The organism is Legionella qingyii (genome assembly GCF_003184185.1).
In genome coordinates, this window is the sequence record NZ_QHJG01000020.1 from 1 (window position 1) to 57,671 (window position 57,671).

Consider the following 57,671-nt stretch of genomic DNA (forward strand, 5'->3'; position numbering starts at 1 on the left):
GAAATGCACTTGAGGCAGTAGTTAAGCCAGAACGCAAACGTGAATTAAAACAACTAATAAGCGAAGTGAGACCAGGGGAAATTATGGCTCCAGATGCACGACTTGGTTGGCTCCATAGAGTTAAGAAACTGATACCGGATCTTCCTGTACCCGAATTAGATTCGAGTTTGAAATATCCGAAAAAATAAATGTTTCTAAAATACTAGGCTCTATTGACATTTCATTTAATCCCACCTACTCCCCGCGCTTTATGCGCGAGGAGTAGGCTAATCAAGCAATGCTCAACAGCCCCTAGAGATAATACATCCAAATTTGGTAAATTCTGAGTGATTTAGCTTATTTCCCCAGCTCAACAGAGATCAAAGAACTATTCAGACCCAAATATTAAATCTTTCGATAATCTATTTGACAATATCTAATACTAATTGTTAACATGATACAATTACCAATTTATTCCGCACTCTGTTTTATATATGAACAATGGCTTCCAACATCACTTAACTTTAAACAGCTCTGTAGGGTTGATGGGTGCTATTGTTTCTGTCGTTTCTGTGGTGGTCGTGGTCTTTCTCTCCTCACCCTAGAGTTGCGTTTTTGATTATTCGGCCTCTCTAGGGAAAGGCCAAATAATCAGGCGATACGACTTTAACTATTTTGAGGAGATCAACCTTGGAAACCGCACTAGATGCAAAAGCATCGCAAAAACAAAAAACAATCACCAGTCGCGCTATTTTTATCATTAGCTTATGTGCAGCATTTTTATTTTATAAGTACATTCTCCAAAACTTTCCAAGTGTAATGCCTCAACAGTTGATGGATACATTTCACCTCCAAGGTTTAGGTCTTGGGGTTTTATCAGGAGTGTACTTCTGGACCTATCTTATCGTACCTCTATTTGTAGGGATTATCCTCGACCATTACGGCACGAGATGGGTGACTACGGGAGCCATTTTTTGTTGTGCTTTTGGTATTTATATTTTTTCTCAGGCCCAGGAATTAAATACCGCTATTTTGGGGCGTTCTTTAACGGGTGTAGGTGTTTCCTTTGCGTCCATTGCTTATTTCAAATTGGCAGCAGTATGGTTTCCCAAAAAATATTATGCTTTACTGACCTCACTACTTGTTACTGCCGCCATGATCGGTGCAATTTTTGGACAAATGCCACTGGCATGGCTGGTTAGCCAAATAGGATGGAGAGCCAGTTTAGTTGATGTAGCCTGGATGGGAATAATCTTGGCTTTCTTGTTCTTATTTATTGTTAAAGATAAACCATCCGTTTCCATTGAAACATCACAATCAGATACTCAGCATGCAACTAAAAATCCACATTTATGGCAAGATATTTTATTAATTGTAAAAAACAAACAAAACTGGTTGTTAACTGGATATAGTGGTTTAGCATTTTCTCCCATCGTTATTTTTTGTGGTTTATGGGGAAATCCTTTTTTGCAAAAAGCATATCATTTAGATAAATTGGTTGCCCCCTCGCTCATTTCATTAGTATTTGTAGGATTAGCGATTGCATGTCCCTTATTTGCTTTATTTATTAATCGAATAAAAAATCGCTGCGCATTTATTTTTTACAGTACTTTGGTTTCTGCTTTATCGATTAGTTTGATAATCTTCGCTCATCCTATGCCAATTTGGCTACTGAGTGTATTGCTTTTTCTTTTCGGTTTTAGTTTAGGAGCATTTCCAATAGTATTTGTAATTGGAAAAGAATCAAATCCGTTATATCTGGCGGGTACAGTAAGTTCTTTAATCAATGCCAGTGATGCTTTTTTGGATGCAATTACTGAGCCAGCAATAGGTAAGCTGCTTGATACTTTTAGTAACGCAGGTACTTCTCATGATTTTTCACTATTTAGTTATCATATTGCATTAGCTATTTTACCTTTATATCAAATAATTGGTGCATTTTTGATGCGATGGGTGAAAGATGAACATCATACGGTTCATTAAGTATGCAATGAATCATTAAGTTTAATAAACTTAATGATTCATTTTTTAATTATATTGGTGAATGGCTATTGTTTAGACACTGTGTTCGAATTCATATTAAACTTGACCTAGACTAAAGCTAGTCTAAATTTCTCATGGTCATAATCAGATAATTCACTGGGTATGTGGCTTCAAATAATAAGTTCTTTTAGTTCATTTTGTATTAACGCATATTAATCTGCTTTACTTCAACCTCCTCTGTAGATTGATTAATAAACTTTTTGATCGCTAAATTAATGAATTAAAATCAGATGATTATTCAATACTCTCAACATGAACATAGACCCAAGCGAATACACCTGAAGCCAACTTCACCTTGACTCGTTTATAGTCTGCTACCTCATATGAATCTGCCTTTTCTAACTCTTCGGTACTCACATCAAATACCATGCCTTCAACATTATCTGCGGCCCTTCCAGTATACGTAATGATGGGATGCTCTTGCTCACCACTCATAGCAATTACACAGGGGTCTTTAATCTTTACTTTGGACATACCAAATCCTGGCAGACTATCTACGGCCCCCTGCAATTTTCGTCCAAAATTACTCATTTGCACTGCTTCATAGCGCAAAGTGCCATAAGAAAATAGTTTCTCAGTATTCATCGCTTTACCTATATAAATAATGCTCGATTATCTGGTTTTTATTAATAATGACAAGATAAATATACTTGACCCGTTTCATAGAAAGTTCCAGTTTTGATTGAATCCCTTTTTTACTTTTAATGAGATGTGATTTATTAAAGATAATTCGATTATCATTGTCCAGCTGCATTTATATTTGGTATTCGTTCATTTATAATCATCAAAGGTATCAATAAACTAACAGGCAAATTTTCAAACAAATAATATTGTCCAAATTGAGGCCCATTTTAAAACTTCAGAAAGAACAGAATTTAAGAAGAGACCAGCCCATCTAGTATTTAGTGATTTCTATTTTGATTCACACTGGAGCTAGCTACTACTTTGTTACGACCCATTTTTTTTGCCTGATACAGTGCTTCATCTGCTTTTGATATTAAATCATCGACTCTTTTACCATCATAAGGATAAAAAGCGATACCGATTGATATGGTAACAGAAATAGGTTCTTCCTTATTGATTTCAATTGTAAGTTTCTCGATCGACTCACGTAGTGCTTCCGCCTTTGTTTTGGCATGTTCCAAATTACTGGTTCGTAAATAAATCATAAATTCCTCACCGCCCCAACGACATACCAAGTCATCCTCTCGACATATTTGCCTTATTTTTGTAGCAAATTCAAAAAGAACCTGGTCGCCAATCAAGTGACCATAGGTATCATTTACTTTTTTAAAATAATCAATATCAATTAATAATAGAGCAAATGTGAACGGACAATCTTTCGATTTTAAAATTTCTTTTTGCAAGTATTCTTCAAAAAAACGTCGATTATAAATACCTGTTAAGCTATCTTGAGTAGATTGGGTTTTCAAGACATCATGAAGTTTAATATTGTAAAGACTCAGTGCAGACTGCTCGGAAATAATTTGTGCCAAAGCAATTAATCGTTGATTGTCTGTATTTACGCCAAACTCCACATAAAACAAACCTAACATTTCATTTTGGGCTAATAAAGGAAAGCAGGCATAGCTTTTAGGCTTTTTCCCAGCTTTTTTAATATGATTACACAATAACCCTTCAATTGTATCTGAAATATAATAGGATTGGTGTCGTAATAAAGACAAACAATCCTTAGAAGTAAAAAGAAATAAATTGGAAACGGGCTCACCCCAGCTTAAAACTCTACTAATCACGTTCAAATTATCTGATGAAATAAGATAAACAATTCCAGATGTACCAGATAGGATACGTTTACTGTAATTTTTTATTATCTCAATCGCATCGTCCATGGAAAGACTGGATTGCAATAAACTCATTAATTCTTTCAATAACTCCAGTTCTTTATTTTGCATTTCAAGACTTTTGACGAGATTTTCAAGCTCTATTTTAGATTCCTCGAGTTTTCGTTCATTTTGGATACGCTGATGGACATTAATTGCAAAATGACTTGCACCAATAAGATTACCATCTGAATCATGAATCGGATTATAATGTATTTCAAAGTCCAATCCGTCATATCGTTTGTCTTTAAATGACTCAATCACAGTAAATGCGGAACCTTTAATTGCTTTTTTCCAAAGCGACATCGATTTTGTTTGATTCTCGGCGCTCATTTTCTGTAAAAGTACACTGAAATTCATACCAATTTCTAAATCAATTTTGAAAATACGATAAATTTCACATTTATACATTGTATTAAAAGCAATAAAATTGTAGTTCAAATCAATTGCAGCAACTAAATCATTACTGCCCTCAATAATTCCTTGCAAGCGTTCACGAGCATTTGCTAATTCTACTTGTGCTCGCTTTAACTTTTCAGAGTTCGCTCTTATAACCTGGAGGGTATAAATCAAAAATCCAGAGAGTACAGCCATGATTACTCCGATTATTAAGATCATGGCAGGGAAAAAAGAGGTAATAACCTGTTCATAAAGTTCAATAGAAGGCCAAAGGCTTATTTTCCAAGTTTGACCATATGTAGGAAGAATAATAGTATGTTGCCAACTCGAATAAAATTTATTATCTCGAGCATTAGTATATAAAAGCCCTGAGGAGTCATAGATACTTAAATTATATCCTTGAATATCCATTTTCTTTAAAATTTCTTCTAAAAAAGTTTCTATATCAAGAATACCAACCATAAATCCTTGAAAATGATTGTCTTTATGCAATGGACTTAACAATAAGAATATCTTTTCTTGCCCGTCAAGTTCAAACTGAGAACTCATTTGCAGTTCATTTTTTTCCAAACTTTTTAATAATTCTTTACGTCGACTGATATCATTGTATAGATTATATCGTTTTATCTGTTCATTACCCTCCTCAGGGGTAATCCAGCGTACATTATATTTATTGTCTACCCATTCAATTGCGCGAAAACCTGGTTGATCATGAATATAGTGCATTACATCCGTATGCCATTCGCTTTCAGATGTTGTTTGATTACTTAGCCAGCGTTGAGCGATCCTGGAAAAATAGGACGTGAGCTCTTGCAAATGGGACTCAATCACATCTTCTACATTTTCAACTTTTAACTCTAATAACATATTTAATGAATTTTCTTGGTTTTTTTTAGTGAACTGCCATCCTAAAATAGTGATGTTTAAAATGACAAAAACGGTTATTAATGGAAGAGATATGCGAGAGTGTTTTATATTTTTTGAATTAATGTAAGAAATTATTCCCAGGCTTAAAAGGATTAGACCAACAGCAGTGGAAATTGAAATTTTCATCCATCGTCCAACACCAAAACGTGTTGTGAAATCAATAAAATGATCAGCCGCGGCGATAAATCCCAAACTTAAAATGAAGAATACACCGAATAAACTCAGCCAAAGCCAATTAGTGGAAAAATTAAATGAAACAATTAAAAAACAAAGGGCAGTAATTATAAAACTCAAAGCAACACCAGGTGCCGCAGAGCCTGGATATTGAGTAGGGTCCAATACAAAAATTTTAATGAAAAATACATCTATACCCAGATTAACATTTATAATGTGCTCATATAAAACAAGTCCAGAAGATAATAAAAGAAAACAACTAAGAATTCGGCTGGTTTGCAATAATTTTTTATTTAAACAAATTAAAGATAGCCCTGATAAAATAAAACCCAAGGCTGTACCTGGTCTCATGAAGATATATCCAGGGAGATTTACTGATAAATGAGGATTGAAATACCAAGCAAATAAATCCAAAAGCCCCATGAGGGAACAAACTCCCCCAATTAAGTACGTTACAGTCCTATAGTATACTTTTCCATCCATATTCTTTTCCTTAGCTATAAAAAATAGTATAAGCCAAAGAAAAACTTATAGATAGAATTAGATGCCTCTATCGATACAGAAACGTAATTTAAAGCAAGAACTTAAAGAGTAAGCTATTAGGAAGGACTCTCCTCTAAACTGTATTCATCTATAGCTAACAAAATTTTTTCTTCAAGAGACTTCGCTTTATTTAAAGGTTTATTCACTCCATTGATAATAATAGAAAAAATGAATGTTTTCTCATGTGGATTAATAATAAAACCTGACAATGAAGATATATCATGCATTGAACCAGTCTTGGCATAAACTTTTTTCTCAAGCATGGTTTTCTTCATTCTGTCCTTTAACGTTCCTGAAACACCGGATTGAGGTAGTGCTTTGAAGAAAATATCTTTCATCGCTTGATCATGATAGAGATCGCTAAGCAAGACTACCATTTGCTCTGGGGTCACTAAATTATAACGAGTTCCCTCACCATCAACGATATCCACCTGCGACATATCCAGATGAGTGTGTTCCGATAATATTTTTTTAATTGCATAAGCACCTTCTTTATGGGTTCCTTTTCCAGTTAGCGAATAACCAAGCTTTTTGGTAAGGCTGTTTGCATAGAGGTTGTCCGATTGTTGTAACATATGAGTAATCAGCTTACTCAGCGCTTTTGATTGATAACTCGCAATAAAATCCGTATCACCAGGAGATGTTCCGTTAATAATTTTACCTTTCAGCGCAATACTGTTTTTATTAAACGCTTTTTGGATCACTTGCTTTACTAATAACAAAGGATCAGGGATAGCAAGCTCTATTAATTTTGGATTTTTCTCCTGAATCATACATCCATATAAGCGAATGGTATTATTGGGTTTGATTTCAAGATTCAAACTGCAATGATCTTTCCCCTCTTCTTTACTTACTGTTACTACTTCATTAACAACCGTCAGTGCTTTAAGTAGTGTTTTCGGTTTAATTTCGGTGGGTTTACCTAGTTCTTTCGCACTGATGAGTTCATAAGGCACTTTATTTTCATTCAATATTGCTGCTGTATCTGGAGCAGCGTAATACCACCCTAAATCGTCATAAGAAGTTCCACTTGGATAATTTGGAGTTTGATATTGTGAACTGTCAATTATTATATTTCCTTTTATGGAGCTTATATTATTCTTTTTCAAGTTCATCATTAATGAAGTTAAATTATCTGCAGTAAACGAAGGTGACCCTGTAAATTGAACATAGTAATCTTGATTTTTGCGAGAAAGCGTTGTTATAAAACGATAATCGGGTTTTAATTGGTATAGGGCTGCTGCAGCGGTAAATAACTTCATGCCACTAGCTGGAGAAAGTAATTTATCCGCATTCCTGCTGTAAACTACCTGGCCAGTTTCCGCCTCTTTAATGAGAATACCAACGGTTGCATGTGGCAATTTTTGTGCAATAATCCCATCTATTTTCTCTGAAAGCGTTTGAGAATTTCCTATTTGATTGAAGAAAAAAGCGGCAAAGAAACATAAATAATTAGAATAGCGCACGGCATTTACCCTAATAAGATCCATGAAGTATAGCTTTACCGATTCAGAGCCGAAGTGCAACCCCTAATCCAAGTATTTTGGTCTACGCTTTTAAAAGTATATTTAGTTTGATATGGAAATATATGGATGCTGCGTTTTATCCAACCAATGAAGTAGTTTTAATAAATGAGGCTCATCCATAGGTTCCTACATGCATCAATTAGCATCGATTCATAACTTTTAGCATCTGTATCTCCTTTAACCCAAGTGTTATACCCACTATGAGATACATCATCTATAAATTTATCAGCAGGAGTTTTCCTATCCCCTGTCCAAGAAACTCCGCTGCCATAAAATAAACCTGGGAAAATAAAATAAAGTGCAATCATATCATTGAAGAGTCTTTATGTAAGAATTTCATTCTTTATTACAGCATTTGACTCTTCTACTATAGAAACAACATGCTTATGTCGTGTTGGACATAGCAATCTTTGAGATAAGTACAGAATCACGATACTTATGGGTAATAGACTCAAGAGATCAAAAGGAAACTTTAGAATACCTATGCCACCAAAAGCACCTAAATAGGAAACAACAAATATGGCAACCATGTAAGATAAGAACCAGTATAAAAGTGAACCATTATCCCAGGAGTTTCTGCGATGATAGATACAATAAATAAAAATACCAACGAGTAAAGCAATATCCAACTTCCATATGATCGAAAATCCGCACCAATAAAGCATTAAATTACAAAAATAAAATGCAATATGCGAACAAAACAGTGCTCCTGCGAGCCTAAAGGGTCTCGGTGATAATGGCTGTAATTTACGCATTGCCAAAAGGCATATTGGACCAATACTGTAAGAAAGAATACTTGCAGAAGAAAGAAAAGCGACTAACTTCTGCCATCCTGGAAATGGGAGAAATGAAAACATTCCAACTAATAAATTTGCATAAAGAGTCACATAGGGGATTTTATGACGATTTACCTTTAAAAAGATTTTGGGTAAATGATCATTTAATGCCATTCCATATACAATTCGTGAAGTTGCAGCTGTATAAACCAAGGTTGTTCCAAAGGGAGAAAAAGCAGCATCTATCATCAGCAAAGTGGCTACAACCCCTAAACCTAAAAGCAAAGTTAAGCCCACTAAAGGTCCGCTATCTCCTGGATAACTCAGAGCTTGCCAACCCTGTGTTAAATATTTTTGTGGCACTGCAGCGATAAAACTTAGTTCCAGCATGAAATACAAAATAAATCCAATCAGTACAGCACCTAAAATAGCAAGGGGTATATTTCGTTGTGGATTTTTTACCTCTCCTGCTAATACCAAGCCATTTTGAAATCCAGTAAAGGCAAAAGCAATACCTCCAGCTGAAAGTGCCGTAAAAATATTTACCCAACTTTCTTTATCTGACAAATTAATTTTGACGTTATCCAGCGTTGGTGCAACATGAAGCAAGGAAACGATTGCAATACTTGGTAATATAAATTTAATGATACTTGCATATTTATTACACTCAACAAGCAATTTAATTCCATAAGAGTTCAATATCACGACAAAGAGCATGATCACCATTGCTACAACATAGCCGTACCCAGAAAGTGTGAATGCTGTTGAATTTTTCACAATTAATATTGGAAAAAAATGACTTGAATACTGCAGAATTGCCTGTATTTCTATGGGAGTCATCACAACATAAGACAGCCATGATGTCCACGCAAATAAAAACCCAACTTCCTTCCCATGGGTAAAAGTAGGATAATTAGACATCCCTCCGGAGATCGGAAACATTGTACCAAGTTCACATAGCGGCAGAGCAATAAAGATCATAAAAACAGCAGCAATAATCCATGAAATTAATGAATTACTTCCCGCCATTTGGGCACTAATAAACGGGCTGAACAACCACCCGGATCCAATCATTCCGCCAGCAGAGGCAATGAGAATATTAGCCGTTGAAATATCCCGTTTTAACATAAAAACCTATGTGAAAGGTGATACTCCAATTTAGCCAGAAAGTAGTTCATTATACAAGTTTTAATAATTCGATATATTACAAATACTTCTTAAAAATATTTTACTATCAGCTAATTACGTTTAGATATTCTCTCTGATTAGGTAGCGATTGCACTATACGTTCCTAGTGATAAATAAACTAGGCTCTGTTGATAATTACTTTATTCGCCTATCTCCCCAGTTAATGCGCGGAATCCAATAGAGGCCGTATTAATAGGTACATTTTAGTATGTCTCTGTATAGAGCCCCGCATAAAGCGGGCGAAATAGGCGGAATTAAATGAAATGTCAACAGTTCTAGTAATGTTTTCGCTCTATTGCTTCAATTTCCTTAATGATTTGCTTATCGTCTTCATCAGTTTTGGTATTAAACCAAGAGTCCAAGATTTCTTTTGCTAAATCCTGGGTTAGAAGCCGATTGGATAGTGCCAAGACATTAGCTCTGTTCCATATTCTTGCACCTTTTGCTGTTTGGGCATCGGTGCATAACGCCGCTCTGATACCCGGAATTTTATTCGCTACAATAGAAATGCCTGTACCTGTCCAACAAAAGAAAATACCCTCATCACATTCACCATGACGAATCGCTTCAGCAGCAATTTGAGCAGTTTGAATCCACGATTCATTTTGACGTGATTTGATTGCACCAAATGGGATAACCTGATGCCCTAAACGCTCAAGTTCTCGCACAACGAACTCATTGACTGGATAGAGCTCATCACTGCATACTGCTATTTTCATCGACTAACTACTCCTTTGATATCAAATATTGGAGATTAAATTTATTTACAGATTTTCAATTCCATTAAAATCAATATCATACGTTGAAGCAGGATAAAATCCCTTCCGCACTCTGATAGCTCTACAAAGTACATTAAGCATCATCAGCATACTCTTCAGCTTAAACAATGGATAAGCTTTATGTTTCAATATGTCATGTGCTCTTCGATAATCTTTAATGAATTGACGTGGATTTTTCAGTATATATTTCAAACAATGGAGCATCATTCCCTGCCCCAACATGAAAGGCTGCATATGTTGCATATTAGGTATATCATACTGTCTTTGGCCACTCAAAATGGTATGCCAATCAATCTTATCAGTAAGCAGATGAAGTCCACTGGTTACCCGCGGATTACACTCTAAAACATATGCCTTGTCGTTCATCAAAATAAAATCAAAGGCAATTTGGCCACTGAATTGAAACCGTTTGCAAAATACCTTAATAAACTCAGTTATCGGTTTAATTTCTGCGGGTTCAAAGTATATTCCTGTAGAGCGGCCAGCTTGATATTTAGAGTGATAGCACGATTGAATTAATACCTCACCCTTATGAGCAATAGTATAAGTGCTGTATTCTTTTCCTTGAATAAAGTGTTGAGCAATATAAGGCTCATTAATTGTAAGATTTGCTATGACTTTTGGTGACGGTTTAATAAGTGTACGCGAGCCAAAACGAGAGAATACCGGCTTTAGTACCAATCCTATATCCTTGGGGAGATGCTCCTTGTCTTTATCTGTATTAATTAACCAGCTTTGGGGTGCTGTTAAACCATATTCACTAACGAGGTGGTTAAATGCGTATTTATCGTGCAATTGATTCAGTCGTTCAAAAGATTCACAAAATATCTTGGTATGCTTTGATAATTCTTCATAGCCTTGGCTTATATGAAAAATCTCCTCACATGTAGGAATAATCAGATCTATTTTATGTTGAATTACTATTTCTTTAATTGCCTTTAAAAAAGCTGTCAGGTCTTGGTTCGGCTTAGGAATAACAAAATGCTTCTTTACTCCTTTAACAAATCGCGCGAGCGGATAAAGCATGCTCTCGGCACCATAAACCTCATATCCCTGATTAATGAGGCTGCGCATAATATCCATAGTAGCCGGCGCCCTACCTCCAGTAACTAAAATCTTCATTTACATCACTTCCTTTAAACCAATTAATCTACCTTGCAAATCCAGCATTTAATATAAAAGATAAAGATATTTTGCCTCAGTTCTCCTTAGTACGATAATATTCTTTTAAATAATTTTTGACAGATGTTTATAAAAATTATACGGCGTTGCACGAACTAATAACCGCTCTAATTCATTAGAAAAAACAATATGATGCTGCGGAGAAATCATTTTGGTAATCAGTTCATTAATCATGTAAGCCATTTGCATGGAATCTCCACCCATGTCGCCAAAAGTAGCATGATTATCAATAACTTCAAGAGGTAACGATAATACGTTAGCAAATAATTGGCGAATTTGCGCTAATAAATCATCATGACCGTCTATGTTTTTATCAATCAATTCAGAAGCAGGGTCTGGTAGTTTTTTGTAATCAACTTTTCCATTAATTGTTAAAGGCAACTCAGTCAAATAAATAAAATATTTCGGTATCATATAAGAAGGAAGAACTGCAGATAACTCACCACGCAAATTGATTTCTTGCCCTTTTGACTCTGATACTACATATGCAGCTAACTCATTATGTTCTTCATCCAAAAAATACTTCTGTTTTATGAGCGTTACTACGGCTTGTGAGATACCCTCAATTGCTAATAAAACATTTTCAATTTCAGCCAATTCAATGCGATGACCACGAATTTTTGTTTGTTGATCTTTTCTCCTCAGGTAAACAAGCAAACCATCTTCTCGATGTTTCGCTAAATCACCACTTTGATACATACGTTCTCCTGGAAAAAAAGGATCATCCATAAAATATTTACTTGTTAACTGAGGTTCGTTTAAATAACCAACTCCAACATTACAACCAGCAATATAAATTTCTCCCTCTTCTGCGAGTCTGACTGGTTTAAGTTCGCTGTTCAAACAATAGATGCGTGTATTTGCTGCGGGAATACCAATGGGGACACTGCCGTGAAGATCCTTTGTTACATCAAATTGATGAACCATACAGCCAACAGTAGTTTCAGTCGGCCCGTATTCATTAAATATTCGAACGGCAGGTATCTTTTCAACAATTGATTGAGCTAATTTACAAGGCAAATCTTCGCCGCCAACTACCAACGTTAATTGATGCCCCAAGCTCATAGGTAAAAGGCTTATCATTCGCAAATGGGATGGAGTTAGCTTTAAAAAGTTAATCGTTTGCTTTGTAAGTATGTCTTTTAATGTTACCGTGTTAATGGGCTCAGGGATTAACATCAAACTACCGCCTGACAGTAATGGTAAAAAAAGTGACGTCACTGTTAAATCGAAGGCAATGCTTGTAAATAATGCCGTATGATAAGGTTGATTATTATTCCGATATGTCTTAAATGCCCAAGACAAATAATTCAATAATTGACCATGATTAATCATGACGCCCTTAGGCGTGCCCGTGGAACCTGATGTGTAAATAATATAAGCCAACTGAGTTAGCGAGTTTCCATTGCTTCTCGGCGTTTTGGAGCTAATAATTTGTAATGGAATATGAGTACTTAATCCTGGATAATGCTGTTTTAATAAAGCAAACTCTTCATGAATCACTAATGCAGGTTGGGCATCTTCCAATAACGCTAAAACCCAAGCGATGGGTGATTTTATATCAATTGGAATATAAGCTGCACCTAAATACCAGCAAGCGAGCATAGAACAAATCATATCTTCATTTCTTGGTAAATAAATAGCAACTTTATCCCCACATCCTACACCTATATCGGAAAAGAAACTGGCAATTTCCAAAACACGATGACTCAATTGTTTGTAAGTTATAGTTTGTGCTTTTGAAATCAAAGCATGCTTATGAGAATGTTCTATTGAGCTCTCCAATATTTTTGTAAAAATTGTTTTTTCTTGAGGAAATTCAACCAAGGTATTGTTATATACAGGCCACAGTGTATCGCAATAAGGTAAATTGTTATCTGGAACAAGCTCAGGCTCGCCAACCAATTTTTTAAATTGATTGGCCAAATGGGTACATGTTTCAAGTGTGGCATGCGCGTTTGAGACAGAGAAGCAAATGGTTGTTGCACTGTTATGTTCCGTCACAATAAGAACAATAGGCGCAATAGGAACATTAATTGGCAAAAAAAATCCATCGATGGCTTTACAGTCCTGTTCCAAATTAAGATCTGATAAATCAATCGATAGTTTCGATACAATTCCAGACATCATGTACTGATTTTTTTTATTTTGATAGTAAATTAAAGCGTTAAGCAGGACTTTTAACAAGGACAAAGGCAAATGATGTAAATAAGCATCATACGTTCCAATATGCAGTTCATTTTGACAACTAAGTTGCTTGACTATATCACAATAAATGGTCGACCAGTCCCCTCCCTTTTTTGCCTCAATAAAAATAGGATTTGAAAAATTTGCTGTAGTATTTGCTTCAACATGATGACGCAAATCTACTGGAATCATAAAGCGAGCCTTTTCAGCACCTAGCTCAGCACTGTTCTCTAATAATATTTGACAAATCTTCGCGATTATCGCATTAACTTTTCCAGAAAGCGTTACTTTATGCCATAAATAATGAGTGTGAGCAGAGCCGTTGTTACCTGTTGGTGCAATGCAATTCAATGGAAAATTCGGACGATATTCAATTTTCCTTTTTTGCATAAGAAATTCATAGTCCGTCATTGTCAGATCTGTACCAATCAATGGCTTTTTTCTCCACGCTCGAAAAATCTCCTTCACCCAATGGTATAAACCCATACCATCCATTACTCCATGAAAGGCACGGAACACCAAAAAATGTCGTTTTCCTTTGATATAGATAATTTGTGTCGCAGAATGTGACGGTTCAAACTTATGTCCATGGAACAATGATAGACCTTGGATATTGTTCCCATCCCATTCCATCTTTATAACTTGAGAAGCCTCGGAATCTATTGATTTCTCTGGGTCGTTATACCAAATTGAATTGATATATCTTAATTTTGCTCGCATATGAACATATGGATTGGCTGAGCTCGCCTGAACAATTGCCTTATTCAGAGATGACACATCCACTTGCGAGTTCATCTCAAGTACCAACTGCAGTGAAAAAGAGTGGTTCATTGCATCGCCAACAAGATACAGTTTTTCACTGGGTGTAATTGGACGTTGAACTTTTTTTGTGTATTGATGTAATGACATAAATCAACAATAGAGATGCGAGCTATTTTTGAATAAACCCAAATCTGAGAGGTTAACAATTTTACATTAAAAGCGATATTAATACCAACTAATCGTTCTATTACATTACGTAGAACTTTAATATAAATATGCGATATATTGCCCAGGAGTTGCTGTTTTATTGAACACCTGGGCTGTAGGTTTATAGGTACTAAATATTTATGATGATTTTCTGCGCTGCATAATTTGCGAAAAAAATTCAGGTTTGTTTAATCCCATAGATGCAAAAATCTGAGGTACTTTATCCCAAGAACCCTCTTCCTCAATACTTGCAACAATTAACTCAAACCCAGTTTTTTTATCAGCGTCCAATCCCCAGCCATTAATAAAACTGAGTCCTCTTAGACGTTTTGCTGCAATATGGCCTAGAGCTATTGCTGCCAATAAATAAGCATGTGCCTCTTCAAAGAGCTGATTGCATTTTTTTAGATTCGATTCGCTTTTGAAAACCCCTTCTTTTTCCAAATTTTGCCTGAACTTGGCTTCCTCAAGAACCATTTGTCCTAATTGATAATTAGCTTCTGCATCATCAAGCATTGCGGCTGCTCTATAACATTCCATGTACATTAAATATGCATAAGGAAATTTTTTATTTCGTTTCAATTTATTGTAAATAGCCGCCAATTCAAAATAGTATGCAATTTCCTTTTTAAGCATTTCATCTCCGGGTTGATTATTTACCCGGTTCGCCTGCATTGCTTTTATTTTCTTGGTAATTCTTTTAATCTTCCAACGTTTTAAATAGGCCATAAACTCTCCTGCCATTTACTATGATGTTATCTGGATCAAATATTGTAATAAAAAAATCGCTATTACAATCAAGATCATCAAACCAAGAATCTTTAGTCCAAAACCAGCGGATTCTTTTATTTCCTTCCCAATTTGTTTACTAGGAGGACTTTCTTGCTCTTCTTTAATGTTTAATTCTGACTTATAAAGATTATTATCAATATGATTAGATACAAAATAAGAAATCAATCCAGTAATTAGGCTAGGTACAAAAAATATTAACCAAACAATAAACTTGCTAGACCCAACACTATAGTTATAATCATCTTGCAAAGAACTCAAAAGTGTCATAATAACTTCAGGAACATTATAGTTTAGTCCCCAAGCAAGAAAGGGTAATATATATAAACTAAAGAAAAATAATCCCAAGCAAAAAACTAAGCAAATCATGCCTAAGATATAGAGCTTGCTGTTGCTACTAAATCGATCTTGTTCCATATCACCCCTAAAATAGCCTTTTCCTTAATTTAAGATAGCAGATGGATTTAAATAAGTACACTTGCTGGTGATATTAACCAATTCATTTTAAAATAGAATATACATAATATTTTAATTATAGGGCATTACATGAAGCGTTATGTTTTTATGATTTCCGATGGCACAGGAATTACTGCTGAAACTTTAGGCCATAGCTTAATTACCCAATTTGAACATACTAAATTTGAGCGACTCACTATTCCCTATGTTGATTCTTTAAAAAAAGCGGAACATGCTGTTGCGCAGATTAATCAAGCCTTTGAGGAACAAGGCATCAAACCTCTTGTGTTTACGACTTTGATCGATCCAGAAGTCAGAAATTATTTTAAAAAAGCAAATGCTCGCGTATTTGACTTGTTTAATACTTTTATTGGCCCCATGGAAGAGGAGCTTAATGAAAAATCTTCTTATACAGTCGGAAAAACTCATGGTGTTGTTAACAGTAAGCTCTATTTGCATCGACTCGAAGCAATCGATTTTGCATTATCGCATGATGATGGCGTAAAAACTCGGGGCTACGACAAGGCAGATATTATTCTTATTGGTGTTTCGCGTTGTGGGAAAACACCTAGTTGCTTGTACATGGCACTTCAATATGGAATTTTGGCTGCAAATTACCCTTTTACTGAAGAAGATATTATTGGTTTTAAATTACCTGAGGTACTAAAGCCTTATAAAAATAAACTGTTCGGATTGACCATTGATCCACAGCGTTTACAACAAATCAGGGCAGAACGCAGACCTAACAGTAAATATGCTTCCCCAGAACAATGTCGCTTGGAAGTAAAGGAAGTGGAAGCCATGTATCAAAAGGAAAAGATTTCGTATATTAATTCGACAAAATATTCTATTGAGGAAATATCAACCAAAATCCTTGCAGCATCAGGGTTACAACGTAAAATATGAGTAGGTTGCGTTTCCTCATCCATATTTTAATGCATCCTGGGTAGAGCGCACGCAAAACCCAGGAAATTGAACAACAACCGCACGAGGTGAGAAGTTAATCGGAAGAACCAGGAAAATCTGCATTACAATCATATCGACTATCATTAGCTAAAAAGGTCTTACAACTCTGATTGATAGTATATTTTACTGTTGTCGCATCTGATACAGCAGTATTTTTCCTGGAGTACATTTGCCAAATAATAACACCTCCACTATCTCTCTGTTGTCCAAGAATTTTATCGACCAATTGATTAGTCAGCTGCAATTGCCCATTAATATTTTTAGGATAGGCGGGTTGATTTACTTGAAAACCAAATTGTATTTTGGCATTAATATGATATTTGGCTGGTAAAAAAGTTACTTTTCCGATGCTATCAATTGTTAAACTGGGTTTACTGATGCGCTCTGCTTTAAGCCAATTGGTATAATCTTTCATGTACGCACTTACTTGACCAGGCAAATCTAAAGGCCCATTAGCATATGGCGCACACACAACCGGATTATCCCCACATAGATCATAGGTCATCAATCCCATGCTATCAAAGCGTGAAACGATTGCCTCATCCTTATTTGTAAGCTCATACCATAATCCCTTCAAGTTTCCTTTCCACCAAAGACCTCCCTTTGTATCGATGTCCGGATATTTGTCTCCAGATACGAAACCGGTAATTGGACGAGCCCCTACGGGTGGTGATGCTGTAGTAAATTTAAGATATTTTGCATTGGGATTATTCATTATGGCATGCAAAATTGCATCGACTTTATCAATTGTTTTAGGCATCACGTAAGATGATCCAGAATTTATTCCATACTTTATGAGATTTTTATAAGTTGGACCTCCAGCATTAAGTATGCTTTGGGCAATATCAGTTGACCATTCACCACTTGTACTAGGTCCCCAAGCAACTGCATATTGGTCTGCATGCCAAACTTCCTCATAGTCAAAATCAATACCATCCACACCTAAGTCATTTGCCAGTTTTACTAAATTTTCATAGGATGTTTTTGCCTTTACAGCCTGATCGGGGTCTGTTGGGTCAGGAAACCAATCATAGAGCACTTGATTTTTAGCTGAAGGTGCTGGGCCACAAGCCTCTTGTGCTTCATTGAAGTTACAACTGTAATTCCAACCACCTACTGCCAGAAATGTTTGAATCTTTTTCTCTTCAGATAATTTGATTGCAGATTTTAGTGCATTAAAAGCCTGAGCACCTTTGCCATCATGATCCGTAAAGTAACCTAATATGCCTGTTGCTGCTAAATTACCCTGCTGATAATCGATCAAGGTCGGCTTAACAAATGAAAAGATTACCCGGTTGAAATTAGGTTTTTTTAGTTTAAGCAAATCGTTAACGTAGCGCTGAAGCTGCTCAGGAGTATCAAGAAGCAAATAGACAGAGACGACTTTTTCATTAGGTACAACATCAGCATGTACAGCAGAAATGGAACAATCAAACATCAATATGGCTGATAACACAGAGAGACATGTCTTTTGTAATTTCATTACTTCTCCCAGGTTACTTAGTAGATACCTGATTAAATTATATACATATAACCGGGATACGCAAATGTGCTACTTATTGATTCATGGTAAATTGAATTAACGTTATGGAACTCTAGATATTAATAATCTAATGTTCCATAACGTTGAATTGAGGCCATAGAAAAGAATTATGATACAACCCATAACTGCATAAAATCATCCACTTTCATTGCCGCAAGTTCATTTGTATCACTCATTGCTTGCATAATTCGTTCAACACGATCTGCATGAAATTGGGTGCTTATGTTCTTTTTAAATTTGGATAATAAAACAGGAATTCCTTCCTCGCGTCTGCGTTTATGGCCAATTGGATATTCCACAGTAATCAAATCACTTTCGGTACCATCTTTAAATATGATTTTGATACTGTTTGCAATCGAACGTTTTTCCGGATCGTGGTACTCACGAGAAAAACGTTCATTTTCAGTAACATGCATTTTTTCACGTAATGCATCTATCCTGGGATCTGCGGCGATGTCATTTTCATAATGTTCTGCCTTTAAATCACCAAATAATAAACCGATAGCAACCATATACTGTAAACAATGATCTCTATCAGCTGGATTGTGCAAAGCACCTTGTTTACTGATAATTCGAATTGCAGATTCATGGGTTACTAAATCAATTCGAGCAATATCATCAAAACGATGTTTCACAATGGGATGCAGCATTACAGCACACTCAACAGCAGTCTGTGCATGAAATTCAGCAGGATAAGATAACTTAAATAAAACATTTTCCATAACATAACTGCCATAAGGACGTTGAAACTTAAATATTTTTTTGTCAAAAAGCACATCATAGAATCCCCAGGTAGGAACGCTTAATGCACTTGGATAACCCATTTCTCCGGCTTTAGCAATTAATGCTAACCGTACTGCTCTTGACGTAGCATCCCCTGCCGCCCATGATTTTCTTGAACCAGCATTGGGAGCATGTCTATAAGTTCTGAGGCTTTGGCCATCGACAAAAACTTGAGATAAAGTTCTTAACATCATATCTCTATCTGCACCAAAGAGCTGAGCAGCAACAGCAGCACTAGCAACTTTAACTAAAAAGACATGATCCAGACCAACTCGGTTGAAACTGTTTTCCAAAGCCAAACAGCCTTGAATTTCATGCGCCTTAATCATGGCAGTAAGCACATCCTGCATTAAAATTGGTGCTTTACCCGTAGTACAATTTTGCCGGCACATATAATCTGCTACTGCAAGAATAGCACCTAAATTGTCAGAAGGATGCCCCCACTCTGCAGCAAGCCATGTGTCATTAAAATCCAGCCAGCGTATCATAGCACCGATATTGAATGCAGCCTGAATAGGGTCTAGCTCATATCCTGTACCAGGTACACGTGCTCCTCCAACAAGAGTAGCACCGGGAACAACTGGGCCCAAAAGTTTGGTACATTCAGGAAAATTTAACGCCAAAATACCACATCCCAACGTATCCATGAGACATAAACGTGCTGTCTCATAAGCCAAAGCGCTATCAATTTTCTTGTTTAGCACATAATCCGCAATATCAATCATAACCTGATCGTAATCAGGCTTAATGTTATCTTCTACATAACTGTGCATAATAACCTCTTGTATCTAATAATGTTCTCATTAGAAAGCATTCCCGGGCTATGTTTGACAGCACCCAGGCTACATTCAAATTACATGTATTAATTAACTACCCTCTCGTCTCAATAGCTGGAAATTTTTGGGGTTCGGGTCCAGTATATTCAGATGTAGGTCTTATCAACTTGTTATTCGCTCTTTGCTCAAATACATGTGCTGCCCATCCTGTGATACGCGACATAACAAAAATGGGTGTGAACAAGAATGTAGGAATACCGCAGTAGTGGTATGCCGAAGCACTATAAAAATCTAAATTAGGGAATAATTTCTTTTCATTCCACATTACTTCTTCAATGCGTTCTGAGATGTGGTATAAAAGAAGATCGCCCTTAGCTTCACCCAATCGGAATGACCATTTTTTGATGATGTCAGAACGTGGGTCACTGGTGGTATATACTCGATGTCCAAATCCCATTATAAGGGCTTTATCATGCAACATTTTTTTGAGATCAGTTTCAGCTTGATCTGGACTATTAAAACGTCCTATAAGCTCCATTGCTGCTTCATTTGCCCCACCGTGTAAAGGACCGCGTAATGTACCAATAGCGCTCGTAATTGCGGAGTAAAAATCAGCCAGTGTTGCTGCAGTGACCCGTGCAGCAAAAGTAGAGGCATTAAATTCATGCTCAGCATATAAAATCAAAGAAACATTCATCATCTGAGCTTCGATTTTACTTGGCTTATGTCCATGTAATAAAGCAAGAAAATGAGCACCTATTGTTTGCTCATCACTTAAGCCAGAAATTTCTTTGTTGTGAAAATGCCATGCATACCAGTAGCACATTATCCCTGGAAATAAAGCCAGCAGCCGATCTGCAATATCATATTGTTCTGAAAAATTATTTTCTGGTTCAATTGTACCCAAAAATGAACAAGCGGTTCTTAGAACATCCATGGGATGTGTATTTTTAGGAATTAATTTAAGTACGGTTTTTAAAGTATCTGGCAATGTTTTAAGACTAACCAGTCTTTTTGTATACTCATCCAATTCCTTTTGAGTAGGTAGTTTTCCATAAAACAATAAATAGGCAACCTCTTCAAACGTAGCATATTCTGCCAAATCATCAATTGAGTAGCCTCTGTAATTCAAACCCTTCCCTGCTAGTCCAACTGTACAAATTGCTGATTGACCTGCAACAACTCCGGCTAAACCGCCGCTTTTAACACTCATTGTCTTCCTCCATCAATTGGTCTAGTTTTTGTTCGTATTCATAATAACCAAGTACTTCATATAGTTCCTCTCGAGTCTGCATTGTATCGAGCATAGACTTTTGCGTTCCATCCAGAAGAATCGCACGATAGGTATTTAGCGCTGCTTGTGACATGGCTCTAAATGCACTTAAGGGGTACAAAATTAATGATACACCTACCTGTTTAAGGTCTTCTTGATTAAATAAAGGAGTTTTCCCAAACTCGGTAATATTCGCCAAAACGGGTACGGGAACTGCCTGAGTAAAAGTTTGATAGTCTTCTAAACGTGTCATTGCCTCAGGAAATATCATATCAGCCCCTAATTCAACACAAAGTAATGCTCGTTCAATAGCCGCATTCATACCCTCAACAGCATAGGCATCAGTTCTTGCCATAATTACAAAATCAGGATCTTGGCGCGCATCAACGGCTGATTTAATTCGATCACCCATTTCTTTCAGAGACACAATGGCTTTATTGGGTCTATGCCCACATCGTTTTGCCAACACTTGATCTTCAATGTGAATGGCGGCGACGCCTGTTTTCTCCATGAGCTTTACCGTTCTGGCAATATTAAACGCATGCCCCCATCCAGTGTCCACATCGACGAGCAGTGGTAAAGGACACGCTTCGGTAATTCGACGTGCATCCTCAAGAACCTGAGATAAATTGGTCATGCCAAGGTCAGGTATGCCGTAAGATGCATTTGCAACGCCAGCTCCTGAAAGATATATTGCCTTAGCTCCAGCAGATTGTGCGAGCATAGCAGAATAAGCATTTATGGTACCCAATACGGGTAAGGGTTTATTTTCTTTGACTGTCTGTTTGAAGGCTTTTCCCATGGAACTTGCCATTAGCTGTCACTCCTTGATCGTAATGTAAACCTATCCAGCTGGAAAAATAATATGGAACTCGAGCCTTTCGTCAAAGCATCGATAGTTCGTTTCATCCCAGCTACAAGGATAATATTATGCTCTAATGAGAATACCATCTCAATCGATTTTAATCTCACCCCTAATTATATTTTTACGTAAGAAACGTGCAGGCGATAAAGCATATTGCAAGTTTCTGGGTAAACAACCTATTTCGTTATTAATTACAGATGCAAGCCATTCCGCACATAAAGGAATTGTTGTCAGGCCTCGAGAACCAAATCCAGCACAAGCATAAAGACCAGGATAATAAGGACCTGCTTGGGCTATCCAACGTTTTGCATTAGTTTCCAATCGAGCAAATTGCTGTAGAAATTGTTCGGCATCAGCAATTTTACCAACTAAAGGAAGATAATCGGGAGTTGATGCTCTGACTCCAGCCCAATGATTGTTTACGGTTCCAGACCACAAAACCTCAGGTGCTAATTGTTTAAGTTTAGCTAAATTACTTTGATCATCCTGTGGTTTGATTTGGGAGTCCGCTGATTTTAACTCATAGGTAGCACCGAGCAGGTGTATACCTTGTATTGCTGGAAGCACATGACCATCGCCACAAAGAGGCATTTTTAAGCAAGCACTTTGCTCTGTTGAGGAAATTCCTGTCATTTGCCCACGTATCGGTTTAACTGGCAAATACTCTGTTTCTTTAAAAGAGCTGATTTTGTGACCATTCGCCAAAATGAGCACTTCTGCTTCTAAATCATTCACAAACCATCGTTTATCAAAATTCAATTGGCTTACAGAAGTATCAGTAAGCAAGGAAATACCTTCTGCATTCACTAAATACTTACATAATTCCGGAGAATTAATCCATCCTGATAAAGGGATATGTAATCCGGGTTTGTCTAAAGATAGTCCTGTCAACTCTGATGCCCGCTCTGCATCTACGAGAGATCCCAACTCGGGGTAATGAGTAAGCCAGGAACGTAAGCTGGACTGAGCGGCTTTTTCTTTCTCAGAGTATGCAAGTAATAATGAGCCATTCAGTTCACCAATCTGTGTTTGATTTAAAACACATTGATACGTTCGTGCAGCGTATAAAAACGCGGTTAACATAAATTGAGTTAAAGGAGATCGGTAGGCAGATAGTTTAGGAAATAAAACTGCTTGCTGATTTGCCGACCCCCCGCTACCGACTTGACCCATTTCATCAATAATTGTTACGTTCCACCCTCTCTTATTAAGTGCATGAGCTGTAAAACAACCAGCTAAACCGGCACCGACAATAATCGCTGATTTGCTGAAATACTTTTCAGGCTTCCCCACATGCCAAGGTGCGTGTCGTTTCGCGTTATTTTGTATCGGTGTTTTCGTAAAACGAGCACAAATCATATGACGTTTTGGCCCAAATCCTGTACGTTTTTCTACATCAAATCCATTCTGGCTTAATCCTGCTTTAACAGAGCCTGCGGCGGTATAGGTTGCTAAAGTGGTATTTTCTTTAGATAACATCGCTATTACGTTAATCAAAGCATCAGACCACATACTTTTATTTTTAGCTGGGGCAAAGCCATCTAGAAACCATGCATCAATAAAAGCCGTTCTAAGTTCCTTTTCTAGCGTAGATTCGCCACAAATTAGTAGTTGTTCATAACATTCTAGGGCATCGCCTAACATTAAGGTCAGTGTTACTCTGCCATTACAAAAAGACAAATGATGATATCCAGGAGTCAAGACTGGATAGCTTGTTATAAGCTGCAGGGCATACTTTTCCAATTGTGGCCAGGAGGCAAGACTTTTTCTTAAATCAGCAAGAGATAAAGGATGTTTTTCACATGAAATAAAATGCAACTGGCTGGACTTGGGTGCATATTGCTCCCATAAACTCCAGCTTACGAGAAAATTCAAACCAATTCCAAAGCCCGTTTCTGCAATCGTAAACCTTTGAGGTTTATCATCAGAAAATGATTGCCAGCGGTTAATTAAATCATTTCCATCAACAAATACATGAAGGGCTTGATTTATTCCGCCTTCAGAAGAATGGTAAATGTCATCATATCGTGTCGAGAAAGGCAGAGTATCATGCCAATCCACCTCTGCCTTATTTATAGGTACAAAAAAATTACTCACATACAACTACTCGATTCGTAGCCATCCCTTTGGCTTCTTTTAATTCAGTTGGCTTTTTTTCCTGAATTAAATCCCTTAACTTAGGCACTAGGATAAAAAGTACAATTGAAGAACCAATTGCAAATAATCCTAACATTAAAAATACATGGCTATAACCACTATTAGTTACTAAAGGTGAAACACTATCTTGCCCTTCAATCATCAAATTTGAACTATAGCTAGATAAAGTTGCACCAACCCCAGAATTAAGCATCCACATTCCCATCATCACACCCTGTAATGTTGTAGGAGCCAAATATCCTATCATAGCATAACCAATTGGAGATATTAAAAGCTCACCAATACTCTGCAAAACATAACTCAAGATAATCCAGCTGGGATTCACTAGTCCTTCATAATTGGCATAAGCAATACCAATAGGCAATATTACAAAAGCGATACCAATAAGCAGCAATGACAATGCAAACTGGGTTGGAATATTAATTTGAACCCCATTTTTACGCATTTTATGCAACAATACACCTAACAATGGACCTCCAATAACAATTGCGACTGTATTTATATTTTGGAACCATTGTGGTGGAATAATCCAACTTGCATACTCACGCTGAACATTATGATCAATAAAAAATGTAAGCCCCATGGGTGCTATTTGGTACAGCATCCAAAAAACAGTCCCTACAACCATAAACACTGCAAATGCTACTATTTTATCTTTAGCCTCTTTTGTTGGTTGTTTTCTTGCCAGATATAAAATAACTCCGAGCATTACAATGCCTGTTATCAAAACTAATTTTTTAGCCCAGTCAGCATATTGGAGCATTTGACCTAAAAAGAAAGGAAGAACTAAAATCAGGATGCAACCTAACAGAACAGCTCTTTTCTGAGAAACCTTATCTTTTTTAGAGAAAATTGTATCTTTATCTGATAATTGCTGCCAACAATATAAACAAATGATTAAGGCAATCAAATTCCCTAAACTACTAAGCAAAAAAAGTCGCTCATAGTTCTGAGTCAACTGAAATAGTCCACTCAAACTAAAACCAACAAAAAAACCGATATTCATACCTGCATAATTCATGAGAAATGCTGTTTCCCGTCGAGTATCTTCTGGAGAGAAACATTGAGTTAACATACAGTTCACGCATGTTACATTTAAACCAGAGCCGGTTAAGAAAGCTGCCAAACCATAATAGAGAAATGAAATATCGCCGAATGACAACAGGACGCAGCCAATAATTTGCGCTACCATTCCCGCACAAAACAACGCACGATTAGAGAGCAAACGCCCACCCCAAAAACCTCCAAGTAAATGCAACCCATAATTAAATGCGATAAAAACACCCATGATACTGTTGGCGGTGCTAATTTGGAGTCCTAATTTACCCTTCATATACAAAACAAGTGTAGAGTACAAAACGCTAAAACTTAAAGTAGAAACAATTTGAATAAAAAAAAGAGGAATGATTCCTTGGGGCATTGACTTAATAAATTCCTTTTTATTTGTCATTATCGACATATGACCTTCCTTGTTTATTCAAGATCGTCTTTGAATATGACATGTGGAAAAATCACTGTCTAGGTATTTTAATAAATATATTTTAAAAATATATTATTTCAATAGGTTATTATGCTGCATTACAACAAAATCCGTTTATTGAGAGATAAATAAACTTCTTTAAAACTGGGTGCCGCTATTGCTTCACCCAGCCTAAAAAAGCATCTGGTCGACACCTTACAATGCTATCTTTTTAATTGATTAAGAACTTCCTCGGCGGCCATTTGGGTTTTAGTGACTTCATTTTCACCATGGGCACTGGATACAAATCCAGCTTCATACATAGAGGGAGCAAAATAAATACCTTTCTCTAACATTCCATGATAGAACTTTTTAAATAAAACCTCGTCAGAGGCAGCAACATCAGCATAATCCGCAATGCGTTTTTTTTCTGTAAAACAAAAACCAAACATGCCACCTAATGAAGCAGTAAAAAATGGAATATTTAACATTTCAGCAACAGAAGCTAAAGCCTGAGTTAAGCTTTGAGTTGTTTCACTTAACTGTGCAAAAAAACCTGGTTTTTCAATTTCAGATAAAGTTGCAAGACCTGCTGCCATAGCTAATGGGTTACCAGAAAGAGTACCTGCTTGATACACTGGTCCCTCAGGGGCTAAAAAGGACATAATTTCTGCCTTACCACCTAAAGCACCCACAGGCATTCCCCCTCCAATGACTTTACCAAGAGTAGTAATATCAGGGGTGATACCAAATACCCCCTGGGCTCCAGTTAACCCTACTCTAAAACCAGTCATTACTTCATCAAATATCAATAAAGCATTATATCGATCGCATAATTGACGTAATCCATTCAAGAACTCTTGTTCAGGTAAAACAAACCCCATGTTTCCAGCAACTGGTTCCAATATTACTGCTGCAATATCATCAGGAAATTTTTCAAATAATTGTGCCGTTTGTTCCAGGTTATTAAAGTTTGCAGTTAAAGTATGTTCTGTAACGCTTTGTGGGATTCCCGGCGTAGATGGGATGCCTAATGTAAGAAGACCAGAACCTGCTTTGACTAGCAAACTATCACTATGTCCATGATAACAACCATTAAATTTAATAAATTTATTTTTTTTGGTTACACCACGCGCCAATCTAATGGCAGTCATCGTTGCCTCAGTACCAGAATTAACCATTCGTACTTTTTCAATCGAGGGAATTAACGAGATTATTTTTGCAGCCAATTGTACTTCAAGCTCTGTAGGCGCGCCAAAACTCATGCCACTATGCAGCACATTATTTACTGCTTCAATTACAGCTGGATGACAATGCCCAAGAATTAATGGCCCCCACGACCCAACATAATCAATGTACTCATTATTATCAACGTCAACAAGATAAGCACCTTTACCTTGTTTAAAAAAAATCGGATCGCCACCGACACCTTTAAATGCCCTTACTGGTGAATTGACACCTCCAGGAATAAGCGCTTGAGCCTGATGAAATAAATCTGTTGAGCGAGTCATAAAAATCTCCATAATTTTGCAGTATAATATTACAGAGAATATTAAAAATTGGCAAAAAAAGCAGTTTATCTTTACATCGACGTCCACAATAGCTAAATTACGCTATTTTAAATGAGTATTATCATGCAAGAATATAAAAAATATATTTGTGTCATCTGTGGTTTTATTTATGATGAAGCTGAGGGTTGGCCTGAGGATGGAATTGAGCCAGGAACACGTTGGGAAGACGTACCAGAAAACTGGTTCTGTCCAGATTGTGGCGCTGGTAAAGAAGATTTTGATATGGTGGAAATGGAATAAGTTTCAATATTAGTACCTTTATCAAGAACATACGAAACCCGGGATCAAGAGATTTTAGAAAGTTAGGAGTTCCGGGTTCCACTTCACTTAACCAGGCTACGAGTTTAGAACTACGGTTTCACCACAACCAAAATCACGATCCCTATTAGCAGCAGAGTTGGTAATTCATTATAAATTCGAAAGAAACGAGAGTTTTTTTGATTTTTATGCTGTGCAAACAACTTTAAATAATGCCCACATAAGAGGTGGTAAATCCATAAAATAACCACCAGACTCAATTTAGCATGCATCCATCCCACACTCATGTAATAAGACAGATTATAGCTAATAAGCCATATTCCCAATAAAGTGGTCAGTATCGCAGCAGGCCACGTAATTCCATAATAGAGCCGCCTCTCCATTATTTTAAAACGAGTAAGACTCGTCTCATCCTGAGTATCAGCATGATAAACAAATAGTCTGGGTAAATAAAATAATCCGGCAAACCAGGCAACCATAGCAATAATATGAAATGCTTTAATAAACAACATAATTAATTTCCTGAACGATGCTTTCGTTTTTTCCGTGAGTGTTTCAGCAAATTCAGCGACTCAACACCTAAAGAAAATCCCATGGCAAAATAAATATATCCTCGAGGAATATGGAAAGAAAACCCATCTGCAACAAGGACCATTCCAATCAAAATTAAATAACTTAGTGCAAGCATTTTGATTGTAGGATGTTCTTTAATAAATGCGCTTACTACTTCACTTGCAAAAATCATTATTAGGATGGCGCAAGTAATCGCAACAGCCATCACCCAAAAATATGAGGTCAAGCCCACTGCTGTCAACACACTGTCTAAGGAAAATATAATATCCATTAATGCAATTTGGAAAATAACTGCACGAAATGTTGCCTTAAAAGTTACTGTCTTTTCATCCGTTGCTACAAGCTCTTCGGTCACATCCTGGTGAATTTCTTCTGTTGCTTTCCAAATTAAGAAAGCACCACCTCCCATGAGGAAAAAATCACGAGCAGAAAACGACATGTCAGCCACGGTAAGTAATGGTTTGGTTAATTTGATGAGATCTACTGCCAGCGCCAGCAAGATTAAACGCATAACCCAAGAAAGCGTGAGCCCCCATCGCCTTGCTTTTTTTCTCTGTTTTGGGGGTAATTTTTCAGACAAAATAGATAAAATTACCAAATTGTCAATTCCCAAAACTATTTCTAATATAATTAAGACAATTAAGCCTATTGTAATATCAATAAAATCCATCAAATCCCCAGATGTCAGAAATTGAAAAATTATATGATATACTCTTAACTAGATATTTACCTACATCTTTTTGTATAATCCACAACACAAAATTTTACTGAAAGATCAAGGTTTGTAAGCACAAAAGATTCACTTTATTCTTTTGCTTCGATATAATATAAATTTTTTATTAGTCTTGTGAGATAGAAAGATCATCAAATTTATTAAAAAGCTATTAAAGAGAAACAGGGCTCATGTGCCAGCTGTTGCCTCAGCTTATATCATCCCAAGGAATAAACATTCCATATCTAAAGCGGACATTAGCAGCAATGCGCTCAAAGTGCTTAACCGCTTAATTAGTGCTGGCTTTCAAGCATACATTGTTGGAGGCAGCGTTAGGGATTTATTACTGCATAAGGCTCCCAAAGATTTCGATGTTGCAACCGATGCAACGCCAAATCAAGTTAAGAATTTGTTTCGAAATGGACGAATTATTGGGCGTCGATTCAAGCTTGTACATATACTGTTCCATCGCGAAATTATTGAAGTAGCTACGTTCCGAAGTCATGTGGCGGAGGATGAGAATCAACAAACAAATGAACGTGGAATGTTAGTGCGTGATAATGCCTATGGCTCCCTTGATGAAGATGCCTGGAGACGTGATTTCACAATTAACTCGCTTTACTACAACATCAATGATTCCTCTATTGTTGATTTTACTGGCGGTGTAAAAGATGTTGAAAATAAGCTTATTCGCATGATTGGTGACCCAGTAAAACGTTATCAGGAAGACCCCGTACGCATGTTGCGTGCAATTCGCTTTAGTGCCAAATTAAATTTCAAACTTGCACAAGAGACGGAAGCACCTTTTCCTGAGATTAGTCATCTTATTACTCATGTTTCCAGTTCACGCTTATTTGATGAAATGACGAAGCTATATCAATGTGGCAATGCGGTAGCAGTTCAAAGATTGCTCATGCAATATGGCTTGTTTCAACATTTATGCCCTCAAACAAATGCTCTATTGAACAGCGCTCATCCAGTACATGCATTATTGGCTATTGCTCTTGAGAACACAGATACTCGTATTCATGAAGAAAAACCCGTAACCCCAGCATTCTTATTTGCGGTTCTTTTATGGTTCCCCATGATTGAACGCGCACAGGAACTACAAAAAACTGGAATAGATCCACTGCCTTCTATAGATAAAGCAATGTCACTTGTCATTGCAGAACAAAATCAAATTATTTCAATTCCCAAACGCTATACACAAATTATTCGTGAAATCTGGTTATTACAGTATCGCTTTGCAAAAAGACTTGGAGGAAGAGCCTTTAATCTTTTGCAACACCCTCGTTTTAGAGCAGCCTTTGATTTCATGGCGTTACGTGCCCTTGCAGGCGATGAATCTATGGAGCTAGCGCAATGGTGGACAGCTTTTCAAGATGCTGGTGAAGCAGAGCAAGCTAAAATGGTAGCCCAACTCAAACCAGATATGCCTAAGCGTAAGCGACGCCGTAAGCCCAAAAGCAATAAAGTTAGTGATCCACAATGAATGTTTGTTATTTAGGTCTGGGCTCAAATCAGCAAGTGCCTGAACGTCAACTTCGAAAAGCAATTAAATCTATAAAAGCTTTGCCCTCTACTGTGGTTACCAAAATTTCCTCTTTTTATTGGAATAAAGCCTGGGGATTGCAAGGTCAACAAGATTTTTGTAATACAGTAATCGAGATCGCTACTCGTTTATCTCCTTCACAATTACTTGATGCATGCCAGAAAATTGAAAAGAAACAGGGGCGAGTTCGAAAAAGGCACTGGGGACCAAGAGTTATTGATATTGATATTTTGTTTTATGAAAATCAAATTATCCGATCTAAAAAACTTGTAATTCCCCATCCACAGATTCAATTTAGAGATTTTGTCTTAATTCCTTTAATGGAAATAAATCCCAATTACAAATTTAAAAAATCTTGATTGTAAAATTATCTCATCTACTCCTGATTAATGCCTAATAAATAAACTACGAACTGCCAAGCATCAACCTCAAAGTAAATTATTTTCACATTTTGTGATGTAAAATAGGTACTTATATCAAGGAATCTACTATTATTTACAATAATAATTTTAATTGTGAGGCTACAATGTATAAGAATATTTTATTTGCTACGGATTTGCTCAAGGAACATAATCATCTCACAGAAAAAGCAATCGCTATCGCAAAGCAATTTAGTGCCAAATTATATCTGTTACATGTCATTGAACTACCTGCTAGTTTCCAATTAGCTCAAGGACTTGGTTTTACAGAGTTAGCCAACCCAGCTAAAGACGATGCACAGACTGTGTTAGCCCTATTGGGAGAAAATTTTAACATTCCACGCAACCATCAATTTGTCGAAGTAGGTTCGGTAAAAGAGCATATTTTTAATAAGGTAAAAGAATTGGATTGTCAGCTTATTATTATTGGCAGTCATTCTTCTGTTGGTTTGCATTCGTTCTTGGGGAGCACAGCACATGCTACAGTTAATCATGCCCCTTGTGATGTATTAACATTACGACTTTAAAAATTAATTTTTTATCAGCGCTATTATTAAAGGATTAATGATGCAAATCACATTTCTTGGTGCCACTGGAACTGTAACAGGTTCCAAATATCTTCTGTCGTTTAATAAAAAGAATATTTTGGTAGATTGTGGGCTTTTTCAAGGACCTAAAGAGCTACGATTAAGAAATTGGAATCCACTCCCATTCAGTCCTGAACTCTTGGATGCCATTATTCTCACCCACGCTCATATTGACCACTCGGGATATTTACCACTGTTAGTTAAGAATGGATTTAATAAACCAATATATTGCACTTATGGGACTAAAGATTTATGTGACATATTATTACCTGACAGTGCACACTTACAAGAAGAGGATGCCAGACATGCTAATGAACATCATTATTCCAAACATCGCCCTGCTCTTCCTCTATATACCGCAGCTGATGCAGAAAATGCATTACAACTATTTAAGCCCCAAGCTTACAATAAGATAATTAACCTACATGACAATATCAGTTTTCAATTAATTCCAGCGGGACATATTATAGGTTCGTCCTTTGTAAGGCTACAGCATCAAGATACATCACTTCTTTTTAGTGGAGATTTGGGTAGAATGCATGATCCCGTTATGAAAAAACCCACTGAAATTAAGCAAACTGATTATCTTGTGATTGAGTCAACCTATGGAGACCGTCTTCATGAAAAAGAACCACCTAAGGTGACTTTAAAAAATATTATCAATAAAACCATTCATCGAGGAGGTTCAGTAATTATTCCCGCATTTGCTGTTGGGCGTTCACAAATAATACTGCACTATCTTTCTGAATTAAAAAAAGAAAATGCAATTCCAGATGTACCTATATATCTCGACAGTCCTATGGCCATCAATGCGACACAAATCTTATATAAACACATAGAAGATCTTCGCTTGACTCCAACCCAATGTCAGGATCTCTGTGATGTAGCCACATACGTGCAAGATGTAGGAGAATCGATTGAGCTTGACTTGGATAAATCACCCAAAATAATTCTTTCTGCAAGTGGCATGGCCTCTGGTGGACGAATCGTATATCACATCAAAGCGTACGCATCAGATCCACGTAATACCTTATTATTTACTGGATTTCAGTCTGAGGAGACTCTGGGCGCAGAGATAATCTCAGGTAAAAAGTTTATTGAAACTCATGGCAAAATTATCCCTATAAATGCTCAAGTTGAATCAATGCACAGCACCTCAGCACATGCAGATTATGGCGAGATACTTGGTTGGCTTAATCAGTTTCAACAACCACCTAAAAAGACTTTTATAACGCATGGGGAGCCCGAGGCCTCCTTATCTTTAAAATCTAAAATTGAAACACAGCTCGGTTGGCAATGCGATATTCCTGAATATGGACAAAAAGAACAATTATGAGCAAAAAGCACACTACCTTGACGCTGAAATATTTGGGGATTAATACCCATAAGGAACCTGTCATTTACATGCGTGATGATTGTTATATATGTAAATCAGAAGGATTCACTGCTCAGGCTCGTGTTAGAGTAATACTAAATGAACGTTCTATTGTTGCCACAGTGAATACAGTTGAATCCAATTTATTAAGACATAATGAAGCAGGTCTTTCAATTTATGCTTGGGAACTACTCGCTGCAAAAGAAGGCGATAAAATTGCATTATCTCATCCACAACAACTGGACTCTCTAAGTTACATTCGCTCAAAGATTTATGGAAATGAGCTCTCTGCAGAACAAACAACCCATATAATCAATGATATCGTGTCAGGACAACTCTCTGACATTAATATTGCCATGTATCTTGCCGCCAGTGGCGGAGATAGGCTTTCAAATAAAGAGATTATTGATCTAACTCGAGCGATGATTCATTCTGGTCAGCAATTATCATGGGACATGCCTTTCATTGTTGACAAGCATTCTGTGGGCGGTTTACCAGGAAATCGTACGACCCCTATTGTGGTTTCAATTGTTGCTGCTTTCGGCTTAGTTATTCCTAAAACATCTTCTCGTGCCATCACATCACCTGCAGGAACAGCAGATACGATGGAAGTATTCACTAACGTCGACCTGAACATTAATGAAATGAAAAACGTTGTTGAGCAAGAAAATGGCTGCCTTGTTTGGGGGGGCTCTATGGCTTTAAGCCCAGCAGATGATTTACTCATCCGAATTGAGAGAACTGCAAATATCGATAGTGAAGGACAAATGGTCGCTTCAATTTTATCAAAAAAAATTGCCGCAGGTTCTAATCATCTTGTCATTGATATGCCTATAGGGACTACAGCTAAAGTTCGTTCAATTGAACGCGCCAATTCGCTAAAAAAATTATTAAAATTTGTTGCCGAAGAGTTTGATATCAGAACAAAAGTAATATTAAGTGATGGTTCACAGCCAGTAGGCCGTGGAATAGGACCTGTTCTTGAGGCACTTGATGTATTATCAGTACTGAATTGCGATAAACATGCGCCACAAGATCTACGTGAGCATGCTTTAGTATTAGCGGCTCATATCATAGAATTTTCCCCTCAGGTTTTACCGGGACAAGGATTGGGTATTGCAACTCACCTTCTAAACAGTGGCAAGGCATTAGCTAAATTTGAAGCAATTTGTAGGGCTCAAGGCGGCCTGCGTGAGATTAAAAAAGCTCCAATTGTTCATACTGTAGAATCAAAACTCTCGGGTATCATAATTAACATTGATAATCGACACATTTCTCAATTAGCTAAATTGGCAGGGGCACCACGCTCAAAAGCTGCAGGCGTTGAGTTATTAACTCCCCTGCATTCAATAGTAAAAAAATCTGAACCTCTTTTTAGAATCTATGCAGACACACGAGGAGAGCTCAATTATGCTCTTGATTTCTTAAAGCAGGGTCATGAAGTATTTCAAATTGAGGCCAGCGTATGAAAAAATCACCCATCATTTTTGCACTATTTGGACACGATGAGCTGACATCTACAATTCATCATAAATGTCATTATGAGCTAGGAAAAATCAGTTTCCATCAATTTCCTGATAAAGAAACTCTTGTGAAAATTGAATCCGATGTAGCAAAGCGCGTTGTTATATTTGTTGCCAATTTAGTACATCCTAATCCGAAAACTCTTCCTCTTCTATTTGCTGCACAAACAGCTAAGTCTTTAGGCGCATCGAAAATAGTATTAATAACTCCATATCTTACATATATGCGTCAAGACAAAGTATTTCAACCAGGCCAAGGGATTACATCCCTATACTTTGCGGAATTGATTTCCTCTTATTTTGATTACTTAATAACAGTTGACCCACATCTACATCGCTGGCCAGATTTAAATGCGATTTATAAAATACCAACTAAAGTACTTCATGCAACGTATAAGATTTCAGCTTGGATATCTCAGCATGTATCGAATCCAATTCTTATTGGACCTGATTCTGAAAGTGCACAATGGGTTGAATCAATTGCACAAAAGTCTTCCGTACCATTTACTATTTTAGAAAAAAGAAGATCAAGCGATACACAAGTAGAAATTTCTATCCCTGGAATAAAGCAATACCAGAACGCAACGCCAATTCTTATTGATGATATAATCTCGACGGGAATGACTATGATGGAAACATTAGCCCATTTAAGTGCATTAAATATGAAACCGGCTGTTTGCATTGGTGTTCATGCCGTTTTTGCAGAAAATGCATATCAAAAGCTTTTACTGTCCCGTGCAACAAAGATTATTACCTGCAATACAATTCCGCATACATCAAATAATATCGATGTCAGTCAGGATATTATCTATTTTTTGCTTAATTGGAATACCATAAATGAATAAAGTGACTACGCCTGAACAGCCTATTTATATAATTAAAACCTCTGGAGAAAAAGTACCATTTGATCCCCAACGTATCTATCGCTCATTAAAACGGGTTGGTACTGACGAAGCCCTCATTAACAAGATCATTAATGACGTATCTCAATCGATAGTCGAGGGAATGACAACACAAGAAATTTATCGAATTACCTTTCGTCACCTACGCAATGAATCAAGAAGCATCGCTGGAAAATATCATCTAAAACGTGCAATTATGCAACTTGGATTTTCTGGATATCCATTTGAAAAATTTGTTGCTGAAATTATGCGCCATCAAGGATTTAATGTCCTTAATAATCAAATTATTAAGGGATATTGCGTTAATCATGAAGTAGATGTAGTTGGAAAGCGCCAGAATGAGCATGTTTTTGTAGAATGCAAATACCATAATCGTTTGGGCCTTGCTTGTGATGTAAAGATTACCTTGTATATCAAGGCACGATTTCTTGATATTGAACAGGCATACAATAGAGAAAATCATGAACAACTCAAGGGTTGGCTTGTGACCAATACTCGCTTTACCAATGATGCAATACAATATGGTCAGTGTTCTGGTTTACATTTAATTGGCTGGGACTATCCCCAAAAAGGAAGTTTAAAAGAATTAATAGAGTGTTCTGGCCTATACCCTATAACCTGCATTACTAACTTTACAAAAGCTGAAATTGAATTCTTGCTTGGAGAAAACATTCTCTTATGCAAAACAATTAGTGAAAGTCCTAAACTTCTTAACAAATTAAATATTAGTGCGACAAGAATGAAACAGATTATTGCGCAATGCCATGCACTCTCTAAAAATTAATCGCTAACTTAGGGGTAGTATAACTTGATGAGGTAATTTGCCGTAACCCAGGAAATCTACGATAAGAAAAACCAGGCTCCACTTTGCTTCCCGCCAAGCTATGAGCCGAATCTTCTACACATCGCAGAAATAACCAGCCCAGATCTATTCCGACGTTCCGCGGCTTGTCCATGGGATTTAGGCGGTCTGCCCTAAAACACTACGCCCCACTAACAAATCGCCCAGCGTAGGCAAAGATGTGATTAAGAAACAGAGGCTACGAAGCAAGAAACAACACAAAAATATACTCCTACTTCTTTTTGCTTTTAGCTTTCTTTTTAACGTGACTCATTAATCTTCTTTTTTTATTTACTTGTCGCTGTGATAACTTAACCTTCTTATCTGCAAAAGGGTTTGTTCCGCCTTTAAACTCAAATTTTAGTGGAGTTCCGACTAATCCTAGATGTTTTATAAATTCATTACTAAGATAACGCTTATAGCTATCAGGTAAATCCGCCAATTGATTTCCATGGATGACAATCACCGGGGGATTGTGACCGCCAAGATGCGCATACCTTAATTTTATCCTGCGTCCATTCACACAAGGAGGAGTGTGTTTCGTGCTAATATCTTGAAGCAATCGAGTCAATCTTGGTGTTGAAAAAGATTGGACAGCTGAAGCATACGCTTCATTTATATCTTTAAATAAACCACCTACACCACTGCCATGCAATGCCGATATGAATCTTATTTTTGCAAAATTGGCGAAGTGTAATCTTCTAGATAATTCGCTTTTTACTTTTTCTTTATGCTCTTCATCTAAGCCATCCCACTTATTCACCGCAATAACTAATGCTTTTCCGGATTCAATAATAAAGCCGAGTAAATTCATGTCTTGATCAGTAATCCCTTCCCTGGCATCTAGAACTTGCAAACATACATTAGATTTTTCAATGGCTTGTAGCGTTTTAATCACAGAGAATTTTTCTATTTTTTCATCAATGCGCGATTTCCTACGTACACCCGCTGTATCAATTAGAACATAGTTTTGTTCATCTCTTACAAAAGGAATCGAAATACTATCTCTGGTTGTACCTGGCATATCATAAACAACGACTCGTTCCTCACCTAGAATTCGATTAATCAAAGTAGATTTACCAACATTAGGACGACCCGCAAAAGCGATTTTAATCGCATTATCTTCTTCATTTTCATCAATATGAGCTGAAAATGGTGATAAAACCTCTTCGAGTAGGGTTCTAATACCACTGCCATGCGATGAGGAAATAGAGTGAATATCTGCAATGCCTAGAGCATGAAAGTCGGCACAAACGACATCATCGTCCAGTCCTTCAGTTTTATTAACAACAAGGTGTACCTTTTTATTTAACTTACGTAAATTACTAGCAATTTTTTCATCAATACCAGTCAAGCCAGCTCTTCCATCAACCAAAAAAAGGACAATATCAGCCTCATTGAGCGCAATTTCTGATTGTTTAGACATTAAATTATCAACTGCAATATCGTCAACACCGATACCTCCGGTGTCGACAACAATATAGTGTTTATTTTCATGAATGGCTTGACCATATTGTCGGTCACGAGTTAAGCCAGGAAAATCAGCAACCAGGGCATCTTGTGTCTTAGTCAGCCTATTAAATAATGTAGACTTACCAACATTAGGACGTCCAACAAGTGCAATCACAGGGATCATTTATTAACTCACAGATAATTGATTTAGCATTCCGTTGTCTGTTAATACATATAACTTTCTTCCGCTCACGCTTGGAGAAATACTAACACCGCTTGAAACTTTTGATCGAGCTATAATTTCACCCGTCTGTGAATCAATAAAATGTAGATAACCAGTTTTATCACCTACTACCAAATCATTTTTAACCAATGCTGGCTCGGTTAATACTCTCGCCTTCAACCCAGTCTGTTTCCAATTGACTTGTCCACTGCGTTTATCAATAGACCAAACGACATCATGGCTGTCAGTAATATATAAAGTATTACCACTTAGAATCATATTTTTGAATACAGAACCTGGTTTTCTCCAAATAAACTGTCCGTCTGATAAAGACAGTGCCCCAATATAGCCTTGATAGCTCGCAAGATAAACCACATTATTTTCTACAATTGGATCTGCATCGATATCAACTAATCGCTCTACATCGCTTGGTCCTGACGCATAAGCAATACTTCGTTGCCACATAACACGGCCTGTTTTTAACTCTAATGCATCTAGCTTTCCATCAGAAAAGCCAATTAGAACCAGATTTCCCATGGCAACAGGAGATGAACTTGCCTTGAGGATTAAACTAGGGGAACCATGCTCTGTCATCCAAATTTGTTTGCCATCAGCTGCATTGAATGCATAAACTCGACCATCGATTGTCTTAACGATTACCTTTCCACCCAAAATAGCTGGTGGTGATAAAATTTCTCCGGTAACCTTTGTTTGCCATAATTTAGTACCATTATTCTCATTTAATACAACTAATGAAGAATTATTAGTGCCCACAGCAACATATCCACTGGCCACAGCAGGTCCACTGACCAAACCATGCTTCAATGCAGTAGACCATTTCATTTTGCCATTGTGCTTATTAATTGCTTGAACTAACCCACTGGCATCAGCAGTGTAAATAACCCCTCCTTTAACTACCGGTTTCAGTCTTAAATATTCTTTGCTTTTTGATGACTTACCAACAGCTACTGTCCAGTTTTGCTCGACTTTAACTTTGTCCTTAATTTGCTTGAGTTCTTTAGGTTTTGGCGTGTTATCTTTACCTAACATGTAATCATCAAGTTTTGAACACCCTTGGATTATGGTACAAAGAATTAAAATAAATAATTTCACTTTCATGAAAATCAAACCTCAATTTTTACAAAACATATCAATAAACACACTCATTATGTTTTAGCCCTGATAAAGAGAACATCAAAATGGTGTATGTTTTTATGAACCTCTTAAGCTGATAACAAAATGTTATGCAGATTCTACTTTTTTATCTCCAGAAACCATCGAATGCGACTTACTCGCAATTGCATTGGTTTTCATTTCCAAAAATAAATTACCCATTCCGTTATTTTTAACTTGATCTAAAGCCAGTTTATAGGAATTCATCGCCTCTTTATATTGCCCAGTGGCTCCATAAATATCACCTTTTAATTCATTAATAACTGGTAAATAAGTATCATCCTCAACACTACTCAATTCTTTAAGAGCATTTGTATAAGATTTTTCAGCTGCAAGGATACGTGCAATACGGATTTTGGCAATTTGCTTTAGAGTCGGCATCTTACTGTTCGAAGCAACAGCCTGCAACTCTTGTGCAGCCTTATCCAGTTTATTTTTCGACACATAAACTTTTGCAAGTGTCATATGTGCTGCGTCGGCATAAACCGTACGGCCGTGTTCATGAATTAATTCATTCGCATAGGCTCTTACTGCTTTGATATTTTGATTTGATAGAGCAACCATCATTTGCTCATATGCAACTGAAGCTTGTTGGGTAAGCTTTTCCTGATGCCAATGCAAATATCGATATCCGGCAATGCCAAAGAGTACAAGCGATAATACTACAGTGACGAGAGTACCGTATTGCTTCCACCATTTTTTTATCGATTCTAATTGTTCCTCTTCAGTCATATACACTGACATAACACTCTCCTGCACTCACTCTAAATAATCTTTTAAAACCTGATTGATCATGTTTTGATCTACCGTGATTTGCTCAGCTTCGTGACGCAAATCCTTAATACTAATTTGCTTATTTGCCAACTCATCCTCACCTAAAATTAAAGCCAGTCGCGCCCCGCTTTTATCTGCTTTTTTGAATTGACTTTTAAAGCTACCGCCGGCGGTATTTACTGATACTTCAATTTCCGGATAAGCAGTACGTATTGATTCAGAAATCACGAGTCCTTGTACCACAGCATTATCATTGGTAGCAATAATATACAACCCATTCCTTTTATTCACCTGTCTTAAGACATTAAGAGTTTCCATGAGAAGATATATTCTTTCAATGCCTAATGCAAAACCTACTGCAGGTGTGGGATTACCGCCTAACTGTTCCACCAGTATGTCGTATCGACCTCCTGCACAAACTGTAGCTTGACTTCCTAATTTATCAGTTACCCACTCAAACACCGTATGCCCATAATAATCAAGACCTCTAACCAAAACAGGGTTAACTACATAAGGTACATTTAATGCGTCTAAGCCATCACAAAAAGATTGAAAATGTGCGCGACTTTTTTCATCAAGAACATCAATCAGTTTAGGTGCATTAGCCAATAATTCTTGCATTTCTGGGTTTTTACTGTCCAAAATACGCAATGGATTACGAGTTAGCCTGCGCTTACTGTCCTCATCTAACTGATGCTCATGATCCGTCAAATATTCAACAAGAACTTTTTTATAGCGCTGACGCTCTGTTAACTCACCTAATGTATTTACTTGTAATTGTACAAAATCTGCAAAACCTAATTGTTCCCAAAATTTACGGCAAATGGAAATCAATTCCAATTCAGCCATGGCTCCAGGCATACCAAATGCCTCAACACCTAATTGATTGAACTGTCTGTATCGTCCTTTCTGTGGTCTTTCATGACGAAACATGGGTCCCATATACCATAATTTTTGCTGCTGATTATGTAATAGTCCATTTTGCAGGCAAGCACGCACACAACCAGCAGTCCCTTCGGGTCTCAGAGTAATGCTATCGCCATTTAAGTCATTAAAAGTATACATTTCTTTTTCGACTATATCAGTGACTTCACCTATAGTCCGTTTGAATAATTGAGTGCTTTCAATAAGCGGGAAGCGTATTTCCTGATAACCATAACTGGACAGTACACTTATAAATACTTGTTCAATAGAACGCCACAATGGCGTTGTATCAGGCAAAATATCATTCATGCCTCTTATTGCTTGAATTCGATCAGCCACCAATTTTCTCCATCGGAGTCATTTCCGGTTTGGGATTTAATAAAGATTGCATTTTTGATATGTCAGTAAGTTTCAATTCTTGCGTTTCTACTGCTGGTGTTTGATTTAGTGATAAATCAACAGGAGTACTCTTAGTTGGAAACACTTGCTCTGTATCTCTGTTTTTTTGCCACCAAATTCCTACAGCAACTAGCACACCTACAGCAAATAATATTGTGAACCAGCGAATAATATGTTCCGCTTTATGAGATTCACGTTTACTTTGTTGCCATAACAGTGCCCTATCGGATTTTTTCTCAACTACATACTGTTCATTAAATATTGCCAAATAAGGTTCAGGTGAAGTTCCTAATAATTTTGCATATGCACGCAAATATCCTTTAACGAAAACAGGTTCTGGCAACAAATGAAATTCATTACTTTCAATTAACTCAATAATACGAGTTCTTAAATGTAATTTATTGGCAACGTACTCAACTGTATACCCTCTTTGTTCACGTATACTGGCAAGCTGCTCGCCTGGATTTTTATTATGCTCAACTATATTTTCATCCAGTGTGGTTATTGTATTCATTATTTACTCCACTAGTGTCGATATTGGAATTTAAATTATTAATGCTTTGTTGATATTCTGCTGCAAGAGTATATTGTCCAACTTTCTCAGAAACCTCTTTGGCCAAAGACAAGAGCACTCTATCATTTAAAATTAAATCGGGATGCTTTTGTAACAGAGCAAAAGCTTCTGAATCATTTCCGCTTTTAACTTCAAGTTTCAGTAATTCATAAAAAGATACCTTTCTTGAAGGATCTTGATTTAATGCTTTTGCAAAATAAAGCTTAGCATTGTTTTCATTAGGAGCTGATAGAGCACAAAGACCTGCATTTTCATAAGCTCCGGCTGTATGCACATATTTTAAATCATTAACAGCTTTTAAAAAGTAACTTTCAGCTTTTTTATAATCGCCTTTTCGACATAAAAAGGCTCCATAGTTATTTAACTGAGCGCCTCCATTTCCTGCTAATGATAGTGCTTTCAAATAGTACTTTTCTGCCTGATCCAGTTCTTTAGTTTGCTCAAAATAATAAGCCATTGCTGAGTTAACATCAGGTGATGAAGGTTCTTGCTCTAATGCAGTGAGGATCTTTTTTTTCGCCCTAGGTCTATCACCTTGTTTTAAATAGCCTAGGCCTAACTGTACATTATACGATGCAGCTTTGCTGAGATCAGGTTTTTTAAAATTTTGCTTTTCATCTTCTTCATTATGCACACAAGCCTGTAAAAACAGACAGGTCATAATAAACAAAAGACAAAACTTTTTTAACACAATATTTCACACTAAGGTTAGAAATGATTGCGCATTATAACCGCTTATAAATAAATTAAAAATGATTTGTCACAAATAATGATTTTATTGTTGATTCAAATGGCAGAATTTTAGATACAGCATACTGCGAATCCAAGTGTCGATGATCTCTTAATCGGGATTGGCTCTGCTACAATCATCATTCTACAGCCTGCGGTTCCTGATTTTCTTTAGGCGTAAAATGTAGTTTTTGCCATCTTTGTGAGCGACTTGTCCTATCCTTTACTTCTCCGGCTAGTTGTCCACACGCCGCATCGATATCATCACCTCGTGTTTTACGAGTAATCGTGTTAATGCCGTGTGCTATTAATTTATCTCTAAATGCATTAATTGTTTCCTGGGATGAACGCTCATATTGTGACATCGGAAAAGGATTAAAAGGAATTAAATTGACTTTTGATGGAATATTACGCAGTAATTTTATCAACTGATTCGCATGCTCGGGTTGGTCATTTACTCCCTTGAGCATTACATACTCAAAAGTTACTTTTCTTCGTGGTTCATTTTTAAAATAGGTTTTGCATAAAGCCATCAACTGGGCCAAAGGATATTTCTTATTTATAGGAACAAGTTCATTTCGCAGCTCATCAGTAGGTGCATGTAATGAAACAGCCAAAGCCACAGGGCTGACTTCTCTTAAACGTTCCAGATCGGGTAAAACTCCAGAAGTACTTAAAGTAACACGTCGCTTTGATAAGCCATAAGCAAAATCATCCATCATAATATCCATTGCTGACACGACATTATCAAAATTAAGTAAGGGTTCTCCCATCCCCATCATCACCACATTGGTTACTCTTTTGTCGTGAGCTCCTTGCTGTTGTGATAATTCACGCACAGCCAACCATACTTGACCAATAATTTCTCCGGTGGATAAATTACGATTAAATCCTTGTTTCGCAGTAGAGCAAAAAGAACAGTTTAAAGCACATCCCACTTGTGAAGAAACACATAAAGTGCCTCGATTGGCTTCGGGAATAAATACCGTTTCGATGCAGTTACCACAGTCCAGTTTCAAAAGCCATTTATGGGTACCATCATTGGATTTTTGGCAAGCAACAATTTCTGGTAATTTAATGCAAGATAGTTGTGTTAATTTTTCTCTTAGCGTCTTGCTAAGATTAGTCATTTTTGTGAAATCAGTAAAACCTGCCTGATGAATCCACTGTATTAGCTGCTGAGCGCGATAGGGTTGCTCACCCCAACTATTAAGTAATTCACGCATTTGTTGATAGTTGTAATCCAGCAGATTTACTTTTTGTGCAGTCATTTTTACTCCAAATTTAATGACAGAGATAAAAATATAATAAACGATTTGTAGACTGGGTGAGCATAACGCAATCAGGGATTCCAATCATTTAAAAGAAACCCGGGTTTCGCTACGCTGCACCCAGGCTACATGATACGAGTCATTAAATATCAAAAAACCAGATCTTATCGTTCACAAATTTCGTGTGGTTCAAAGAAGAAGGCAATTTCACGAGCCGCATTTTCAAGACTGTCCGAACCATGCACAGCATTGGCATCAATACTATCAGCAAAATCAGCACGAATGGTTCCAGGAGCAGCTTCTTTAGGGTTTGTTGCACCCATGATGTCTCTGTTTTTCAATACAGCATTTTCGCCTTGTAATGCCTGAACCATTACTGGACCAGAAATCATGAACTCAACTAAATCCTTAAAGAAAGGGCGAGCACGATGAATGTCATAAAAACTTTCTGCTTGTTCACGAGAAAGTTGCATCATTTTAGCAGCAACTATGTTTAGGCCTGCGTTTTCAAAGCGAGTATAGATTTGACCAATAACAGATTTAGCTACTGCATCGGGTTTAATAATTGACAATGTTGTTTCTTTTGCCATCATGCGCTCCATAGGGGTTTAGTTAAAGTGCAGTATTATACACGAAATCCAAGCTATATGGCTAATATAAATTCATTCCAATTGATTATAGTCTTCATAAATAAAGCAAAACCCTAATAGCTACCCATTTCATATATAGAACTCGTTTTACTTTTCTTTGCACAATACTATTCTAATGCACCAATCGTTTTATCAAAGTATAAAGGTTGTCTATTAATAGCATCTTGTTCAGGATCAATTTTGTAATCAGGTAAAGATTTCATTAACTCAACAACGCGAAGAATCGTTTCATAAAAAAGAGTTCGGTATGAGTTAGCTGCTCGACTTAGCTCTTCAGTTTGCGCAACAAAATCACTGATTTGTTCATCAAAATCCATATCGATTTGCAAAATTTCAGATAAGATCATGAGCATTTTTTTCTCTAAATCTTCTGTAAGTGAAATATTAAGAACTTCGTTCATTTTCTCTATAAAAAGATATTGATTGTCTTGGATTTCTAATATATTGCAATAAATCAAAGCATGATTAATTGCTTGTCGAATTTTACTTTTTTTCTCTGAAAGACCAGTACTTTTGAGTAACGTTCTCAAAGCGGTAATCGCTTTTTCCATCTCTGCATTAAATATTTGTGCTACTCGTATCAACGCAGCCTGACTGTGAGCTATCAAATAATCATGTTGCCCATTAACATTATGAAACTCATCACCAACCGTAACCAGTTGTTGTCGTTCATTTTCAAGATCTTCACGTATAGAAGCACCTTGTGCTTCCTCACCTTTAGAATTTTCCCCAGACAATAAATAGTCGATAAATAATTTTTGAGTATAGACATGATAATCATTTGCTTGTTGCAGCACGATACCATTAAGTACACTTTTTAGAGGAACACGCAATATTCGATGATAAAAACTATATGGACTTTTAATTGCTTCTACTAATTCACTTTGCGCCAAATTGACTTTGTACCTACCTAATATACGCTCAGCTGTGATTACCCCGTAAGTTGAAAACCAATGGCTTAATTCATTATCAGCATTTTCCCCGTTCATTTTTCATCCAAATTAAATTTTCAAAATATTAGGATTATTTACAATTCGCTAGATTAAGTCGAAATTCCTGGCACGAAAGCACAATATACATCGGCATCGAGCCTAGAAAATCAAGGCATTACCACCGAAATAGTAGAATTGTAAAAAGGTCCTATGATATAAGACTGTTTATTCGATAAGTATAGTGTATTACGCAGATGTTAAAACGATTAGATGCTGATTTACAAATATTAATTGACTTTCTTCAAGTAAAAACACCGCAAAGATGGTTAGATTTCGCAGCAGATCATATTCCCCTGTTATTGATTGACCATGCTCACTGTGAACGTAAGGCTGCTGCAACTGCAATAAATTTTATGAGCAAATATCCGGAAAAAAGAGAACTGGTTGAGGTGATGTCTCCTCTAGCTCGTGAGGAACTACTTCATTTTGAAAAAGTCATTACCTTTATGACTAACAAAGGCATTGAATTTTGCCCCTTACAACCATCAGGATATGCAACTCAGATGCATAAGCAGGTTACGAGCAGAAATGTTCTCCAGCGTTTATGTGATCAGTTGATTATTGGAGCGATTATTGAAGCCCGTTCTTGTGAGCGGTTTTACGCAATTATTCCCTTCCTTGAAGACCAGGATTTGGTAAAATTTTACGGTACTTTAATTAAATCGGAAGCGCGTCATTTTGAAGATTATCTGCGACTGGCGAAATTATATGGGGGGAATATAGAAGAACGTCTAAAATTGTTCTTAACTATAGAAAATGATTTTATTTTAGCAAATGATACGGTATTTCGCTTCCATAGCGGAATACCGCAAATTCAATAAATACTTAATAAATCATTCACCAATTATGGAGGAGTAGGAGTAGCTCGGGATTCTTGTTGCTCCTCATATTTCAAGTTGGCATTATCTTTTAGGAACTTGGATAAACTAGTTTCTGGATCAGCATTCAATCTTTTAAATGTATCTTCATCCAATACGGCACCACTCGCATAGTGCTTATATTCTCCTTCTTTACCATCAACAGGAAGATAATCATTTTCTGCTAACCAAAGAGCAACCATTGACCTAAATGCTTGATTTGCTTGATTCTCTGGTTTGGCTGGTTCGCCTTGCTTTTGTGGTGAATTGATTTGAACACCTTGGTTATAAGTCAAATTGGCTACCATAACCTTTCCATCTTTAAATGTAACTTTATGTTCCAAGGTAGGTAGCTGAAGCTCACCCTCCCCTTTTATTGCATGTAACATCTTAGCTTTAACACCAGTATAGCCATCTCCTGCTTTGTTAATTAGGTATCCAATACCCTGTGTAGCTGCCCAGCTATTCTCTAGATCTGGATTCTTAAGTCTATTCCATGCCTCTCCAGCAACTTGATCTGCTGAGATACTTACTGCTTTATTCATTTTTCCGAATAAATTCAACAAGGACATCATATTGGAGCGCCAGTCATTATAGGCATTTTGCTCTGAATTAATCACCGCATCAGCTAGTTCCTTTAATTCCTCATCATAAGTTGTTTCCTTACCTGTTCTTTCGTTTATTTTTTTATGTTTATTTCTCAACTCATCCAACCATTTGGAATATTTCATCTGCTCTTCTTTACGCTTTTCAGCAATATAATCATCGAGATCTTTCTTATTTTTTTCCTCTCGGAGTTGAGCCATTCCTTTTGCAGAAAGTTCATTCACTTTCTTTAATTCTGTTTCCATCTGGTCTTTACTTTTAGCCGCCATAACCTGCTTCTCCACAAACATCACAAGTGGGCAAAATAGAGCCCTTTTGTATTATCATAACACAATAACTGGGGTTTGTCATCCCAATCACTGAGAACATAACGCTTTAATTTTTGCGAATTTTTTTGATGAGTTGTCATGCCAAATTTATGGGTATGACCATGAATTAATTGACTCACTTGATAGTATAGCATATGGTCAATTACCACTTCAGCAACTACATCCATTTCCTCTATAGATTTGCTCTGATTCATCTGACTACGATATCGCACTTGATTTACTAATCGGTTGCGATATTTCAATGGTAAACTTAAGAATAAGGTAGAAAAGATTCTGTTTCTGGTTAAAAAACGAAAACGTTGGTGTGCTCTATCTTTAGTGCAATATCGATCTCCATGCACCAGTAGTATTTTTTCCTGTCCTAACTGAATGACAGTTGGCTCAGATAAAATAGTCCACCCTGCCATATGAGCAAAGGCTTTTCCCAGCAAAAAGTCACGGTTTCCATGCATATAAAACAAGTTAATTCCTTGTATTTTTAAGGAATATAACTGACGAGCAATCACCGTGCTCCATTCATCGACGGTATCATCTCCTGCCCATGCATGGAAAAAGTCGCCCAGAATATAAACATTCTTGACAGAAACTCTAGCCCATTCAATAAATTGATTAAAACGCTCTTGAATGGCCTGATCATCCGGGTGTAAATGAAGATCAGAAATAAAAACAGCTTCTATCATAGGGGCTCTATATGTATATGCTCATCCAATAAATAAATTTGACAGGGTCCATTATAAGGTTCGATCGCATCGCTTAAGCGATAAAATCCAGCTATTGATACCAATTCCGCATCAAGTGATTGACAAAAAATTCGTGCCTCTTTATCACCAGAAATCCCAGCCAGAGCCCTTCCTCTTAGAGCTCCATATACATGAATACAACCATCAGCTAATAATTCAGCACCATGACTTACTGAAGAAGCCACTACAAGATCAGCACCTTTTGCTACAACTTGCTGCCCCGAGCGAACAGGTGTAGTAACTAGTTTTGATTTTGTAGTTTCATGATGACTATTTTCAATTGGTCGCTCAATAATGGGTTTATCCTGCGTTGAAGAAGCATGCAGTACGGCCAATCCGTTACATTGAGCCAGGGTATCATGTATTATACTTCCTCCCTGAATGGCAACAGGAATCATGCCATGGGAACGAGCTAGTTGGAGTAAAGCCTGTAAATCAAATTCTAATTGGTGTACCGAAGATAAATCAAAAACAACTGGCGTATGCTCAAATAATTTAGGGGCTTTGGCAATAGTATCGTCCAGTTGATGCTTAAAAGCCTCAGGATCCGTATTTAATACTTGTAATACAGTAAATGTATAAAGGCGACCTTTTAATCTAAATGCTTGAGTTTGTGTTGTATTTTCACTCATGAGTATGATATCCATAACCAATATTTTTGTTTATACTAACATGTGAAAACCAATAACAGAAGGATATTAAGGTGGATAAACGGTGGTTTGAACAATATCAGAAAGGAGTTCCCCATGAAATTGACCCAAGTCAATATTCTTCCCTCGTAGATTTGTTTAAAGAATCCTGCACGCGTCATGCTAATAAAATCTCATATAGCAATATGGGGAGTAGTATTACTTTTAGTGAGCTGGATGAGTTAAGTCGAGATTTTGCTGCTTATCTCCAGCAGCTTAAACTGGATAAAGGAACTCGAGTAGCAATCATGCTTCCTAATGTTCTTCAATACCCAGTGGCTCTGTTTGGAATCTTACGGGCAGGTTATGTTGTTGTTAATACAAATCCACTTTACACTACGGACGAGCTTGTTCATCAGTTGAATGATTCTGGAGCCGAGGCGATCGTCGTGCTTGCTAATTTTGCAAAAACGGTTGAAAAAGGATTAAATTCCATTCCGACATTAAAACATGTCATTGTGACTGAAATAGCAGATCTTTTCCCAACACCGAAACGACTAATTATTAATTCAATAATAAAGTATGTTAAAAAAATGGTACCTGCTTATAACATTCCTCATGCAGTCGCGTTTAACTATGTGTTACTTGAGGGAAAACAAGCACCTATACATCATGTTGATTTAGAGCATGATGATATTGCATTTTTACAATACACCGGAGGCACAACAGGCGTTGCAAAAGGTGCCATTTTGACTCATGGCAATATGGTCTCTAATGTCTTGCAAGCAGATGCATGGATTAGACCTGTGATAGGTATCAATGGCGATGATATTATTGTTACTGCGATTCCTCTTTACCATGTTTTCTCGCTCACGGCTAATTGTTTGACCTTCTTGAAACATGGAGCAAGAAATGTACTGATTACGAATCCTCGTGATATGGGACATTTTATCAAAGAAATCAAAAAAGTAGGTTTTACAGCAATTACCGGTGTTAATACACTCTTTAATGGTTTATTGAACCAACCCAAATTTAAAGAAGTTGATTTCAGTAAACTAAAAATTTCACTTGCCGGAGGCATGGCGTTACAAAAGAGTGTAGCTCTTAAATGGCGTGAGGTCACCAAAACACCGGTACTGGAAGCTTATGGATTAACTGAGACCAGTCCCGCGGCCATCATGAATCCCATGAATATGACCGAATATAGCGGGAGTATAGGAGTGCCTATCCCTTCTACCGATGTCGTTATTCTTGATGATGACGAACATGAAGTACCTATAGGAACAAGCGGAGAGATATGCATTAAAGGTCCACAAGTAACCCCAGGATATTGGAAACGACCCGATGAAACCGCTTTGGTGTTTACTAAAAGTGGCTACTTAAAAACAGGTGACATCGGCAAAATGAATGAAGAAGGCTTTATTTATTTAGTCGACCGCAAAAAAGACATGTTACTCGTATCTGGCTTTAATGTTTATCCTAATGAGGTGGAACAAGTTATTGCAATGCATCCTGGTGTTCTAGAAGTTGGTGTAGTGGGTGTAATTGACAAGGAGTCTGGTGAGCGCGTCAAAGCATGCGTTGTTAAAAAAGATCCTGATTTAACTGAAGAACAAGTTATTGCTTATTGCCGAGAGCATCTAACTGCTTATAAAGTTCCCAAAATTGTTGAGTTCTATGATGAACTCCCAAAAACAAATGTTGGGAAAATTCTTCGTCGGGCACTTAAAGATTCCCATACTTCTCCCAGCCACCCCGAAAAAAAACCGGCTGTTGCTATATAAATATGTACCCGGGTGAAGCACACAGCGAAGCCCGGGATGTCTAAATTGAATAGAATTAACTCTCGTCCCTTAGTATCGCTACTCCGCAACAATGTCACTCTTTAGTGACGTGTCAAAAGAAGTTTTATTTTACCAATTGTTTCATTATGCGAGCTGTTGCTCCCCACACCCAATCCTTATTCGCAGTAAACTCACAAGTGACATAACGGCGACCGTCACGTTTAATCATAAATTCTTTATAATTTTGAGCATCTTGTACTAGTGCCATTGGGATCGAGATTAAGCGGACGACTTCATGATAATTTAATTGATATGGGTGTACCGACTCGATGCTCGCAAGCCAAGGATGAATAATACTTCCTAATAGTGTTTTTTGAGTGTTTAATTCTTTGATTAGGGTTATGCGTTCTGGGTTAATACCTAACTCTTCATACAACTCTCTAAGCGCCGTAACATAATAATTCTCATCCCCCTCTTCCCATGTACCACCAGGAAAACAAATCTCTCCTGGATGGGTGCGCAATTGATCGCTGCGTTGCGTCAGAATTAATGAATCAGATAATTGTTCATACAAGACAACTACTGCCGAATGCTCAAGTTTTTTCCCTTTAAATTCATTTAAGTCCATTAATAACCGCTGCTATTTTGATAAAACATTCACGATATTCATCTTCACAGTCTGAGTCAATAACTATTCCACCGCCAGCAGCTAAATGTAAAATATTCTCTTTAGCGGTAATCGTTCGAATAGCAATGTTCGTGTCAAATCGCCCATGCCGCGAAAAATAGCCTATAGCCCCACAATAAACCCCGCGAGCATAAGACTCTTGTTCATCAATAATTCTCATAGACTCAATTTTGGGTGCTCCTGTAATAGAACCACCTGGAAAACAAGACAAAAATGCTTCAAATGGCAGAATAGTTGGCAAACATTGAGCTTCAATTGTGCTTACTAAATGATGAACTGAATTATAACTTTGTATTTCACATAAATTAGTCACATTCACCGAGCCAGATTTAGCAATTTTACCCAGATCATTTCTCAATAAATCAACGATCATTACATTCTCGGCTCGATTTTTTTCACAAGATGACAATTTATTTTTTAGCCCATCATCCTCAGCTTCATTCGTGGAGCGTCCAATGGTCCCTTTAATTGGCGATGTAACTAGTTTTCCTTCGTCGTAGAAAAGAAAACGTTCTGGTGAAAAACTTAAAATATCAGCTGCGGGAGTCCTTAGAAAGGCGGAAAAAGGCACAGGGTTTTTCATACAGATTTTTTTATAAAATGCCCAACTATTTCCTTCATAAGCAGCATGAAATGGTTGAGTAAGATTGACCTGATAACTTCTTCCCTCTTTTAAAAATTGATATACGGAAGAAAAAGCATTCATGTAATCCTGTTTATCCAACAAAGGAGTAAAATCACTTTTAATGAACGCATCACAAGGCTGCTTGCTAACGGCATTCCACAGTTCCAATACTTCATCAACTACTTTGGGAGTTGATTGATGCATATTTGCAGCAAATAATGTTATTTCTTTTTGATGATGATCTACAATAATTGCCCAATCATATAATCCAAAGTCCAGCAAAGGCATATTCTCTAATGTAGGCTGTATACTAGAGTCTATCCCTATTAACTTTGCACCAAGATCATATGAAACATAGCCAAGAGCACCGCCTTGAAAAGGAAGATCCACCACAGAAGGTACGGGCGATAAGATTTGATTTATTCTCTTTAATAAACCCGGCAAATCTTGGCAATTTTGTTCGATTTGAATAAAATCATAAGGATAAGCACTGATAATATCATAACGTCCATGAAAACGGTCTGTACTTTCTAGAAGAACAAAACCCGGTAAATGGTGCAATTTTTGATAGTACTCATGTAATGAATCGCTATAGTCCAATGAATATAATACAATTTGACTCAAAATGTTCCTCTTAGGTAATTATTACAAAAACTTTCTTTAATACAGATGCTGAGTGAAGCGACGCGAACCTGATGATTAGTATTTTAGACATTTCGCAGGTTCCTCTATGCTTCAGTAGCCTACAAGTTTCTTACTTATTCTCTGGTTTTTGAATTAATTTGTGAGTATGCTATGCAAACGCTTTATTGACAAGGAGCCTTACATGGCAACAGTTGCTCAATTTGATATTACATATACTCAATTTTTAAATGAGAATGGAAAACTGGTCGGTCAACTACCTCCTTTTGCCCATGATCATTCTGCGCTCAAAGAACTTTATAAAATCATGGTTCTTACACGCACTTTCGATAAAAAAGCTATCGCTTTGCAAAGAACAGGTAAAATGGGAACTTATGCTCCGATTAATGGACAAGAAGCAATTTCAGCAGCTATAGGTCATGCCATGCGTCCTGAAGACGTTTTTGTGCCTTATTACCGAGATTATGCGGCTCAATTTCAACGCGGTGTAAAAATGTCTGAAATCTTAGCATTTTGGGGTGGAGATGAGCGCGGCAGTCAGTTTTCATGTAACTCGGAAGATTTACCAATATGTGTGCCCATCGCCTCTCAGTGCTTACATGCAGCAGGCGTTGCATTTGCCTTTCAATACAGAAATCAACCACGTGTTGCGGTAGTATGCCTGGGTGAAGGTGGTACTTCAGAAGGTGATTTCTACGAGGCCATGAATGTTGCAGGTACTTGGAAGTTACCTGTAGTTTTTATAGTTAATAATAACCAATGGGCAATTTCAGTACCCAGAAATCAACAGACTGGTTCACAAACTATTGCCCAAAAAGCTATAGCTGCTGGTTTTACAGGCATGCAAATTGACGGAAATGATATTCTTGCAACAAGACAAATTATTGGTGATGCGATTGAAAAAGCACGCCGTGGTGAGGGGCCGACTTTAATCGAAGCCCTGTCTTACCGTTTATCGGATCATACCACAGCTGATGACGCAACCCGGTATCAACCATGTCAAGAAGTTGAAAAAGCAAAACCGAAAGAACCTATAACGCGATTCAAAGAATTTCTTATAGAACATAAGATCTGGAATGCTCAAGATGAAGAGAGTTTGGTAATCCAGTGTTCTAAAGAGGTTGAAGAAGCTGTTAATGAATATTTAAGTATGAAGACCCAACCGATTAGTAGCATTTTTGATTATCATTATGCGGAACTACCTGAGTATTTAGTGGAGCAACGTGCAATAGCTATGGAGGAAGCAACTCATGCCTGATATTACTTTAATTGAAGCAGTAACTCAGGCTTTGGCTTATGAGTTAGCACATGATGAAAATGTTGTGGTTTTTGGAGAGGATGTCGGTAAAAATGGTGGTGTTTTCCGTGCCACAGTAGGATTACAAGAACGATTCGGTGAAAAAAGAGTTTTTGATACTCCTCTAGCAGAATCCATGATTGCTGGATTAGCAATTGGTATGTCAATACAGGGTCTGAAACCTGTTGCTGAATTCCAATTCATGGGATTTATCTATCCAGCCATGAACCAAATTATTTCTCATGCCGCTCGTATGCGTAATAGGACGCGCGGGCGACTACACTGCCCACTTGTGTTCCGCGCTCCTTTTGGTGGTGGTATTCGAGCACCTGAACATCATTCAGAAAGCACCGAAGCATTATTTGCTCATATTCCTGGTTTACAGGTTGTGATTCCCTCCTCTCCACGACGAGCTTATGGCTTACTCTTAGCGGCTATGCGTAATCCAGATCCCGTAATTTTTCTTGAACCAAAACGAATTTATCGTTTGGTCAAACAACCTGTGGAAGATAATGGCGAGGCTCTTCCTCTAGGTAAATGTTTTACTTTGCAACAAGGTGATGACGTTACATTAGTAAGTTGGGGCGCTAGTATTCACGAAACGCAACAAGCAGCGAAACAATTGGGTGATGAAGGAATTTCTTGTGAAGTCATTGATGTAGCAACAATTAAACCACTAGATATCGAAACAATTCTAGCCTCAGTTGAGAAAACTGGACGTTGTGTTATCGTTCATGAGGGAGCAAAAACTTGTGGAGTTGGTGCCGAAATTTCAGCACAGATTATGGAAAATTCTATGACTGAGTTAATGGCTCCGGTTCAACGGGTAACTGGATATGATACTGTAATGCCGTATTTCCAACTGGAAAAACAATACATACCCAGTGTTACACGTATTAAAAACAGCGTTATGAGCATAATGGAGTAATAATGAATATATTCAATCTACCTGATTTGGGTGAAGGCCTACCGGATGCTGAGATTCATGAATGGTTTGTCAAAGAAGGTGATACAGTAGTAGCAGATCAACCTTTAGTTTCTATGGAAACTGCAAAAGCAGTAGTTGATGTACCTTGTCCTCAGTCTGGAACTATTAGCAAATTATACGGTAACCCTGGAGATGTAATTAAAACGGGTGAGCCTTTGGTAGCTTTTGAATCAACAAGTGCCAAAGCTGCAGATAAAGGAACAGTTGTCGGTAACTTAGAAGAAAGTAGTGAAATCTTTGAAGATAACTTCACTATTGGAGCCCAACACAGTAGTAGAAATCGTATCAAGACAACACCAGCTGTTAAAATGCTTGCTAAAAAACTTGGTGTTGATTTATCTACAGTTAAAGGAACCGGAGAATTTGGTGTCATTACTCGTAATGATGTTCAGGCGCAAGCAGATAAAAACTCCGAAGTTCCAGCAGGCTTTGAACCTCTACGCGGAGTAAGACGCGCAATGCTCAACAGTATGGTTCAATCTCACGCCGAAGTTGTTCCCGTAAGTATTTTTGATGAAGCAGATATTAGTGCTTGGAAGCCTGGTACTGATATTACAGTTCGCCTTGTTCGAGCAATAATCTATGCCGCTAACAAAGAACCCGCCTTAAATGCATGGTTTGATACAAAACATAGTGCACGACAATGTTTTGAGCAGGTGCACCTCGGTTTAGCAATGGATAATGAGGAAGGTTTGTTTGTACCTGTTATTCATGATGCGGCAAAACTTTCCGATGCCGATCTGCGAAAAATGATTAATGATTTTAAAAAATCTGTCAGTAATCGAGAAATTACTGCAGATAAATTGAAAGGAGCAACGATAACCCTTTCTAATTTTGGAAAATTTGCTGGCCGCTTTGCAAGTCCAATTATTGTTCCGCCAATGGTTGCCATTTTAGCCGTGGGTAGACTCTATCAAGGAGCGGTTGTCACTACCCAAGGATCTGTAGAAGCACATAATATACTTCCCCTATCACTTAGTTTTGACCACAGAGCAGTAACTGGAGGCGAAGCAACTCGCTTCTTAGGGGCTGTGATGGAATCATTACAAAAGGAATAAGGTAAAACTCCTCTCCCTCAAGGGGTGAGGAGTTTAAATGTTACTGTTGCATTTTTTGTTGCATTTTACTTTTTACTTTTTCTGCTAACTTCATTTTGCATTGTTGCAATTGTTCTGGACTAAAATTGGTATTTGGTAATTGTTTGTTACCCATTGCGACAGGTAAAACACAGTCTTTGACTAGTTCTTTACCCGCATTCTCCCCGCCTTTAAAATAACCATTTTGCATACAAGTAATTGCAATGACTTTGCAAGGTCCGGTCCAACCAAATAAAGAAACACTCATTAATAAGCTAAATATACCCATCTTTGCAAATAATTTATTCATTTTTATAATTCCTTTTCATTGAGGAAAAAATCCTATTTTTAAACAATTGCCTCTAAAATATAGCACAATATTTATATTCTGCTTTTCATCATATATTTCGAAGTTTAAATACACATTAAATGAGAATGGAGTGACTTAAGATTAATGTATGTTCGCAATGTACATTTAGGTAAACTCTGCTAAACCAATAAAACCCACTTGATTGAATCAGTTCTAAAACTGATCCCATCTACTCTTGGTTCATATCAATGCTCTTAAAAGCAGAACCACTACCAACATAGAACCCTCACGAAACCAAGAATCTTTCTCGCCATTATTCAACAAATTATAATATGCTTTTGCCGACTTGGGTTGTTTTGCAAAATCAGGTGCGGAGAAAAGGGATGTGTCATTACAGTATTCATAAGCAACATATATCGGCAATAATTGTTGAGTACTGCCAACCACCTATTCGCCACTGATTATCATCGTCTATATCAAAATACTCCATTTCCTAAGCTATATTTAATAAATATGCATGCTAACCAAATTGTAAATACAAATGAAAACTGCAGTAATTTGGTCAAACGTAGAATATACCGATATTCCTTTTGGACACTTGTACCAACTTGATAAAGTTGGTATTTCAAATGTCATTATTTTACTTAATGAGGACGAATTTAAGAAGGCACATGAAGCTAAATTTGTGGTATTTGATGATACTGAGCCTCAAACAATTATAGAGCACTATCAATCCCAAAGTAACCGACTAAAAATTGAGGTTATAAACACGGGAATAGCAAGTACAGAAGAAGAAAAACTTGATTTTTACCTGAAGAAACATGCAGAAGAGCAATATAAACTTCATCTTTATCTTTGTAAGGAAACCATACCTTGGGTTAGTGAGGAATTAAGTGCTAAACCAGCAATAATAGAAACTACTAAATATTCAATTATACCCTTCTTCACAAAAAATACTCGCAGACAGCTTCCATTATTTGAGGCCCCATGCTCATCAGATCAAGCAATCAAACTCTTGCAAAACAATTTAGCTCCATGTCTTTGTTACAAACTAGACTTATTCGATTTATTGCATTATCAATGGCTGTTTAATATTTTTGTTGAATTAATCAGTCTTAAAATCAAATTGCATAAGGATAAAAGCACGGAGTTTTCACTTCAGTTGAATAACCTGATTAAGGATTTCAATAAAAATATAATAGACTTGGAAAAAGCAGAAAACAACTTTGAAAAAACACACAAAAAAGCCTATTCAACACTCAATAAACCCCATGCTGTCACTCGATTGCATCATGCTAAGAATGTGAAGAAGAAGGAACTGCTCGAAAATAACTTTCCTAAATTAATAGGCAAGCTAGTTGAACTGTATGACCAGTTAGCATTACAGGAAAATCTTGACGAAGGTGCAAAAGATAATTTTACACAAAAGAACTTTTGAGTATATTGAAAATACGGTTCACTAAATAGAATATGTTGACCTTTTATTTAATTCCACCTATTTCCCGCAGACGAGCCTTGAGTTTTGTACACATCGCTAATTCACAGATTCAGTTTCAGCTATTGCAACAGCAATCACAAGCTTTCCTTTTGAATAGTACAAAAAACTATGTTTGTGCAATCTTATTCAGCAATGCAGCTAACCGGCATCCTGCATAAGTAGCCTGTTTTTGAACTAATAGCTGAGCATTTTCTTGATATTTATCACTAGGCGTTTCATTAGGATTAATTTGATAAACATTTTTTAAGGCCAGTTTATGGGACATTTTTGCCCATTTAGCAGGTTTAATCTGGGCATCAATATCTGAACAAGGTAATTTTTGTTCTAATTGCTGCGCTGTGCTTTTAATTCGCGCATCATCATATTGCCCAAGAAAAAAACCAGCCCCATTGTCCCAGTATTGATGTAAATTAGCCCCTACTGGGTTTTTCCCTAAAAAGAATAAATTACCACCTAGGTCCCCTTTCGGGTGTTGTGCACTGACGTGGGTTACGGCATGTAAAGGTTGATGTATATCACCTGCAATATGAATTAACATCCGTAATGCA

General features: G+C 37.1%; 53 protein-coding genes (1 of these 53 running past the window's edge). 17 read left to right on the forward strand and 36 right to left on the reverse strand.

The annotated features are described in order from the left end of the window. Both DGG96_RS20870 and DGG96_RS12375 read left to right on the forward strand, forming a co-directional pair. On the forward strand, positions 1-188 hold a 188-nt coding region (locus DGG96_RS20870), incomplete at its 5' end, for a hypothetical protein (RefSeq protein WP_165831609.1). A gap of 481 nt (positions 189-669) precedes the next feature. Further along, positions 670-1,962: an MFS transporter gene (locus DGG96_RS12375; RefSeq protein WP_110142975.1), complete on the forward strand. Its 1,293-nt coding sequence runs from the start codon at positions 670-672 to the stop codon at positions 1,960-1,962. 294 nt (positions 1,963-2,256) lie between these two features. Here DGG96_RS12375 and DGG96_RS12380 read toward each other — a convergent pair whose 3' ends face one another. The 10 genes from DGG96_RS12380 to DGG96_RS12425 form a co-directional block, all read right to left on the reverse strand. Next, a complete protein-coding gene (locus DGG96_RS12380; RefSeq protein ID WP_110142976.1) occupies positions 2,257-2,607 on the reverse strand; it encodes a gamma-glutamylcyclotransferase family protein in 351 nt (116 codons plus the stop codon). A 317-nt stretch (positions 2,608-2,924) separates the two neighbouring features. Further along, positions 2,925-5,846: a sensor domain-containing diguanylate cyclase gene (locus DGG96_RS12385; protein WP_110142977.1), complete on the reverse strand. Its 2,922-nt coding sequence runs from the start codon at positions 5,844-5,846 to the stop codon at positions 2,925-2,927. A 116-nt stretch (positions 5,847-5,962) separates the two neighbouring features. Beyond that, the gene (gene dacB, locus DGG96_RS12390; RefSeq protein ID WP_240610452.1) at positions 5,963-7,396 is read right to left on the reverse strand and encodes a D-alanyl-D-alanine carboxypeptidase/D-alanyl-D-alanine endopeptidase; all 1,434 of its coding nucleotides are present in this window, start codon (positions 7,394-7,396) and stop codon (positions 5,963-5,965) included. A gap of 134 nt (positions 7,397-7,530) precedes the next feature. Beyond that, a complete protein-coding gene (locus tag DGG96_RS12395) occupies positions 7,531-7,740 on the reverse strand; it encodes a hypothetical protein (protein ID WP_110142978.1) in 210 nt (69 codons plus the stop codon). Positions 7,741-7,755: 15 nt separating this feature from the next. Further along, on the reverse strand, positions 7,756-9,336 hold the full coding sequence (locus DGG96_RS12400; protein ID WP_110142979.1) for an APC family permease: 1,581 nt from the start codon (positions 9,334-9,336) through the stop codon (positions 7,756-7,758). Between the two features lie 335 nt (positions 9,337-9,671). Then, a complete protein-coding gene (locus DGG96_RS12405) occupies positions 9,672-10,115 on the reverse strand; it encodes an RpiB/LacA/LacB family sugar-phosphate isomerase (RefSeq protein WP_110142980.1) in 444 nt (147 codons plus the stop codon). A 45-nt stretch (positions 10,116-10,160) separates the two neighbouring features. Next, positions 10,161-11,297: an ATP-grasp domain-containing protein gene (locus DGG96_RS12410; RefSeq protein ID WP_110142981.1), complete on the reverse strand. Its 1,137-nt coding sequence runs from the start codon at positions 11,295-11,297 to the stop codon at positions 10,161-10,163. A 105-nt stretch (positions 11,298-11,402) separates the two neighbouring features. Further along, positions 11,403-14,453, reverse strand: coding sequence for an amino acid adenylation domain-containing protein (locus tag DGG96_RS12415; protein WP_110142982.1), 3,051 nt, complete (start codon positions 14,451-14,453; stop codon positions 11,403-11,405). Between the two features lie 198 nt (positions 14,454-14,651). Next, complete coding sequence (locus DGG96_RS12420; protein WP_110142983.1) at positions 14,652-15,242, reverse strand: SEL1-like repeat protein; 591 nt, start codon at positions 15,240-15,242, stop codon at positions 14,652-14,654. Between the two features lie 18 nt (positions 15,243-15,260). Then, positions 15,261-15,719 carry a hypothetical protein gene (locus tag DGG96_RS12425; RefSeq protein ID WP_110142984.1) on the reverse strand — a complete coding sequence of 153 codons (459 nt, stop codon included), beginning with the start codon at positions 15,717-15,719 and terminating at the stop codon, positions 15,261-15,263. 129 nt (positions 15,720-15,848) lie between these two features. Here DGG96_RS12425 and ppsR point away from each other — a divergent pair, with 129 nt between their 5' ends. Further along, positions 15,849-16,664, forward strand: coding sequence for a posphoenolpyruvate synthetase regulatory kinase/phosphorylase PpsR (ppsR, locus tag DGG96_RS12430; protein WP_110142985.1), 816 nt, complete (start codon positions 15,849-15,851; stop codon positions 16,662-16,664). A gap of 94 nt (positions 16,665-16,758) precedes the next feature. Here the strand turns inward: ppsR and DGG96_RS12435 are convergent, their stop codons facing one another. From DGG96_RS12435 to hemL, 7 genes are all read right to left on the reverse strand, one after another. Continuing rightward, the gene (locus tag DGG96_RS12435) at positions 16,759-18,207 is read right to left on the reverse strand and encodes a glycoside hydrolase family 18 protein (protein WP_110142986.1); all 1,449 of its coding nucleotides are present in this window, start codon (positions 18,205-18,207) and stop codon (positions 16,759-16,761) included. A 167-nt stretch (positions 18,208-18,374) separates the two neighbouring features. Next, complete coding sequence (locus DGG96_RS12440) at positions 18,375-19,823, reverse strand: bifunctional 2-methylcitrate dehydratase/aconitate hydratase (protein ID WP_110142987.1); 1,449 nt, start codon at positions 19,821-19,823, stop codon at positions 18,375-18,377. A gap of 97 nt (positions 19,824-19,920) precedes the next feature. Next, positions 19,921-21,039 carry a bifunctional 2-methylcitrate synthase/citrate synthase gene (gene prpC / locus DGG96_RS12445; RefSeq protein WP_110142988.1) on the reverse strand — a complete coding sequence of 373 codons (1,119 nt, stop codon included), beginning with the start codon at positions 21,037-21,039 and terminating at the stop codon, positions 19,921-19,923. Continuing rightward, on the reverse strand, positions 21,029-21,913 hold the full coding sequence (prpB, locus tag DGG96_RS12450; RefSeq protein ID WP_110142989.1) for a methylisocitrate lyase: 885 nt from the start codon (positions 21,911-21,913) through the stop codon (positions 21,029-21,031). Before prpB ends, prpC begins: the two co-directional genes overlap by 11 nt. A 138-nt stretch (positions 21,914-22,051) precedes the next feature. After that, entirely contained in the window at positions 22,052-24,061 is a 2,010-nt protein-coding gene (gene mnmC, locus DGG96_RS12455; RefSeq protein WP_110142990.1) for a bifunctional tRNA (5-methylaminomethyl-2-thiouridine)(34)-methyltransferase MnmC2/FAD-dependent 5-carboxymethylaminomethyl-2-thiouridine(34) oxidoreductase MnmC1, read from the reverse strand. Further along, positions 24,054-25,580: a peptide MFS transporter gene (locus tag DGG96_RS12460; protein ID WP_110142991.1), complete on the reverse strand. Its 1,527-nt coding sequence runs from the start codon at positions 25,578-25,580 to the stop codon at positions 24,054-24,056. The genes mnmC and DGG96_RS12460 overlap by 8 nt, the downstream gene beginning before the upstream one ends. A gap of 224 nt (positions 25,581-25,804) precedes the next feature. Further along, positions 25,805-27,091, reverse strand: a complete 1,287-nt coding sequence (hemL, locus tag DGG96_RS12465) for a glutamate-1-semialdehyde 2,1-aminomutase (RefSeq protein WP_165831610.1) — start codon at positions 27,089-27,091, stop codon at positions 25,805-25,807. A 123-nt stretch (positions 27,092-27,214) separates the two neighbouring features. Here hemL and DGG96_RS12470 point away from each other — a divergent pair, with 123 nt between their 5' ends. Next, entirely contained in the window at positions 27,215-27,391 is a 177-nt protein-coding gene (locus DGG96_RS12470; protein ID WP_019232400.1) for a rubredoxin, read from the forward strand. Between the two features lie 110 nt (positions 27,392-27,501). Here DGG96_RS12470 and hemJ read toward each other — a convergent pair whose 3' ends face one another. Both hemJ and DGG96_RS12480 read right to left on the reverse strand, forming a co-directional pair. Further along, the gene (gene hemJ, locus DGG96_RS12475) at positions 27,502-27,921 is read right to left on the reverse strand and encodes a protoporphyrinogen oxidase HemJ (RefSeq protein WP_110142993.1); all 420 of its coding nucleotides are present in this window, start codon (positions 27,919-27,921) and stop codon (positions 27,502-27,504) included. A gap of 2 nt (positions 27,922-27,923) precedes the next feature. Continuing rightward, on the reverse strand, positions 27,924-28,652 hold the full coding sequence (locus tag DGG96_RS12480; protein WP_110142994.1) for a TerC family protein: 729 nt from the start codon (positions 28,650-28,652) through the stop codon (positions 27,924-27,926). Positions 28,653-28,887: 235 nt separating this feature from the next. Between DGG96_RS12480 and pcnB the strand changes: the two genes are divergently transcribed. From pcnB to DGG96_RS12515, 7 genes are all read left to right on the forward strand, one after another. After that, the gene (gene pcnB, locus DGG96_RS12485; RefSeq protein WP_199739249.1) at positions 28,888-30,186 is read left to right on the forward strand and encodes a polynucleotide adenylyltransferase PcnB; all 1,299 of its coding nucleotides are present in this window, start codon (positions 28,888-28,890) and stop codon (positions 30,184-30,186) included. Next, positions 30,183-30,605, forward strand: coding sequence for a 2-amino-4-hydroxy-6-hydroxymethyldihydropteridine diphosphokinase (folK, locus tag DGG96_RS12490; RefSeq protein ID WP_110142996.1), 423 nt, complete (start codon positions 30,183-30,185; stop codon positions 30,603-30,605). The genes pcnB and folK overlap by 4 nt, the downstream gene beginning before the upstream one ends. A gap of 167 nt (positions 30,606-30,772) precedes the next feature. Then, the gene (locus tag DGG96_RS12495) at positions 30,773-31,192 is read left to right on the forward strand and encodes a universal stress protein (RefSeq protein ID WP_110142997.1); all 420 of its coding nucleotides are present in this window, start codon (positions 30,773-30,775) and stop codon (positions 31,190-31,192) included. Positions 31,193-31,232: 40 nt separating this feature from the next. After that, positions 31,233-32,588, forward strand: coding sequence for an MBL fold metallo-hydrolase RNA specificity domain-containing protein (locus DGG96_RS12500; RefSeq protein WP_110142998.1), 1,356 nt, complete (start codon positions 31,233-31,235; stop codon positions 32,586-32,588). Beyond that, on the forward strand, positions 32,585-34,096 hold the full coding sequence (locus tag DGG96_RS12505) for a thymidine phosphorylase family protein (RefSeq protein WP_110142999.1): 1,512 nt from the start codon (positions 32,585-32,587) through the stop codon (positions 34,094-34,096). The genes DGG96_RS12500 and DGG96_RS12505 overlap by 4 nt, the downstream gene beginning before the upstream one ends. Continuing rightward, the gene (locus DGG96_RS12510; RefSeq protein WP_110143000.1) at positions 34,093-34,995 is read left to right on the forward strand and encodes a ribose-phosphate diphosphokinase; all 903 of its coding nucleotides are present in this window, start codon (positions 34,093-34,095) and stop codon (positions 34,993-34,995) included. The genes DGG96_RS12505 and DGG96_RS12510 overlap by 4 nt, the downstream gene beginning before the upstream one ends. Further along, entirely contained in the window at positions 34,988-35,836 is an 849-nt protein-coding gene (locus DGG96_RS12515; RefSeq protein ID WP_110143001.1) for an ATP cone domain-containing protein, read from the forward strand. The genes DGG96_RS12510 and DGG96_RS12515 overlap by 8 nt, the downstream gene beginning before the upstream one ends. A gap of 289 nt (positions 35,837-36,125) precedes the next feature. Here the strand turns inward: DGG96_RS12515 and der are convergent, their stop codons facing one another. The 9 genes from der to DGG96_RS12565 form a co-directional block, all read right to left on the reverse strand. After that, positions 36,126-37,529 carry a ribosome biogenesis GTPase Der gene (gene der / locus DGG96_RS12525; RefSeq protein ID WP_110143003.1) on the reverse strand — a complete coding sequence of 468 codons (1,404 nt, stop codon included), beginning with the start codon at positions 37,527-37,529 and terminating at the stop codon, positions 36,126-36,128. Positions 37,530-37,532: 3 nt separating this feature from the next. After that, positions 37,533-38,687 (reverse strand): outer membrane protein assembly factor BamB, encoded by a 1,155-nt coding sequence (bamB, locus tag DGG96_RS12530; RefSeq protein WP_110143004.1) that lies wholly within the window; start codon positions 38,685-38,687, stop codon positions 37,533-37,535. A 123-nt stretch (positions 38,688-38,810) separates the two neighbouring features. Next, positions 38,811-39,485: a YfgM family protein gene (locus DGG96_RS12535; protein WP_110143005.1), complete on the reverse strand. Its 675-nt coding sequence runs from the start codon at positions 39,483-39,485 to the stop codon at positions 38,811-38,813. A 15-nt stretch (positions 39,486-39,500) separates the two neighbouring features. Beyond that, entirely contained in the window at positions 39,501-40,781 is a 1,281-nt protein-coding gene (gene hisS, locus DGG96_RS12540) for a histidine--tRNA ligase (RefSeq protein WP_199739248.1), read from the reverse strand. Beyond that, entirely contained in the window at positions 40,771-41,352 is a 582-nt protein-coding gene (locus DGG96_RS12545; RefSeq protein ID WP_110143007.1) for a helix-turn-helix domain-containing protein, read from the reverse strand. Before DGG96_RS12545 ends, hisS begins: the two co-directional genes overlap by 11 nt. Continuing rightward, the gene (pilW, locus tag DGG96_RS12550; protein WP_110143008.1) at positions 41,327-42,103 is read right to left on the reverse strand and encodes a type IV pilus biogenesis/stability protein PilW; all 777 of its coding nucleotides are present in this window, start codon (positions 42,101-42,103) and stop codon (positions 41,327-41,329) included. The genes DGG96_RS12545 and pilW overlap by 26 nt, the downstream gene beginning before the upstream one ends. Positions 42,104-42,281: 178 nt before the next feature. Continuing rightward, positions 42,282-43,412, reverse strand: coding sequence for a dual-specificity RNA methyltransferase RlmN (rlmN, locus tag DGG96_RS12555; protein ID WP_110143009.1), 1,131 nt, complete (start codon positions 43,410-43,412; stop codon positions 42,282-42,284). 164 nt (positions 43,413-43,576) lie between these two features. Next, positions 43,577-44,002 (reverse strand): nucleoside-diphosphate kinase, encoded by a 426-nt coding sequence (ndk, locus tag DGG96_RS12560; RefSeq protein ID WP_110143010.1) that lies wholly within the window; start codon positions 44,000-44,002, stop codon positions 43,577-43,579. Positions 44,003-44,169: 167 nt separating this feature from the next. Continuing rightward, positions 44,170-45,051, reverse strand: coding sequence for a hypothetical protein (locus tag DGG96_RS12565; RefSeq protein ID WP_110143011.1), 882 nt, complete (start codon positions 45,049-45,051; stop codon positions 44,170-44,172). A 197-nt stretch (positions 45,052-45,248) separates the two neighbouring features. Between DGG96_RS12565 and DGG96_RS12570 the strand changes: the two genes are divergently transcribed. Then, complete coding sequence (locus DGG96_RS12570) at positions 45,249-45,875, forward strand: MiaE family protein (protein WP_110143012.1); 627 nt, start codon at positions 45,249-45,251, stop codon at positions 45,873-45,875. A gap of 23 nt (positions 45,876-45,898) precedes the next feature. Here DGG96_RS12570 and DGG96_RS12575 read toward each other — a convergent pair whose 3' ends face one another. Genes DGG96_RS12575 through minC form a run of 3 tightly spaced genes read right to left on the reverse strand, consistent with a single transcriptional unit; the run spans position 45,899 to position 48,218 of the window. Continuing rightward, complete coding sequence (locus tag DGG96_RS12575) at positions 45,899-46,786, reverse strand: hypothetical protein (protein ID WP_110143013.1); 888 nt, start codon at positions 46,784-46,786, stop codon at positions 45,899-45,901. A 20-nt stretch (positions 46,787-46,806) separates the two neighbouring features. Continuing rightward, a complete protein-coding gene (locus tag DGG96_RS12580; protein ID WP_110143014.1) occupies positions 46,807-47,526 on the reverse strand; it encodes a UDP-2,3-diacylglucosamine diphosphatase in 720 nt (239 codons plus the stop codon). After that, positions 47,523-48,218 (reverse strand): septum site-determining protein MinC, encoded by a 696-nt coding sequence (gene minC, locus DGG96_RS12585; protein ID WP_165831611.1) that lies wholly within the window; start codon positions 48,216-48,218, stop codon positions 47,523-47,525. Before minC ends, DGG96_RS12580 begins: the two co-directional genes overlap by 4 nt. A gap of 71 nt (positions 48,219-48,289) precedes the next feature. On the opposite strand from minC, the gene DGG96_RS12590 reads away from it, so the two are divergent. Continuing rightward, positions 48,290-49,999: an AMP-binding protein gene (locus DGG96_RS12590; protein WP_110143016.1), complete on the forward strand. Its 1,710-nt coding sequence runs from the start codon at positions 48,290-48,292 to the stop codon at positions 49,997-49,999. A gap of 124 nt (positions 50,000-50,123) precedes the next feature. On the opposite strand, the gene DGG96_RS12595 is transcribed toward DGG96_RS12590, so the two are convergent. Together DGG96_RS12595 and pabB are read right to left on the reverse strand one after the other, a co-directional pair. Further along, positions 50,124-50,627: an NUDIX hydrolase gene (locus tag DGG96_RS12595; protein ID WP_110143017.1), complete on the reverse strand. Its 504-nt coding sequence runs from the start codon at positions 50,625-50,627 to the stop codon at positions 50,124-50,126. Continuing rightward, positions 50,614-51,936, reverse strand: coding sequence for an aminodeoxychorismate synthase component I (pabB, locus tag DGG96_RS12600; protein ID WP_110143018.1), 1,323 nt, complete (start codon positions 51,934-51,936; stop codon positions 50,614-50,616). The genes DGG96_RS12595 and pabB overlap by 14 nt, the downstream gene beginning before the upstream one ends. Before the next feature lie 202 nt (positions 51,937-52,138). On the opposite strand from pabB, the gene pdhA reads away from it, so the two are divergent. Genes pdhA through DGG96_RS12615 form a run of 3 tightly spaced genes read left to right on the forward strand, consistent with a single transcriptional unit; the run spans position 52,139 to position 55,297 of the window. Next, complete coding sequence (gene pdhA, locus DGG96_RS12605; RefSeq protein WP_110143019.1) at positions 52,139-53,212, forward strand: pyruvate dehydrogenase (acetyl-transferring) E1 component subunit alpha; 1,074 nt, start codon at positions 52,139-52,141, stop codon at positions 53,210-53,212. Next, positions 53,205-54,179, forward strand: coding sequence for an alpha-ketoacid dehydrogenase subunit beta (locus DGG96_RS12610; protein WP_110143020.1), 975 nt, complete (start codon positions 53,205-53,207; stop codon positions 54,177-54,179). The genes pdhA and DGG96_RS12610 overlap by 8 nt, the downstream gene beginning before the upstream one ends. A 2-nt stretch (positions 54,180-54,181) precedes the next feature. Continuing rightward, a complete protein-coding gene (locus DGG96_RS12615; protein WP_110143021.1) occupies positions 54,182-55,297 on the forward strand; it encodes a dihydrolipoamide acetyltransferase family protein in 1,116 nt (371 codons plus the stop codon). 40 nt (positions 55,298-55,337) lie between these two features. Here the strand turns inward: DGG96_RS12615 and DGG96_RS12620 are convergent, their stop codons facing one another. Beyond that, positions 55,338-55,625 (reverse strand): hypothetical protein, encoded by a 288-nt coding sequence (locus tag DGG96_RS12620; protein ID WP_110143022.1) that lies wholly within the window; start codon positions 55,623-55,625, stop codon positions 55,338-55,340. Between the two features lie 240 nt (positions 55,626-55,865). Next, the gene (locus tag DGG96_RS12625) at positions 55,866-56,072 is read right to left on the reverse strand and encodes a hypothetical protein (protein ID WP_110143023.1); all 207 of its coding nucleotides are present in this window, start codon (positions 56,070-56,072) and stop codon (positions 55,866-55,868) included. A gap of 94 nt (positions 56,073-56,166) precedes the next feature. On the opposite strand from DGG96_RS12625, the gene DGG96_RS12630 reads away from it, so the two are divergent. Further along, positions 56,167-57,063: a hypothetical protein gene (locus tag DGG96_RS12630; RefSeq protein WP_110143024.1), complete on the forward strand. Its 897-nt coding sequence runs from the start codon at positions 56,167-56,169 to the stop codon at positions 57,061-57,063. A gap of 166 nt (positions 57,064-57,229) precedes the next feature. Here DGG96_RS12630 and DGG96_RS12635 read toward each other — a convergent pair whose 3' ends face one another. Continuing rightward, positions 57,230-57,671: the 3' portion of a S1/P1 nuclease gene (locus DGG96_RS12635; protein WP_165831612.1), read on the reverse strand. The gene runs 377 nt beyond the window's last position; 442 of the gene's 819 nt are visible here — the last part of the coding sequence; the start codon falls outside the window, past its right edge; its stop codon occupies positions 57,230-57,232.

Excerpts from the sequence above, each read along its gene's own strand:
- DGG96_RS12380 (WP_110142976.1), bottom strand. The coding sequence starts at position 2,607 with ATGAATACTGAGAAACTATTTTCTTATGGCACTTTGCGCTATGAAGCA.
- DGG96_RS12385 (WP_110142977.1), bottom strand. The coding sequence starts at position 5,846 with ATGGATGGAAAAGTATACTATAGGACTGTAACGTACTTAATTGGGGGA.
- dacB (WP_240610452.1), bottom strand. The coding sequence starts at position 7,396 with ATGGATCTTATTAGGGTAAATGCCGTGCGCTATTCTAATTATTTATGT.
- DGG96_RS12395 (WP_110142978.1), bottom strand. The coding sequence starts at position 7,740 with ATGATTGCACTTTATTTTATTTTCCCAGGTTTATTTTATGGCAGCGGA.
- DGG96_RS12400 (WP_110142979.1), bottom strand. The coding sequence starts at position 9,336 with ATGTTAAAACGGGATATTTCAACGGCTAATATTCTCATTGCCTCTGCT.
- DGG96_RS12405 (WP_110142980.1), bottom strand. The coding sequence starts at position 10,115 with ATGAAAATAGCAGTATGCAGTGATGAGCTCTATCCAGTCAATGAGTTC.
- DGG96_RS12410 (WP_110142981.1), bottom strand. The coding sequence starts at position 11,297 with ATGAAGATTTTAGTTACTGGAGGTAGGGCGCCGGCTACTATGGATATT.
- DGG96_RS12415 (WP_110142982.1), bottom strand. The coding sequence starts at position 14,453 with ATGTCATTACATCAATACACAAAAAAAGTTCAACGTCCAATTACACCC.
- DGG96_RS12420 (WP_110142983.1), bottom strand. The coding sequence starts at position 15,242 with ATGGCCTATTTAAAACGTTGGAAGATTAAAAGAATTACCAAGAAAATA.
- DGG96_RS12425 (WP_110142984.1), bottom strand. The coding sequence starts at position 15,719 with ATGGAACAAGATCGATTTAGTAGCAACAGCAAGCTCTATATCTTAGGC.
- ppsR (WP_110142985.1), top strand. The coding sequence starts at position 15,849 with ATGAAGCGTTATGTTTTTATGATTTCCGATGGCACAGGAATTACTGCT.
- DGG96_RS12435 (WP_110142986.1), bottom strand. The coding sequence starts at position 18,207 with ATGAAATTACAAAAGACATGTCTCTCTGTGTTATCAGCCATATTGATG.
- DGG96_RS12440 (WP_110142987.1), bottom strand. The coding sequence starts at position 19,823 with ATGCACAGTTATGTAGAAGATAACATTAAGCCTGATTACGATCAGGTT.
- prpC (WP_110142988.1), bottom strand. The coding sequence starts at position 21,039 with ATGAGTGTTAAAAGCGGCGGTTTAGCCGGAGTTGTTGCAGGTCAATCA.
- prpB (WP_110142989.1), bottom strand. The coding sequence starts at position 21,913 with ATGGCAAGTTCCATGGGAAAAGCCTTCAAACAGACAGTCAAAGAAAAT.
- DGG96_RS12460 (WP_110142991.1), bottom strand. The coding sequence starts at position 25,580 with ATGTCGATAATGACAAATAAAAAGGAATTTATTAAGTCAATGCCCCAA.
- hemL (WP_165831610.1), bottom strand. The coding sequence starts at position 27,091 with ATGACTCGCTCAACAGATTTATTTCATCAGGCTCAAGCGCTTATTCCT.
- DGG96_RS12470 (WP_019232400.1), top strand. The coding sequence starts at position 27,215 with ATGCAAGAATATAAAAAATATATTTGTGTCATCTGTGGTTTTATTTAT.
- hemJ (WP_110142993.1), bottom strand. The coding sequence starts at position 27,921 with ATGTTGTTTATTAAAGCATTTCATATTATTGCTATGGTTGCCTGGTTT.
- DGG96_RS12480 (WP_110142994.1), bottom strand. The coding sequence starts at position 28,652 with ATGGATTTTATTGATATTACAATAGGCTTAATTGTCTTAATTATATTA.
- folK (WP_110142996.1), top strand. The coding sequence starts at position 30,183 with ATGAATGTTTGTTATTTAGGTCTGGGCTCAAATCAGCAAGTGCCTGAA.
- DGG96_RS12495 (WP_110142997.1), top strand. The coding sequence starts at position 30,773 with ATGTATAAGAATATTTTATTTGCTACGGATTTGCTCAAGGAACATAAT.
- DGG96_RS12500 (WP_110142998.1), top strand. The coding sequence starts at position 31,233 with ATGCAAATCACATTTCTTGGTGCCACTGGAACTGTAACAGGTTCCAAA.
- DGG96_RS12505 (WP_110142999.1), top strand. The coding sequence starts at position 32,585 with ATGAGCAAAAAGCACACTACCTTGACGCTGAAATATTTGGGGATTAAT.
- DGG96_RS12510 (WP_110143000.1), top strand. The coding sequence starts at position 34,093 with ATGAAAAAATCACCCATCATTTTTGCACTATTTGGACACGATGAGCTG.
- DGG96_RS12515 (WP_110143001.1), top strand. The coding sequence starts at position 34,988 with ATGAATAAAGTGACTACGCCTGAACAGCCTATTTATATAATTAAAACC.
- der (WP_110143003.1), bottom strand. The coding sequence starts at position 37,529 with ATGATCCCTGTGATTGCACTTGTTGGACGTCCTAATGTTGGTAAGTCT.
- bamB (WP_110143004.1), bottom strand. The coding sequence starts at position 38,687 with ATGAAAGTGAAATTATTTATTTTAATTCTTTGTACCATAATCCAAGGG.
- DGG96_RS12535 (WP_110143005.1), bottom strand. The coding sequence starts at position 39,485 with ATGTCAGTGTATATGACTGAAGAGGAACAATTAGAATCGATAAAAAAA.
- DGG96_RS12545 (WP_110143007.1), bottom strand. The coding sequence starts at position 41,352 with ATGAATACAATAACCACACTGGATGAAAATATAGTTGAGCATAATAAA.
- rlmN (WP_110143009.1), bottom strand. The coding sequence starts at position 43,412 with ATGACTGCACAAAAAGTAAATCTGCTGGATTACAACTATCAACAAATG.
- ndk (WP_110143010.1), bottom strand. The coding sequence starts at position 44,002 with ATGGCAAAAGAAACAACATTGTCAATTATTAAACCCGATGCAGTAGCT.
- DGG96_RS12565 (WP_110143011.1), bottom strand. The coding sequence starts at position 45,051 with ATGAACGGGGAAAATGCTGATAATGAATTAAGCCATTGGTTTTCAACT.
- DGG96_RS12570 (WP_110143012.1), top strand. The coding sequence starts at position 45,249 with ATGTTAAAACGATTAGATGCTGATTTACAAATATTAATTGACTTTCTT.
- DGG96_RS12575 (WP_110143013.1), bottom strand. The coding sequence starts at position 46,786 with ATGGCGGCTAAAAGTAAAGACCAGATGGAAACAGAATTAAAGAAAGTG.
- DGG96_RS12580 (WP_110143014.1), bottom strand. The coding sequence starts at position 47,526 with ATGATAGAAGCTGTTTTTATTTCTGATCTTCATTTACACCCGGATGAT.
- minC (WP_165831611.1), bottom strand. The coding sequence starts at position 48,218 with ATGAGTGAAAATACAACACAAACTCAAGCATTTAGATTAAAAGGTCGC.
- DGG96_RS12595 (WP_110143017.1), bottom strand. The coding sequence starts at position 50,627 with ATGGACTTAAATGAATTTAAAGGGAAAAAACTTGAGCATTCGGCAGTA.
- pdhA (WP_110143019.1), top strand. The coding sequence starts at position 52,139 with ATGGCAACAGTTGCTCAATTTGATATTACATATACTCAATTTTTAAAT.
- DGG96_RS12610 (WP_110143020.1), top strand. The coding sequence starts at position 53,205 with ATGCCTGATATTACTTTAATTGAAGCAGTAACTCAGGCTTTGGCTTAT.
- DGG96_RS12615 (WP_110143021.1), top strand. The coding sequence starts at position 54,182 with ATGAATATATTCAATCTACCTGATTTGGGTGAAGGCCTACCGGATGCT.
- DGG96_RS12620 (WP_110143022.1), bottom strand. The coding sequence starts at position 55,625 with ATGAATAAATTATTTGCAAAGATGGGTATATTTAGCTTATTAATGAGT.
- DGG96_RS12630 (WP_110143024.1), top strand. The coding sequence starts at position 56,167 with ATGAAAACTGCAGTAATTTGGTCAAACGTAGAATATACCGATATTCCT.